Origin of the sequence: Nodosilinea sp. FACHB-131, from assembly GCF_014695395.1 — a bacterium.
In the GTDB taxonomy this organism is placed as follows: Bacteria; Cyanobacteriota; Cyanobacteriia; order Phormidesmidales; family Phormidesmidaceae; genus Nodosilinea.
Genome location: NZ_JACJOF010000025.1, coordinates 115,343 through 173,013 on the forward strand (window position 1 = coordinate 115,343; position 57,671 = coordinate 173,013).

Sequence of the window (57,671 nt, forward strand, 5' to 3'; positions counted from 1 at the left end):
GATAACTACTCCTTTGATACCAACCTGACCGGCACGGTGCAAACGGGCAGCATTTCCCATCGACTCTTGCTCGGCTTTGATGTCAACCGCGATATCTATGCGTCCAGTAGTCAAGAATTTAGCCTTGATCCCATTGACATCTTCAACCCAGTGTATGGAGTAGCTCAGCGGCAATTCATTGCTGACTATCCGAGAGAGCCCTTTATTACTAACTCGGTAGGAGTTTACGTTCAAGATCAAATCGACCTATTGCCTCAGCTAAAACTGTTGTTAGGTGGACGGTTTGACTTAGTGAGTCAGCAAACGCTCTTTGTCGATGGGTCAGAAGCTTTCCAGGACGATCAAGCGTTTAGCCCGCGTTTGGGGTTAGTCTATCAACCCAGTGATGAACATGCGCTTTATGCCAGCTATAGCCGCTCGTTCTTGCAGAGCGTGGGCACAGCCTTCGACAATACTCTCTTTGAGCCTGAGCGAGGCAACCAGTACGAAGTTGGAATTAAATCGGACTGGCTTGACAACCGGCTGTCGACCACTTTGGCACTCTATCAAATTACGCGGACTAACGTATTAACAGAAGACCCCATTAACCCCAACTTCTCGGTGCAGACAGGGGAGCAGAGAAGTCGCGGGGTTGAACTCATGGCGATGGGTGAAATTTTGCCGGGGTGGAACATTGCCGCTGGCTATGCCTATACCGATGCCCAAATTACGGCCGATAACACCTTAGCCGTGGGCAATCGCCTCAGCAATGTGCCAGAACATGCCGCTAGCCTTTGGACAACCTATGAGCTGCAATCGGGAGCACTTCAGGGGTTAGGCTTTGGCCTAGGGCTGTTTTATGTGGGCGATCGCCAGGGCGATTTAGACAACTCATTTCAAGTGCCAGGCTATACCCGCACCGATGCCTCTGTGTTCTATAGGCGAGATGATTTTCGGGTTGGGTTAAACATCGAGAACCTATTCGATATCACCTACTTTGAAGCCGCAGAAAGCCCGCTGCGCGTTTTTTACGGCGCGCCTTTTACCATTAGAGGCACGGTTTCCTGGTCATTTTGAGGATGTTGAATGAGCGGTTTGAGAACGTAAAGCTTATGACCTATAAATCTTGGTGGCGACGTATTCAACTATTCTGGGTCGGAGTCTTGATGGTAGCTCTAATCCAGAGTTGTACTGGTTCAGAAAACCAACCGCCTGCGAGTTCAGCGCCCGAGTCGTCAAACTGCCACATGGTTCGCCATGCTTTGGGAGAAACCTGTGTGCCAAATCAGCCGCAGCGGGTCATTACCCTGAGTGTGCCTAGTCTGGGAGATGCGATCGCCCTAGGGGTTAAACCAATCGCCACCATTGTCTATTTTGACGAGCCACCACCTTACCTAGCAGAACATCTAAACTCGATTCAAATATTGGGCCAAGAAGAACAACCCAATCTTGAAAAAATAGTGGCCTTAAAACCCGACCTCATTATTGGCATCAAATATTCTACCGAAGCCATTTATGATCAGCTAGCGCAAATTGCCCCTACAGTCGCCGATGACTGGGAAGGGTATCCCTCCTGGCGTCAGCACGTTGACTTTGTTGCTAACGTATTGGGAAAAACAGACTCAGCTCAGCAGGTTTGGAGTCAATACAACCAACGCATTGAGTCTTTGAAGGGTGCCCTAGAAAGTAGCCAGCAAAACCTAGAAGTCTCCTTTGTCCACACGTGCTGTGGCACGATTGACCTGGACTTAAAAAATTCTTTTAACGGCAGCATTCTGGCCGATGCAGAGTTGCGTCGACCACCGGCTCAAGCTGTACCAGTTGCTGGTGGCCTTGTGAAATTGTCTGAAGAACGACTGATGGATATTGATGGCGATGTTCTATTTGTTGCCACCGATGGCCCTGAAGCAGCTCAGACAGTCACTGAACTCAAACAAAATCCGCTATGGCAGCAGCTGAGGGCTGTTCAGAACGATCGAGTTTACTCAGTTAACTATCCAACCTGGAGAGGCGGCAATCCCCTGGCTGCGGATGCGGTAATAGACGATTTATTTAAGTATTTAGTGGAAGATAAGCAGCCAGCTTGATTGGCGTATTCCGTTAGAGTCGTCTATGTTTTAGCGGCTTAAATGCTTGTAAAAAAGCTTTTTCGCCCTGTAAATTTTTGCTCTTGGGCAGATGGGTTTGTGTTGGGTGCTAGCCCGTATACCATCACCTCCGAAAACACCTTTAACTAAAGTAGCCTCTGGACCAGTCATGTCAAAATCCACACTCTTTATTTGTCGCTCTTGTCATCACTCAGAGCAAAGGCCTCCAGAACAGCCTGCGGACGGCACAGTTTTGTGCGATCGCATCCAAGCCTTGCATCAAACCTGGCCGCGCCAGTCAGAGCTAGAGGTTCGTGGCGTAGATTGTCTGTGGACTTGCGATCATCCCTGCTCCATTGCGTTGGCGGCAGACAGCAAGTCAACCTACGCCCTGGCAAAAGTCTTAGTCAAAGACGGCAACCATAGCAAAATTGCTGAAGCAGTTCTGCAACTGAGTGAACGCTATCTCGATAGTAAGAGCGGCACCATTCCCTGGAAGCAATTCCCAGAGGTCTTAAAAACTGAGTTTATCGCTTGCGTTCCACCCACAACTTCTAGCGATTTAAACGAAGCATCCTAAGGCTATACATTAATTTTGTGCGTACTTTTACGATTATTTGGCTCGGTCAGCTCGTCTCGACTATTGGCAGCTACATGACCGAGTTTGCCCTCACTGTCTGGGCCTGGGAAGCTACCGGATCGGCCACTGCCCTAGCGTTGGTGGGGTTCTTTTCTCAGCTTCCTCGCATCCCCATCACCCTTTTCGCAGGGCTGATTGTCGATCGCTTCAACCGTAAGCACCTGATGATGCTGGGGGATGCTGTCGCTGCCCTCTCCACAGTTGGCATTGGCCTACTTTACTTAACAGGTGACCTACAAATTTGGCACTTGTATCTAGCTACCACGCTAAATGGTGGCTTTTGCCAAATTCAAAGTTTGGCCTATCAGACCTCAATTTCTAGCCTGGTGCAACCCTCTCAACTAACTCGGGCCAACAGCATGAACTCGGCAGTACATTACGGGGCGGCTATTTTTGGCCCGGCCTTAGCTGGGGTGCTCTATCCGCTAGTGGGCCTGCTGGGGATTGTAGGGATTGATATGGCGAGCTTCGGCGTGGCGATCGCCACGCTCCTCTTCCTCCAAGTTCCTCAGCCTTTGCCTCCAGCTACCGTTGAAATTGAAACGCTGTCGACTAAGCTGACCTTTGGCTTTCGTGAAGTTTGGCGACAGCCTAGGCTGCGGGCCTTGCTGCTGATCAGCACCCTGTTTTGGTTTTTCCACGATCTGGGTGGTGCCATCTATGAACCCATGATTTTGGCCCGGTCCAACGGCAGCGCTCAGGTGCTGGCCAGCACTGCAACGGCAGCCGGCGTTGGCGGTGTAGCTGGGGCAGTCATTCTCAGCGTTTGGGGTGGCCCAAAGCGAAAAGTGGGCGGCATGCTGGCCGGATTTATCGGGGCTGGGTTGAGTAAGACGGTATTTGGGCTGGGGCGATCGCCCCAAATCTGGGTGCCGGCTCAGTTTTGCTCGTCGCTCAACTTTCCTCTGCTGGGCAGCTCCGAAACAGCAATTTGGATGACCCAGATTGCCCCTGCACAGCAGGGCCGAGTCTTTGCCGCCAATGCCCTGGTGGTGCAGGTCGTGAGTGCCGGGGCAGCCGTGATCGCTGGCCCTCTAGCAGAGCACATCCTAGAGCCAGCCATAGCCCCTACGGGATATTTAGTCGGCATTCTTGGCGGCTTGGTGGGCACCGAGCCTGGTGCAGGAATGGCACTGCTTTTCGTGGTTTGTGCAATGGCTATGGTGGGAGTAGGGCTGGGCGGTTATTGGATACCAGCACTGAAGCGAATTGAAGCTTAGGAAAATTCCACCGAATCAGTTAACCCCAAGCAGGAGCAACATTAATTACAGGACTAAAACCAAGGTTCCAGCTAACACCAACGCCGTGCCCACAACAACCTGAATCGTTAACGGTTCACCCAAAAACCAAACAGACAGCAATAGTACCAAAATCAACCCAGACTTATCTACAGGCGCGACTAAAGAGGCATTGCCAAGCTGTAGGGCCCTAAAGTAGCAAAGCCATGACAGTCCGGTCGCTATTCCCGACAGTACCAAAAACACAAGCGTCCTAGGCGAGAGCGTCAACAGCCCCTGCAATTGCCCATCCGCCCAGACTATGCCCCATGCGAGCGCCAAAATGACCACTGTACGAATTGCCGTGGCCAAATTAGAGTTGATGTTTTCAACGCCAATTTTCGAAAAGATGGTGGTCAATGCGGCAAAAAAAGCAGAAAGCAGGGCAAAAATCCACCAAGCTTTTTCGTCGGCCATGCCGGTTAAACCTCAAGATTACGACTACGTTACAGACTCAATGCGTCCATTCTCTAAAAGCAGAATTTGATCAGCGCGCTTGAGTACCGCAGGGCGATGGGAGACGACGAGGCAGGTGGGTGGATGGGTGGATGGGTAGGCGGGTGGATGGGTAGGCGGGTTTTGGGTATCAGGTGTTGGGTACTGGGTATTGGGTTTTGCCTTATACCTTGTACCTTGCACCCTATACCGTTCACCCCCCGCCTCTTCTCTATTCTCAAATAACTGCTCCCAAAGACGTTGCTCGGTTTCGACATCGAGGGCGCTGGAGAGGTCGTCGAACACCATCAGGGCGGGCTGGCGCAGCAGCATGCGGGCGGCGGCGGTCCGTTGTTTTTGCCCCCCAGAAAGGCGAAAGCCGCGCGTGCCGATTAGGGTCTCTAGCCCCTCGGGCATTTGGGCGAGATCGCGATCGAAGACGGCGGTGGCGATCGCTCGCTCAAACTGTTCTGGGCCAACGGCATCCCCTAGCCCCAGCAGCAGATTCTCCCGCAGTGAGGCGCTGAAAAGTTGGGGAATCTGCGGCGTGTAGGCGGCTCGCGGCGGCACCAAAAAATTTGCTGGGTCGAGAATCGGCTGACTATTCCAATACAGCGCGCCAGATTGCTTGGGCAGCAGGCCCAACAGCACCCGCAACAGAGTGGTTTTGCCCGCACCCACCCGCCCGGTGATCACCGTCAAACTGCCCTGGGTGAGGGTAAAACTGATGTCGCTGATGCCACCACCGCCTGGATAGTGGTAGGTCAACCCTTCGACCCGTAGCTCGTTAAGGGGTTCGGATGCGATCGCCGTCGTCATCGATGGCAGCACAGGTTGTGAGCTCAGGAGGGGTTTGAGGTAGAGGGGGTGGGGGTGGGTAAGAGGGTGAGGGGTGGATAGGTGGATGAGTGGATGGGTAGGTGGGTTGGTGGGTTGGTGGGTTGGTGGGTTCGGTTCGGTTATTTCATGGGTGCTGGTCTCGCCTACGCTCCCACGCGCCCACCCACCTACGCTCCCACGCTCCCACGCGCCCACCAACTTCCCCATGCGCTCAAAAGAGACCTCACTCTGCTTAATGGTGGCGATAAAGCCGCCGAGGAAGGCGAGAAAGTAGGTGACAAACGATAAGTAATAGACAAACAGGGCAAAGTCGCCCACGGTGAGGTCGCCTTGGGCACCGAGGCTTTGGGAGGCGACCAGCAAGATTAGCCCGGTGCCGATGCTGACGATATTCTCAAAGCCGGAGTTGAGCACGGCGGTGAAGACCTGGTCGCGCACCATCAGATCGCGGCGGCGATCGCACCTTTTCCGCAATTCCTCCAGCATTTGGGCCTCGGCCCCGGCCACCTTCACCGCTTGCACGGCGGTAAACAATTCGCCAATCAGCCCAGTGACCTGCTGAGTAGCATGGCGGCTGGCGCGGCGGTAGCGTTTGAGGCGGTGCTCGGCCTGGTGGGCCAAGAGGGCGATCGCGCACAGCGGCAAAAATACCAGTAGCGTCATCGTCGGGTTGACGCTGATCAGCAGCGCCACGGAGCCCACGGCAAACACCCCAGCGCCAAAGATCTCGTTGGTGCCCACCACCACATCCTCAATCTGCGCTGCATCGTCACGAAAGTAGCTGAGAATTTCACCGGGGGAAGCATTTTGGCCGTCGGCCCCACCCGTCGCCAGCTCGGCCCCAGGACGCTTGAGCAGTTCGTGCAGCAGATTGTGTCGCACCAGGCCACTGATCAAAAATCGGTGCTGAGTCTTGGTAATGCGCCCGATAAAAATTGCCACCACCCGCGCCAGCCCCACCGCTAGCAGCAGCCCAATCCACACCCAGGGCGAACTGCTAAGGCGAGACTCCCTAGTGAGGGTGTCAAAAAATTCGCGAATGATCAGCCCTGGCACCGCTGGCAGGCCGAGAATGAACAGCCACAGCAGCGTATCGACCCAGTAGAGCCGCTGGGCGTAGCGGATGAGCTGCCAGAGGAGGTGGGTGATGGGGGGCATAGGGGTGTGGGGGTAGATGGGTGGATGGGTAGATGGGTGGACGGGAATTATTTGGAGGGAGACGGTTAGGGAAAGGGTGGGAGATGACTAGGGAATTGGTGAGGAGTTATCGGGATTTAGAGGTTTATCAGGTGGCTTTTGCCACAGCTATGGAAGTTTTTGAGGTGTCTAAACGGTTTCCAGTTGAGGAGAGATATTCCTTGACTGACCAAATTCGAAGGTCGTCTCGGTCAGTGTGTGCCAATTTGGGAGAAGCTTGGCGAAAACGGCGATATCAAGCTGCCTTTGTTGCAAAAATCAGTGACTGCCAGGCTGAAGCAACAGAAACTCAAATTTGGCTAGAGTTTGCAGTTAAATGCCAATATTTAGATGCCGAATCCGGTAGGAACCTCTATCGCAACTACGCCCAAGTCTTAGGACAACTCGTCAACATGATCAAAAACGCTTCCACCTGGACAATCCAATAACCCATCCACTCATCTACCCATCCACTCTCCCACTCCCCCTCTCCCCCCAGGGCTCCCCGCCGGATCTTTTTGGCTGCTCAGCGGAGTTTCTGTAGAGAGCGGTTCTTGGGGCTACACCGCTGGGTTAACTAGACGCGCCGCAGGCATTGGGTTCGAGATATTTAATAGCAAAAGTGCTAGATAATACGGAAAATATAGGGTCTTATCTGACAAATCTGATACTTAATACATAGTTGTGCTGCTGAGGTATGGGTTATGAAAAAGTCGAACTCTATCCTCTGGGCGATCGCAGGCGCAGCACTTCTATGGGGAAGCGTCGCACTCGTTAGCGCCAGTGATGGAGTGTCCATGTTGGATTACGTATTCTATTTCCTTGGCGGCCTCGCTTTTGGTGCAGTCACAGTCGCCACTGCTGTTGGCCTGATAGGAAGATGTCTGAGGAAACGCGAGCGGCTGATTAAAATACTCCCTTACCCCTTCGTAATCCAGTTAGTTTTTCTTGTCATTGTCTTTGCGGGCGTCAGTTTTGATCTCGCGTTTGCGGCTAGATTTGCTGCGAGTCGCTCTGCGCTTGAGAGGGCGGCAACAGACACGCGCTCAGGGACAGGGATAGGTGCACCGACGTGGATTGGCTTCTTTAAAGTTAGCGAGATAGACAAGGCTGGCAACGCGGTACGCTTCATTATTGGTGAGTGTGGTCTGGCGGATGACTGCGGCGTCGTCTATAGCCCGGACGGTACACCTCCAATTGTTGGAGAAGATTGGTACGTGCCGATAAAAGGCTCGTGGTGGCGCTGGAGGCGGAGCTGGTAGACCGGGGAAAAGATTGTATGGGTGCTGCAACCTAACATCGGCATGCAGCAGACGTGCACCGGCAGGCCTCTCTTCATCAAGGGCTATAGCGCGCCGCTGATGCCCGACATTAGCTTTTACTCTAGATGCGGAATTGCTTGATATCTATTGAATCTATTGGGTAAATAAGTAAAGGAGTCGCCGTTTTGAAAGAATGGAAACGATCTCTACGTATTAGCCTCAAGTACGCTAGGAGCCTGCTTCGTGGCTACCCTTTCTTTTATGCTCGGCAACAAACTCCTGATCAGTCACATCTTTTCCCTCATTTATGGTGTGATTCTGTCACAGCTATTCCTGACCGTGGCAGTCCAGAAATTCGGGAAAATCGTGTCTTAAATTTGCAACTGGCTGCGAGCAAAATTCACCAACTTCAACTTAACCCTGGGCAAATCTTCAGCTTCTGTAATTGCGTAGGCGATCCAAGCTTAAGCAATGGGTTTAAGACAGGACCCGTGTTTGTGCGCGGTCAAGTGCAGACGGGAGTTGGTGGCGGACTATGCTTAATTGCTACCAACCTGTTTCATACGTTTTTGGTTTCAGGCTGCCAGATTTTGGAGCGGCACTGCCATAGCATTGATGCTTATGGGGGCGATCGCTTTTACCAGCTTGGCCAAGATGCTTCGATCGCCTATGGCTACAAAGACTTGATCGTTCGGAATCACAGTGCTGTGGCACTACAGTTGCGCTTGCAAGTGCTGCCGGAGACGGGTCAGGTGGTCTCTAGTTTATGGGGGCAGTCTCCTTGCCCCTGGAAGGTTAAGGTTGACTCTGTGGTTTTGCAGGAGTTGTTGCCTTCTTCAACAACTGATATTTCTGGTTGGATTGTTGAAACTCGACGATCTGTGTGCGATCGGGCAGACGATTCAAGAGCAGGGACTAACTCGGAAACCATGACTGAAGAACTTTCATGGCAACTTGATTATCGCGCCATTAGTGTTTACAAACCCTGTGCTGACAGCAGTTTGGAGACTCCTGTTGAGGTCGATAAAATGGTATGAGCAATGACTGTGAAAGTGATGGCCATTGTTCATGAAAGCTGTTAGTGACAAAAACCAGCTTTTCTAAACAGCGACCTCAATAAGCTATACAGCTATGCCACTTCGCTATACAGCTGTGCCACTTTGCTATACATCGGCCTGTGCAAGCTAAACAGCTGTGCCACTTTGCTATACATCGGCCTGTGTAAGCTAAACAGCTGTGCCACTTCGCTATACATCGGCCTGTGTAAGCTAAACAGCTGTGCCACTTCGCTATACATTGGCCTGTGTAAGCTAAACAGCTGTGCCACTTCGCTATACATCGGCCTGTGTAAGCTAAACAGCTGTGCCACTTCGCTATACATTGGCCTGTGTAAGCTAAACAGTTGTGCCAGTTTGCTTTACGGCGGTCTTAGTTTGTGAAACGGGCTGCTCAGTAGGCCAAGTTGCGAGCGGTGGGCTTGATGTTGGTCGCCGCCCCCGACGAAAAAGGGTGCTGCCATCGGGGGCGGACAAAGTGCATTACTCAATCAGCACGGTTTTGGTGGCGATTCGCGAAGCGATCCGTCCCGGAATCGCCATCCAGACAGTTCCTGCTGAGGAGGTTGCGCCGCTGATATCGCTGGTAGGCGGCACGGGGATGGGGTCGCTCCAGTCGTTGGGGTCGGTGTAGCCGAGGGCGTGGAGGATTTTGATGGTGCGGTCTATGCCTGCGAGGCTGCCGTAGAGCATATGGCGCACCCGCTCGGGGCGAATTTGAGGAGTACTGTGTGAAGACGGCGGAAGATGAGATGCGCCGCTGGCATCGGGTTCGAGATATTCAAACATGGGTTCTGTCTCCAGTTGTTGTTTAGGAAGACAGAACGCGAAAACCCCAGCCACCCGCAGTTGAAGTGCAAACTGTGGGGGCTAGGGTACGATGAGCCTAGCTTCGCAATCTGCGCCGTAGATTTGCGGAGTTAGCTGTCGTTGGTGTTACCAGCATCTTCAGGCAGCGCTAAAGTTTTCGAGTTCTGCGTAAGCACCGCTCTGCTGAACGGCTTAATGTAAGAGAATAGTGGTACAAAAGCTCCCCATAACCGTAGGACAGCCTTGGTTAAGAAATCCAGCATCTATGAACAAAAAAGAATCTGAAGCCTGGAGATACTTCAGCGCTCGGGCGTTCATACAAAAAATATTTCTATATTAAGATCCTATGTTCTGCGTTTAGACCAGAATCTTTCCGCCTAAAATCCATATAAAGATATTTAAGCTGATAGACTTCCACCTAAGCTCCCACAGGAGAGTATTAGGCAGAATTTTTCCCTCTAATTATGAGTTAGATCACTTGAGTTGTCTGTGAGGACAGCCGCTTGAGAGCTATCTGTAGAATGATTTCAAGAACAGAATAGACAACATATAAGTACTTTCATCAGAATCATCTAACAGCAATGTTGGGGGAGTTGAAAATATTAATTTTGGATTAAGTTTATATTTTGTACTCCTTGTAAAAGCTTTTATAACTACGCACCAGTTCTCTAAATTCTAAAGAGGAAGTTTCAATGACACGATTACTAAGACAGCCAGGTTTCATTCGACGTGGATTACTCGTTGCTTTCGTAGTTACCTTACCTGCTTCTGGCTTCTTTATTTGGCTGAGTCTCGTCTTCTTCGCTGCTCCATCTCTGCTTAATTCAGATAGTATTATCCCAGCTTATGTTGGATTTCACATTAATTATCCATATCCAAGTCTTATGGGAGCCGTGCACAATCTCCGCTGCCGCACTAACGGAGTAGTTATTCCGGATGGCTTTTCCTACTCCTGCCGCTTTAGTATGAAACCATCGAATGTTGAGCAGTTTATTCAGTGGAGGGAACTAAGCTCTACCAAAAGTAACCACTGTATAGAACGGTTAGCTAAACCTGGACCAGAGTTAGCTAAAACGAGTTGGTTTCCTCCAGAGGATTGGTGGAAACCCTTAGAATTAGTCGAAGGACAATGCTACTCAAATCCCGATCGTCACTTCACACTGTTTTATTCCTCAACAAGCCAAATTGCTTATCTAAGTCATTCTGATTACTAAGTAGCTATTTGCAATTTATGCTTTTTAAGCAAGCGATCGCGGTTTAACAATGCTTGTGCACACCGGACACAAAGAAGTTATTTGTTGCAATAGCTTACGCAAATATAGCTGCAGTACTAGCTGACCAGCAGCGGTTCCAAGAAGCTGTGTAGTGAGACTCGTCGCAAGCATATCCCTAGCCTTATTGAGTAGTTGGATGCTGACGGTTGGTAACCTAGAGTGGCACCGGCTGTGTAACAAGTCGATTAAGCGGAAAAAGGAGAAATTTTGGTGATCTGAGATTATCTGCAACCGCTTATATTGGTCATCAGGCCGCTTGAGTTGCTTGCGGGAACAGCCGTTTGAAAGTTATCTATGGAATAATTGCAAGGACAGAATAGACAGCCGTGATTATTTCTTCGGACTTGCTTGATGTCAGCGTCTAGGGGGGTGATAATATCAACTTTAGATTAGTTTTGTATTCGATATTCTCCGCAAAATTTCTATAAATATATACCAGTTCTTTAAACTTTAAATAGGAAGTTTAAATGATACGATTATCAGGACAACCAGGTTTCATACGACCTCGATTACTCATTGCTTTTTTGATTGCCTTCCCTGCTTCTTTCTTATTTATTTGGATATGTCTCTACCTGTTCAGTGTTCCACATTTACTAAATTCAGGTCGTACTATTCCAACCTATGTTGGGTTTCACATTAATTATCCATATCCGTATTTTATTGGATCTATACATGACCTCCGCTGCCGCACCAATGGAGCAGTTGTTGGTCATTCCTTCTCCTGTCGCTTTAATGTGAAACCATCGAATGTTGAGCAGTTTGTTCAGCGGAGGGAGCTACACCCTATCGCAAGTAACCTCTGTATAGAACGGTTAGCTAAACCTGGACCAGAGTTAGCTAAAACGAGTTGGTTTCCTCCAAAGGATTGGTGGAAACCTTTAGACTTAGTCGAAGGACAATGCTACGCAAGAGATCACTTCCTACTGTTCTATTCTTCAATAAGTCAAGTTGCTTATATAAATGATTCTGATCATTAAGAGCGATCGCAGATCTCCTATAGGTTGGGTTGACGGTGGATGTTGGGTTTCGCTAGCTCAACCCAACCTACTAACTAGACTTTAAAGAGGAAGTTTCAATGACACGATTACTAAGACAGCCAGGTTTCATTCGATGTGGATTACTCATTGCTTCCCTGGTTACCTTACCTGCTTCTAGCTTTTTTATTTGGCTGTGTCTCGTCTACCTCGCTGTTCCATATCTGCTAAATTCAGGTCATATTATTTTAATTTATTTTGGGTTTCACATTCAATATCCATATCCGCATCTTATCGGAGCTGTACATAATCTCCGCTGCCGCACTAATGGAGTAGTTATTGCAGATGGCTTTTCCTACTCCTGCCGCTTTAATATAAAACCATCAAATGTTGAGCTGTTTGTTCAGCAGATGGAACTAGCCTCTACTACGAACGACCATTGTATCCAGCGATTAGCTGAACGAAGAAACCAGTTATCTGAACATAGTTGGTTTCCTCCAACGGATTGGTGGAAACCGTTAGACTTAGTTGAAGGAAAATGCTACGTAAAAGGTTCTAGTGACTACACCATATTGTTTTACTCTCCAACAAGTCGAATTGCTTATATAAATGATTCTGATTATTAAGAGCGATCGCAGATCTCTTATAGGCTGGTTGACAAAGCAAACCCAACAATCCCAGAAAGATTTCACTCTCGCCCACTGTGGTATTACATAGTGCTAAATCAACGTTGGGCGTTGGATTACTCTGCAAGAAGGTAAAGCCTACGCTAACTCAACTCAGCCTATTAACTGCTACGTGGGCGATCGCTCCGAAGACTAGCCAGCAGCCAAACATACTAGAGTACAGTTTCAGTGGGCAAAAAAATGGATTAGGCAGCGCCAATCCATTACGTAGCGTTTATCGCCATTAGTCTTAAAGACTACAACGAAATTATTCAGAGTCTTGGTCATCGACTTGCCCCATACCTGCGCCCTCTTCGTCGCGGCGATCGCCGAGCATTTGAGGGACAACAGCAGGATTTGAAAGGATTTCTTGGGGGTCTTTGTCGTAGCCACCCTTATTGACTAAGTCACGAGGATCAAAGGTTTCCGCATCAGTAGCTTCGGCGTTGTCGGGATTGTTATGTTGATTCTCAGTCATAAAACCACTTCTTTTACGTCGGCTCCTAAGAGCACTTGTTTGTTAGCGTAAGCAGCAACAGCGATCGCTTCATCCCTCATCCGCTATACATTGAGTGCGATCGCAAATCTCTTATAGGTTGGGTTGACAAAAGAAACCCAACAATTCCAGGTAGTACATAGTGCTAGATTAACGACGGGTGTTGGGTTACTCTGCGAGAAGGCAACACCTACGCTAGCTCAACCCAACCTACTGACTCCTTCTTACCGCCGACATGCGCATAGCAATCCTCACATTTCAGGGGTTCAACGAACTGGATTCTCTCGTTGCACTGGGCATACTCAACAGAATTAAGCAGCCAAACTGGCAAGTGACGCTGTGTTGCCCCGAGCCAACTGTCACGTCTATGAATGGAGTCACGATCCACGCTCAATCGAGCCTCGACGAAGTTGAGCCTGCCGATGCCGTCATCATTGGCAGCGGCATCAAAACCCGAGAGATAGTAGCTGACAAAGAACTTATGTCGCGGCTGCGCTTAAATCCCCAACGCCAATTGATCGGAGCACAATGCTCCGGAACGCTTATCTTGGCGAAGCTCGGCATGCTCGGTTCCGTACCCGCCTGCACAGACCTCACAACAAAACCCTGGGTTCAAGACGCCGGGGTCGAGGTTCTCAACCAGCCATTCTTCGCAACAGGTAACGTCGCCACAGCCGGCGGTTGCTTCGCCTCGCAATACTTGGCAGCCTGGATCATCGTCAAAAGCGAAGGCGAAGAAGCTGCAAAGGCAGCATTGCACTACGTCGCACCCGTGGGCGAAAAGGAAGAATACGTTTTGCGGACCATGAAAAACATTGCTCCGTACCTTGAGCGCTGACGCCTAACCCCTCACTCAACCGGACAAACAACTGCATGCGATCGCCTAGGCCACGCTTTACTGAGTACGATCGCAGATCTCCCGTAGGTTAGATTTTCTTCGTCAACCCAACCATTTCAAAAGGATTTTGTACCCAACCCACTGTGATACTGCATGAGATTTACCTATTGGGAATAGACCTAGGGTACGTAGAGGAGTGTTGAGGTAACGGTAGGTGTTGAGTTCAGCTAGCTCAACCCAACCTACTAACTAGGCGATAATAAGCACCATATGAGGTCATAATCGGGACAGGATTGAGCTTGGAGTAGAAGCCGTAATGGACTTTTCTGAAATAGCAAAAAGGTTGACTGGATACAAAGCCTGGGCAAATGAAATTACATTTTCAGCCATAAAATCCTTGCCAGAAGGTGAGGCAATCAAAGAACGTAAAACCCGTTTCAGAAACATGGTTCATACGCTCAATCATGCCTATGTCATCGATTGCATCTTTAAAGCTCATCTGGAAAAAGAAATTCACCCATATACTGCAAGAAATACTGAGACTCATCCACCATTAGAAGATCTGTGGCAAGCAGTCAAGACCGTTGACCAGTGGTATGTTGACTATGCTCATTCGATTTCTGAGCAGGAGTGGCTAGACATCGTAAACTTCCAATTCGTTGACGGCGGTGAAGGTGCGATGTCCCGTAGTGAAATCATTCTGCATGTAGTGAATCATGGCACTTATCATCGGGGCTTTGTCAGTGACATGATGTATCAGGTTCCGGCTGTACCCCCAGCGAATGATCTAACTGTTTATTTAAGAGACGTGATATACAGTTCGCAGTTGAACAATTCTGTTGCACACCGACCGAATAAAGCCAGTTAGTGAATTTGAGAGATTACTAGTGGCGGGTGAATAGGGTCGTTGGGTTGACTAAGGAAATCAAACAATCCAGCCTACTAACTGCCCGCCACTCTTAAGGTGCAGGCGGAATTCGCGCCATTCTGCGAGGTTGAAGCTCATCAGGCAACTTGAAGCAGGGCACCATGCCATCTTTGCTATCGAGATATAGCTCAGCCGCCGTGAGCAGATCGGCAGCGCAGGTGGCAGGGTCGAGGTCAGCGAAAAGATAGGTGGGTTTGCCGGTGCCCACGTAGGCGATCGCGCAGGCCTTTTCACAAATGCACAAACACCCCGTCGTCGCGATCGCCAACTCACCCTTGCGAGACCACTGCGAATGTAGCGCCTCCAGGTGCTTCAGCAGGTGCTCCCCGCCCGTTTCCCCATCGCGCTTCTCTTCATCTGCTGAAAAGCCGCAGCTTTTGCACACAATCAACTGGTCAGGCATGCCTACGCTGGCTCCACAAGATATTTAAACAGGTCATCCAAAATGGCATTGGCGGCGATCGGGCCGCTGCCAATCCAATAGCTGGGCACGGTGTAAACACGCCCCGCCTGCACCGCCTTGAGCTGTCGCCAAAGCGGGTCTTGTCGCAGCGCCTCTAGTTTTTGCTTAGCTGTTGCCGTCGCCTCGGGAGTGTTCTCACCCATCCAGAGAAAAATGACATCGCCATCGGCCTGCCCCAGCAGTTCTCGGCTAATGCTGGTTTGAATCGGGTTATCAAACAGGGCCGCTGCCTTATCGGCTCCAATATCTTGAGCGGTCGGTCGGGCCAACCCCGCATCTTGCAACACAGTGCCCGCAAACGAATCCCGCAGGTAGAGATTAATGGTGTCAGGATAAATTCGCACCACCGACACCCGCAGGTCGTTGAGGCGATCACCCATCTGAGCCTTAAAGTCTGCCGTTCTCGCGTCGTAATCGGCCATCGTCTGCTGCGCCGCATCCGCTTGCCCCAATGCCGCCGCCATCTGTTGAAACAGCGTTTTCCACTGACCGCTGTGCTCAAAGCTAAACATGAGCGTTGGCGCAATTTGAGCAGCTTGGGCATAGGCCGCCTGATTGTCGTTCAGCCCCACAATCAAATCGGGCTTGAGAGCCAGCACCTGCTCTAGATTGGGTTCTCCCGTCAGCCCGACGTTCTCGACCTGGGCCATTTGCTCGGCCATGTGATCCATCAAGCCGCCCATGGCCGTGGCAATGGGGGAGAGGCCAGATGCGATCGCATACTCAAACGTCACCCCATCCAGCGTCACCAATCGCTCATAGGTTTCCGGCACACAGGTCGTTCCAGCTGCATGTTCAACCTCAGTGCAATCCACCGCAGTCGATTGATCGACGGTTGATTCTCCCCCCTGACAAGCGACTACTAATCCCAAGGTCACCAGCGCCAGGACAAGTTTGATTGCCCACTGTTTTAGAACTCGTAAGTTCAAATGTCTAACCTCACTCACTTATCTTGCGATCGCTTATTCACTCAGGTCCGTCCCAATCTGTCGATCAACCCGCGGGAAGGAAGCTGTACCTAAATCCCTCTTCCTGAGGAAGAGGGACGTTGAAAATCCGGTTCCCCTTCTCCCCAAGGGAGAAGGGGTTAGGGGATGAGGGCCACAAACTTGCAGAAGCAGGATGCACCCTACTAACTTTCCTAAAACTCCACCCCCACCCTAGCTGAAACCGTCAGCGGGGCTCCGGGAGTTACTCCCAAAAACTGATCCGACGAGGTGAAATAACGGCTGTTGAATAGGTTTTCAACATTGAGCTGGGCTCGCCAGTTGTCGCGGCGATAAAACAGCGCTGCATCGGTGCGAAAATAGCTGGGCAGCGTAAAACTATTGTCAGAATTGCCCGCTCGCTGACTGACGTAATACAGTCCCAGACCAAAACCTAGACCCTCCAAACTTCCCTCTTGTAGTTCGTAGGTGCTCCACAGGCTGAACTGGTTGTCGGGCACATTGGCCAGACTGTTGCCCACCGGAATAGAGTTATCTTGGCTGACAAAAGCATCCAGCAGGGTGTAGTTGGCGGTGAGGTTCCACCCCGGCAAAATTTCGCCACCCAGACCTAGCTCAAAGCCTCGGCTGGCCACTTCTCCAGTTTGGATGGTAAACGCTGGGTCGTCGGGATCAGTGGTTTGCACATTTTGGCGGCGAATATCGAACAGGGCCGCTGTAAAGCTGAGGCTGTCGGTAATATCGCCCTTAACCCCCACCTCAAACTGTCGGCCCCGCTCGGGGGCGAAGGTGGAGTCGTCAGCGTTGCGGCTGGCCCCAAAGGAAGGCTGAAATGAAGTGGTGTAGGAGGCGTAGAGCGACACCGGCTCGATCGGCTGATAAACAATGCCGACCCGAGGCGAAAGAGCGCTGTCTGTCTGTCTAAATTCTTCGCGGGGCTGGCCGATGTCGCGGGTCGTGCGAAACTGATCGGCGGTGTCGTAGCGCACCCCAGCCAGCAGCTTGAGATTCGGCAAAATATCGATCTGATCTTGCAGATAAATGCCTACGGTTCTAATCGTGTCGTCCCTAAAGAATTCGGGTTCGATCGCGTAGGGAGTGCCCGTGTAAACCGGGTTAAAAATATTGATGGAGTTGTAGGAATTGCTGAACTGAAACTCGGGTTGCTCCAGCGTGTTGCGATATTCAACGCCAAACAATACCTGGTGAGGAATGGAGCCGGTGTTAAAACGCCCAACAGCTTCTGCATTAGTGTAAAAGCGCTGGTAGGTGCCACCCGCAAAGTAGGCCAAGCGCCCCAGCTCGCCGGTCGTTTCATCCAGCGAATCAAATAGGGGAGCGTAGCGGCGCGGCGCATATCGTTGGTACTGGAGGGTATGGCGCAGATCAAGATTCTCGTTAACCTCGTGGTTGAGACGATAACCAAGGTTGAACTGCTCTTGGGAAAATTCGCCAAAGTCTTCGCCCAAGAAGCGATCGCGCGGCAGATCGATAATGCCATTGGCACCCACCACCAACCCTTCATCGATAGTTTCGCGATCGCTCGTATACTGCCCATACACATCCAGCGAGGTGCTGGGGCTAATATCCCAGGTGATGATCGGCGAAATCAGCAGCCTTCGGCCATCCACCAGGTTGCGGAAGCTGTTGAGATTTTCGTAGGACACATTAAGTCGGTAGCGAAGAGTGCTGTCGTCTGTGATGGGTCCCGATAGGTCAACCGCTCCGTCGTAGCTGCCAAAGCTATCGACACCCGCAGAGATGTCATAAAACGGCTCACTCAGCGGGCGCTTGGGTACCAGGTTAATAATGCCACCCGGCTCACCCTGGCCAAACAGCACCGAGGCCGGCCCGCGCAGCACCTCGACCCGCTCGATGTCATTGGTGCTCAGCCCCCCCAGCGAAACCGCCTCGACCCCATCGCGAAAAACACCGCCTCGGTTCTCAAAGCCGCGAATCAAAAAGCCAGGGCCAAACACGCTCAGCCCCCGACCGCCATTGTCGGCCACCGAACCCGCTGTCTCTAGGGCATTGCCCAACTCCCGCGCATCGCGGTCTTCAATCACTGCCTGAGGAATCACCTGAATCGACTGGGGAATGTCGCGCAGGGGCGTGTCGGTGCGCGTGGCCGTGCTGGAGTCGCTAGGCGCATAGCCCTCATCGCCCTCACCCGTCACCCCGATGCGAATGACTTCCTCCTCCCCAGAGGCCAAGCTTTGCCCTGGTGTAACGCCCAGCACCAGCCCGGCCACCCCAGAGCTCACATTCACCGCTGGCGGTCCATCGCTGCCGGTAATCGACACTCGCACCCGGTTATCTTCCAAGCTAGTGACGCTCACCAGGGCAATGCCCTCAGCAGGCCCAAACTGCTCAAAACTCTCGCCCTCCGGCAAGGCCAGCACCGCATTGGGAATGTCGGTCACCAGCGCATTGCCGACTACCGAAGTGGTGGGTTCTGCCAGCGCTCCGTCGGCATCTAGCACCAGGCGAATTCCCTGACCGTCGGGTTCTACCCGCACGCCAGTAATTTGCGTTGCCCCCTGGGCCAGATTGAGATCTGCTGCCTGCCCGCTGGGTGCCGCCTCCAGTAACGGCAGCGCCGTTTCAGCCTGAGCCGCCATTGGCACTAGCGCCAGCCATCCCGCCAACAATACCAACCGCTGCAATCGAACTCCCATCACACCACCTGTAAATCGTTGAGGACAATGCCTTAGCTGCCTATAGCTTTGAGGCAATCAGGAATACTTCTCAACAAGATACAGGGCAGTGGCAGTCGCTAAAGCGAAAGATGATCCCTAGACGGAGTTTTTGCGATCAGATTTGGGAGTTTTTGGGAGCAAGTGGGGGAGTGGGCGGGTGGATGGGTGAGTGGGTAGGAGGGTAGGAGGGTTAGGCAAAGTGTGCGACGAATGAGGGGTAGAAAACCAATTTCCCTATCTTTATCATTTAGGTGTGCGGTGCAGAGCATGAAGCGGAACCATCCACCCATCCACCCTCCTACCCATCCACCCTCCTACCCACCCACCCCTCACGCCCTCCTCCCCCTCACATACACCCCCGGATTCACTCCATACTTGCGGCGAAAGGCGGCGGCGAAGTGGCCCCGGCTGGCAAAGCCCACGGCCTCGGCGGCGGCGGTGACGCTGAGGTCGCCCGATTCGAGTAGCTGGCGCGATCGCTCCATACGGTGCTCGTGCAGATAGCCAAACACCGTGGTGCCAAACACCTGACGAAAGCCCACCTTGAGCTTGTGGTCATTGATGCCCACCGCCCGCGCCAGCTCAATCAGCGTGGGGGGATGGGCAATCTGGCGGCACAGCAGCTTACTGGCGTAGTGGATGCGTTCTACATCGTCGGCTTTGAGGGCTGGTGGGCTGAAGCTATCAGACATTGTTTTCAAGTCTTCAATTAGCAGCGCCATCAGCTCCCACACTTTGCTTTCCAGGTAGAGCCGCTGGGTTAGCCCTTGAAATGGACAGTGCAAAATCGCCTGCACCGCCATTTGCATCGCCGCTGTGGGAGTGCCAGAGCGCTCCAGGTAGCGTTGATCCGCAGGGCGCAACAGGTCTAGAAGATCATCGCAGGCTTCCCCAATCCACTGGTGAAAGGCGTAAGGATCGATATGGACGTTGATCCCTACAATCCGTTGATTGCCGGGAACCCGCCAAGCCTCCGCCGGAGCTAGACCACTGCCAAAGAAGACGTAGCGCTGGCTGCTTTTGCCGCTGCTCTGAACTTGCTCAAAGATAAACTCCAGCGGATGTTCGCGATCGCAGTGTCTAATCTCCAAATCATCGTGCAGACAGAACTCTTCCATACAAAGTTCGACGCCCTCGCGCAGAGCCACATAGCGCTGTTGCCCCTGACCGAGAGCAGCAGGATAAGCCGTTACTTCGCTGTCTGTTGCGGTAGCCTCGTCGAGCCAGTTCGCGTAGTCAGCTTGGGAAAGGGTAATGGTCATAGCGATGGGCGCAGCAGCGCTATAGGAATAAACAGGAGCGATAAAACGGGGTTGCCCCAACGCCAGCCGACAACTCCTCGTAGACAGGCTTTTGGAGCAACCCCTAGCAATCTACATCCAAAGCATCAGATGCCAGAGAGGATGGAAAAATTTTATCCTAATTGGCACCGATTCTCAATAGTTTAGATTTTAGGTTTTGTCTTGAGCCTCTCTTGGGTAGAGTGGGTCAGTAGCGATCGCCGTCGTCAAGGGCTTTGCCGAGCGATCGCAGGTTCCCACGAATGCTTTTGGAGTCAATGCTGTGGCGATCGCTAATCTAAATTTCCATGTGCCCAGAGTGCAGCTTGAGTGCGATCGCTCAAATCTAGCTCGCTCAGAACCCGGCTGATGTAGTTTCTGACGGTTCCTTCGGTAATATGCAGGGTTTTGGCAATTTCACGGTTTGTCTTTCCCTGTCCTAGTAGCTTGAGAACCTCTAGCTCCCGTTCACTTAAGGCTAAATTAGCTGGGGTAGCACTAACAGGTTGTTGAAGCTGGGCAAAGACTTTAGGTGCGATCGTTGGCCCGAGCTGACTGTGTCCTTTATGAATTGTGCGGATAGCATCAGCCACCTGTCCAGAGGGAGTGTTTTTGAGTAGGTATCCAGTTGCTCCTGCCTTCAGCGACTCCCACACATAGTCATCCTCGTCGAACGTTGTCAGCACCAAGATACGAATCCACGGATAGCTGCGGAGAATTTCACGAGTAGCTGTAACGCCATCACATTTGGGCATGCGAATGTCCATGAGAATGACATCGGGCTGAAGCGTCCCGGTCAGGTCGATCGCCGCTCTTCCATCCGCTGCCTGTCCTACCACTTCGATGTCTGTCTCTAGGGACAACAAAGAGGCTAACCCTTCTCGAAAGAAGGATTGGTCATCAACGACGAGCACTCGAATCATAAGGCATCACAATTTTGATTTGCGTTCCCTGATCGGAACCCGTACTAATTTTAAGGGTTCCACCCAAGAGTTCTACCCGTTCCTGCATTCCTGGCAAACCGCATCCAGTCAATGGCTGCTTCAGATCAAACCCTTGACCATCATCTTGCAGCGTCACCACGATCGCGTCTGATTCAACCAGTCCCCGCAGCGTCACCTGAGCTGCTTTGGCGTGCTTTTGAATGTTAATTAAGCCTTCCTTCAAAATGCAGTAAAGCTGATAACTCGATTGCAGGGAGAGGGCAGGCAAACTTAAATTTACTTGAGTGGCAATTCCCTGCTGGCGCATCTGCTCAAGTCGTTCGTGTAGCGCTTCATTAAGATTGAAACTGGACCGATGGCGCATGGTTTGAACCAGTTGCCGCACATCTTGTAGGCACTGACTCACCAATAGAGCGGCATTGTCTACCGAATCGAAGGATTTCGCTAAATCGCGATCGCGCAATTTCTGAGCAACTTCCAGCTGTACTCCCAATGAAGTGAGGGTGTGCCCTAGAGAATCATGAATCTCTCTCGCAATCCGCAGACGTTCTAGTTTGGCGCTCAAAACTTCTACTTCTTGCGACAATGCTTCTGCCTGCTGGCGGCTTTCGCGTTCTGCCACAATGACAAAGCCAAGCAAAACGACAAAAACACCGGCGCTGACATAATACAGTAATGCATGCAGCAGCGTCGTGTACAAATTAGACTGCAAAGTGACACTATCAAACTCTAGGAGTTTTCGTTGAATCAGTGATGGATACAGCCAGGCAAAACTAGCCAACCAGACCACTCCACCCATAACGTTAGTCAAAATGACTTCGTGGCGACTCAATAGGAAACACGCCTTGATTAGTAGCAAATAAAGTACATAACTAGTTTCGATCCCAGACGCGATCGCAACGCCCGCCAATCCCATCTCCAGCACAACGTAAGCGCGGCGCTGCCAAAGTGGACGATCGAGCGGCAAGATAAAGCTGAAACAGAAAAAGAGCGTGCTAAACACAACACATTTGACGATTAGCTTAGGCGTGGAGGCTTCGTCAAACACATAAATCAAGATTGTCATGAATAGCAGGAGCCACTCACCAAGGCGCAGTGTACGGCGAAGTGATGGAGAAGAGCCAGTATCTAGATTCATTGAATAGACTAACCGTCCTGTTCTCTCTAATTTGCGCGACCGCCTGCCAATCCAGATATGACACCTATCAAGTTTAGACATGACAAGTGTCATCCGTTTCCATGATAGCTGTAGGTATCAGAAACGCTGTGGATGGTTTTAGATGATTTGTAGATGAGCCGTTGAACCACGTATGCAGCCAGACTACTCAAGCTCTCAAACTACCATTCACCACTTAGCAAGGCTGAGCAATTGTATTTTTGCCCTAGAAATAGCAATCACCCTTATGAGCTTTGAGCTGCTAGAAATCGTTCAATTGCTGTCAAACTTGGAAATTAATCAATTTTTAATTTGACAACTTAAGTCCCTTAGCATCTATATCATCACCTTCATTCTGGCTGCCTTTTATTGGATCAACCACGCTCAACAGTTTAGTTACTTTGGAAAGACTAATAAAGCTCATTTGTTTATAACTTGTACTTAATGAGTTTATTAGTGATTCCGTTCTCGAATGTTAATGACAAAGATTTAAATTGTCAAATCATTCGATTGAGGCAAGTAAAAGCACCAGTTGAATCTATTTGTACCTTAATGTCAATTCCAGTCGCACTAGTTAATCCGAATTTATTAGATATGGTCTGGTTGTTAATCCTGGTTATCTCTTTAATGACGAATAAGACTCCCAAACAGACGCCTGGATCCGATGTAATACCAATTTCAACTTAAGTAGTTATTTCAATCTTATTGCTTAATTTGTCGTTTCAAATTTCATCGTCTCTGCTAGCCGCTAATGCTGACCATTATGAATTTGCAGTTGCTGTCAAAACCATCTAATCGTTGGATGCTTGCCTTGGTCGTTGTTGCATCTACCATTACAGCAGGAATTGCTTACTACGGCATTTCGCAATTTTCTGTAGAGAAACCAGCAGAGAACACTCAGATTACCCCGATTATTCAGTCTATTGTGGCGCTGGGTCGGTTAGAACCTGAAACTGAGGTGACAAAAGTGTCAGTTCCAGCCACGCTCAGTAACGATCGCGTTGCCCAGCTCCTCGTCAAACGGGGCGAGCGAGTCGAAGCCAACCAATTAATTGCGATTCTAGACAGCCACGATCGGTTACAAGGCGCTCTCCTAGAAGCCGAACAACAAGTCGTCGTTGCCCAAGCAGAGCTTGCCCAGGTTAAAGCCGGAGCAAAATCGGGCGAAATTGAGGCACAACAAGCAGAAATTGAGCGTTTGCAGGCAGAGCTAGCAGGTGAAACTCGGCGACAGCAAGCAACCTTAACGAGTTTAGAAGCCGGGGTTAATAACGCCCGCGCTGAATACAGCCGTTATCAATCGCTTTATCAGGTAGGAGCAATCTCTGCATCTGAGTTTGACCAGAAGCGACTAGCTTTCGAGAACGCACAGGCACAATTTAATGAGGGAAAAGCGAATCAAGGCCGGACGGCTGATACATTGCAGGCACAAATTGAGTCAGCTAGAGCTAACTTAAACAGCATTGCGGAAGTGCGCCCAACGGATGTGCAAACTGCACAGGCAAAAGTTGATCAAGCGATCGCTGCTGCTAAGCGAGCCGCAGCAGATTTGAGACAAGCAGTCGTGCGATCGCCCCAAGCAGGACAAATTCTTGAAATCTATGCCAAGGCAGGAGAAGTGGTGAATGAAAAAGGTATTGCGGATCTGGGGCAAACTCGCCAGATGCACGTAGTTGCCGAAGTTTATCAAAGTGACATCGAAAAAATTCGCATTGGGCAACAGGCAGTGATTACAGGTGAACCTTTTTCTGGAGAACTGCGCGGCACAGTGGAGGAAATGGGGCTGCAAGTGAGCCAGCAGGAGATCTTCAATAGTCAGCCAGGCGAGAACCTAGATCAGCGGGTGGTGAAAGTCAGAATTCGGCTCAATGCATCGGACAGCGACCGTGTTTCAGGGTTGACGAATTTGCAAGTGCAGGTTGCCATTCAACCCTAAAGCGTTTGTATCCTCACCGATAACCAATCAGTTGATTCTTATCTTAATTGAAAAAAACATGCGCAGTTATTGTATACGGCGCAACTAAAGGACCTTTCAAGCCGTGAAATAGAAGTTCTTAAATGATGGTTGAAGGACAAGGTAACACCAAAATGCTGGGCGTTACATCTCAGTTCAAATACTGTCAAAACGCATTTCAAAAGTACTTTAAGCAGTTTTTGAGCTGATAATTGCGTTCAAGCGGTTGTTTTTGCTCTTCGTCATGGTTTGGCCTAAAGCGTGGAAAAGAGTTACCTATGTTTCGCAAAATATTTCGTAAAACACCTTTAGCATGGTTTCAGCTCAAACGGGAAAAAACCCGCCTTGCGGTGGCTTTGGCGGGAATTGCCTTTGCCGATATTCTGATGTTTTTTCAACTGGGATTGCTCGATGCCCTGTTTGAGTCTGCCGTAAAACCCTATGCCTCTCTGCAAGGGGATCTGTTTCTAGTTAACCCATTATTTGAGAGCCTAGGTGGGGTGAGAAGCTTTCCTAGGCAGCAACTATATCAGGCAGCAGGCACTAAAGAAGTTGAATCGATCAACTATCTCTACATTGGCCAGGGCGAGTGGCGCAATGCTCAAACTCTAGCAGATCAGTCCACAATGGTATTTGCCATTGATCCTAATAATTCAGCAATCACGCTGTCAGATGTACAAGCACACCAGAGTGAGCTTAAGCTGCTGAATCGAATGCTCTACGATCGCGCTGGTGCGAAACACTTTTTTGGCAATGTAGTTGAAGAACTTCAGCAGTTTGGCTCGGTACCAATTCAGTTTAATAACTTTCAAGTCAAGGTAGTTGGAACATTTTTCATGGGAGCATCATTCTCAGCTAATGGGAATGTCATTACGAGTCACTCAACTTTCCTTCGGCTTTTTCCAGATCGCCAGCCCGATGAAATTGATATTGGAGTCATCCAGTTGAAACCGGGTACTGATATTAAGCAGTCTAAGGCTGCGATGCAATCGGAGCTTAAAAACGTTCTGATCCTGACGCATGAAGAGTTTGTCGAACGTGAAAAAAAATACTGGCAGACCACTAGTCCGATTGGGATTTTGTTTGGATTTGGCGCTGTCATTGGTTTTGTCGTTGGCACCATTATTGTCTATCAAATCCTCTATTCAGACGTATCAGACCATTTGCCGGAATATGCCACGCTGAAAGCAATGGGCTACAGCGACAGTTATTTAATTGGCGTACTCATCCAGGAAGCGCTGATTATGGCAGTTCTAGGGTTCATTCCAGGATTTATCATTTCGATTGGACTGTATTCGGTTGCTGCCGCTGCAACTTTTCTACCAATTGGTATGACAACCAGCCGCACGATCCTTGTGTTGACGCTGACGATTGTAATGTGTGCGGCATCAGGAGGAATTGCAATGCGCAAACTGCAATCTGCTGATCCGGCCGATATTTTTTAGTTCTTACCCAATGTAGTCAGATGCCATCCTTACTTGCCTATCTTGTTGCGATCGCGGCACTAGACAGCCTCAACCCCACTACTACAGCAGTCCAAATGTATCTGCTCAGTACACCCAAGCCAGTTCCTCGCTCAGTTTCGTTTATTACAGGAGTATTCATTACTTATTGGACAGCTGGATTGGTAGTAGCATTTGGAGCAAGTCGGTTGACTATCAATTTACCAAATCTGCCACCTTTACTGATATACACGTTGCAACTGGTCATTGGCGTCGTTTTATTAATAGTGGGTTGGAATCTTAATCGGTTTTCGGCCGATCCCCAAGAAGCTAAACGCCCTGCTCAATTAACAATCGCCCAAACCTTCCTATTTGGTAGCGCTGCAACGCTTTGGGATTTTCCAACTGCACTGCCTTATTTAGCAGCGATCGAGCGAATTGTGCGATCGCAGGTTGATCTCTTCACCACAATAAGTATTCTAGCAATCTATAACGCGATCTTTGTCTTTCCACTAATTGCTCTATTAGGGCTCTATATCTGCCTAGGTGACCATAGTGCTAACTTAATCCAAGCAACTAATCGCTCAGTGCAAAAATGGGGACACAAAATATTGCGAGTCCTATTAATTGGACTAGGTATTCTCCTAATTGCAGACTGCATTGCTTTTTCCCTAGGCCATCCAATTTTCTGATCGCTTATACCAATGTAATTCGGGCTTACAAATAATACTTTCTTGCCCTGCAAAGCTTTCAGACTCCTACTGGATGCAGCTTCACAAAAAATTAATATTACCCATACACAAGAACAAATGCAATGATTCAATCTTGGCAGTCAGGTCAATCTCACTTAACAGCAGCAGAACCAGTTATTTCTGCTCGGCAGCTTAATCACTACTTTGGCAGCGGCGAACTCCGCAAACAAGCCTTGTTTGACATCAATTTAGATATTTATGCAGGCGAAATCATTATCATGACTGGTCCCTCTGGCTCTGGTAAAACTACCCTGCTAACGCTGATGGGCGGATTACGATCGGCGCAAGAAGGCAGTCTCAAGATTCTCGGTCAAGAATTGTATGATGCCAACAAACAACAATTGACTCAACTTCGCCGCAACATTGGCTATATTTTTCAGGCACATAATCTATTGACATTTCTGACTGCCAAACAAAATGTGCGAATGTCTCTAGAACTGCATGACGAAATGTTCGATCGCGACATCGATGAAATGAGCGTTGCCATGCTAAACGCAGTAGGGCTGCAACAGCGGGTAGACTATTATGCTGATAGCTTATCGGGTGGACAAAAACAGCGAGTTGCGATCGCCCGTGCGTTAGCAAGTCAACCCAAAATTGTATTAGCTGATGAACCCACAGCCGCTCTAGACAAGAAATCTGGGCGTGATGCTGTAGAGATTATGCAAAAACTTGCTAAAGAGCAGGGCTGCACCATCTTATTAGTCACCCACGACAACCGCATTTTAGACATCGCCGATCGCATCGTTTATATGGAAGATGGCCGCTTGGCGGATAACCCGGAGACTGCGATCACGAATTAGATATCTACCTTACCTAGATGGTTTGCGGTGGATTGTCACAAATCAGTTCAGGCGTTTGAATTTACCAAACCAGCTGGAGTTTTATGATGTCCTGGCATCAATGGCGTAAATTTTGGTTGGGTTCTGGTGTCACGCGCTTCAAAAAACGCTCTGGACCGTGGACCTCATTGATCAGTAGGTGCGGACAGTTATTTGGAATTGGCTGCCTTTCTACTCTGCTGTACCCTGCTACAACCGTTGCGGCAGAGCAAGTTTCTTTGTTTTATGGCCCGTTTGAGTTTTCCATCTCCGTGTCATCCCTAGAGAGATTTGCACGAGAAGGCACCGTTGATAGCGAACTAGCAGCATACGCCAAACATGCCAAACCCGAAGAAATAGCAGAGTTTCGGCAAATCCTCAGCTATCGCCTTAATTTAGGTGTAGTACCCGTCTCTCAATTTCTCTATTCCTCGTTTGGAGAAATCTCCTTAAGATTTTTAGGCAACTTGATTCAAACGGAGGCACATCAAAATGGCTTCTATGCGCTCCGAGCTTCGCTGATTCTAGCAGCAGCAGATCCAGAGGGACTTACACTGCTCAATGTTCTAAAGAAGTTTCCCACGCGAACCATGCGAATCAATTCAGAATTTGCCCTTGAGATGGTTCGCGGCTTTACAGACTTATATCACCAGACGCAGCAAGCTACCACACTGATAGAGCGCCAGTTTGATGCCGAAGCAAAAACTGAGCCTGCAATCAATCCCGATCTAGCTCCTAAGTTGGATCAGCCAGGTGAGTGGAAATGGACACAAGAAACTCTGACCCTTGACGATCGTCGCCGTCAACGCCGATTCGTTGTTGATCTCTATCGCCCTCAGCGTCCAGATTCAGTTTCAACCCTCATTATCTCTCCTGGACTGTGGGCAAGTCGATCAAACTTTGCTGAATTGGCTCAACATCTCGCGTCCCATGGTTTTGCGGTTGTTGTGATGGATCATCCCGGTAGTAATCGGCAACAATTGGAAGCCTTACTGGCAGGTAGAGCCAGGGAGGTGGTCAGAACCTCTGAATTCATTGATCGCCCTCTAGATGTGAGCTACTTGCTAGATGAGCTACAGCGTCGCACTCAAACGCCAGTCTCAGGGCAGGGAACGCTGAACTTACAAAGCGTAGGAATAATTGGACACTCATTTGGAGGATACACTGCGCTGGCGCTGGCAGGCGCAACGTTCGATTTAGCATCTCTGCGGCAGGAGTGCGAGTCGAGTCAAATCAATCTCAACGTTGGCAACATCTCACTGCTACTCCAGTGTTCAGCCATTGGTCTATCTCCTCAAGCCGTAAACCGTTTACGCGATCCACGGGTCCAGGCAGTTGTTGCACTGAATCCGATCGGTAGCCAGATTTTTGGGCCGCAAGGAATAGGCCAACTTCAGGTGCCAGTTATGCTGGTTAGCGGCAGTGAAGATGCGATCGCTCCTGCACTATTAGAACAGATTTGCCCCTTCACCTGGCTAACCACCCCTAATCAGTATTTAGTTCTGATTCAGAAGGGATCTCACACCTATGCCAGTGCGAACACTAATCAAAATGATCCATTCAACGCACCTGAGTTAGCAGGCCCCGATCCAGCTCTGGCCTATCGCTATCTCAACACAATGACCCTTGCCTTTGCAAAAAATCATCTGGCGGCTGCGCCTGTCTCTGCTTCCTTTTTACAAGCATCCTACGTCCGCTCGATTAGTCAGCCTCCGCTTCCTCTCAAACTAGTGCGCTCGCTCGACGAACCTGAGGTTGCTCAGGCGATGACTCAACTATGTCCACGTCCAACCGTTGCTCAAAATCCCTAGCCTCTAGTGGCAATGTATACCTTGACGACCATTACTCCCACAGCGAAGGTGCATGCGAATCACAATGTAGGCATTAGAATCTTCCGAAATTGTTCCATGCTAATTAAGAGGGGTCAAAAAACTTAGATAGCTCTCCAAAATAGCCGCCGCCGCCACAGGGCCTCGAATAGTAGATAAACGCGCATCTAAAAAAAAGACTCGCTCGGCCTGAGAAGCTGGCATTTGACTTAGTATAGGAACGCTATTCCACTCCTGCTGTATTTTTTCCCATCCCTGAGCATCGCTTTTTTCGGCATCATTCCAAGCAACGACAATAGTGATATCAGATTCTAGCTGCGGTAAGATTTCAAGCGAGATTGTAGGGTTGTTAGAAAGAACTGATTTTGTGTCTACAAGCTGAAAGGTGAGTTGCTCAAGCAGTCTTGAAAACACGGTATCGTTGTAAGGATAAATCGCTTGAGATAAGCTTCCAGAACTGATCAGCAATACCCGAGGATATTTGCTTGCAGCTGAGGCCAACTGAGCCCGGGCAGCCGAGACTTTGGCTTCATAGTCAGCCTTGATCTGCTGTAACTGCTTTGGTTTATCTAAGGTTTTGCTGACAATTTCAACACTGTGCTGCCAACCGTCCTTGCTATCGTCGACCAATACCGTTGGCGCAATTTTAGATAATAAACCATACTTGCCCTGGGTGCCCTGCCAGCCCTCACCTAAAATCAAGTCTGGCTGCAATTGAGCGATCGCCTCTAGAGAAGGGCTGTGGCGATCGCCCAAATTAACCGGCTGGCCGGTTAATCGATTTCCCAGATAAGGAATCTGTTGCTTGGGGTTGTCAAATTTAGGCCGTTGCAACATATCTTTGGTCACATCGGCAGCAGCATATCCCGCTGGCTCTACGCCTAGGGCCAGCATCATATCTAGAATGTAGGGGCTGAGGGCAACGATGGTAAAAGGCTGTCCGCAAATCTCTGTCTGCCCAGCATCATGGGCAATCATTCGACAATCTGGAGAAACGCTCGCAGAACTTTGAGATGGGTTGTTTGATGGTAGACGATAGCTACAGCCCCAACTCAATAGTAGAGCTAGACAAAATAGCAAAAAAGGCTTAAAAATTCGACAACTAGCAATCATTAATTTAGTTAATTTACCAGGTGAATCTAGAGAAAAAGCTTAGGGATATCCCAGGTTTGTGGCCCTCTCCCTAAATCCCTCTCCCTGGGGGAGAGGGACTTTGAAGTTTGGCTTCCCTTCTCCCTAAGAGAGAAGGGGTTGGGGGATGAGAGAGGTTGGCAAAAGTGGTATGCACTCAGGACATTTCCCCAGGGTTTACAGACATCCCTGCTCAGCACTATTACTCCCTAAAACGTTGTCCGGTAGCTGAGACTCATCGTTCGGCCCTGGCCCGCTCGATTGTCGCTGCTAGAGAAGGGGGCGAAGTACTGAGAATACACCGGGTAATACTGGGTATTCAGTAGATTTTGAATGCCCAGCGTTAGCTCTCCATTCCCAAGGCGAACGCCACTCAAGAGGTCAAGGGTGATGTAGCTATTAATAGGGGCATCATCGGCACCGGCATTAAAGCCGCGATCGCGGTTACCAGAAAACAGCAGCTGCAACCGATTCCGCCAGCCCGGCAGGGTTTCGTTCTCCACGTAAGCAGTCAGCTTAAACGGCGGCACGATCAGGCTATTAAGCGCCGTAAAATCCCCATCTTCGTCAGCATCATCTTCACCCTCTAGCCAGGCGGCAGTGCCTCCTAGGCTCCAGCGATCGCTGGGTTGCCAGTCAAGGGCACCTTCTATCCCATAGACCCGTTGGGGCGATCGCACGGTTTGCAGGGGGCCATCATCCACTACGGCAAATCTTGTGCCCAAACTGGAGTAGTTATAAAATGCGGCTAAAGACGCCTGCACGGTGTTCCAGTTGCCCCGCAGGCCGATTTCGTAGTTATCGACCTTTTGGGGCTGGGTCAAATCAATGCCGCTTTCAACGGCAAAGCCAGCAGGGGCAAAGCGCAGCACCCGGCCAATATCGGGTAGTGAAAAGCCCTGGGAAAAGCTGGCAAATGCCGTCAAGTTATCCACAACTTCGTAGGCTAAGCCCAGATTGAAGACCACATCGTCCGCAGTCAGCGTGCCGCCTTCAATGCTGTTGCCGTCATAGGTGGTGTAGTCGTCGGTATCAATATTGAGGTTGACATACCGTGCCCCGCCGCTGAGGGTGAGGCGATCGACAACATCCCACTGCAACTGAGCAAAAATGCCCAGGTCGTTTAAGCGGTAGGGAGGGACAAAATCGACCTCACCAATTTTGCGAAAAACCAGTCCGCCGCTGGCGTCAAACTCATCGGGGGCAAATAGGTTAAACCGCTGAGAACTGTCCTCTCGCACATAGTCGACTCCCCAGAGCAAGCTCAGGGTATCTTCAGGATTAAACGACGTATTGACCTGAAGTCGGCCCCCCCACTGCTGAGTACTCCCAGGGGATTGGGAGATAATGCCAAAAAACTCCCGGAGATCGGTGGGTAGGCCGCCCACAAACTCATAGTTGCGGAAAAACACCTGCCCCGAAACCTCACTGTTGAGCAAGTCATCATGGAAGTACTGGAGGGTGAGGTTCGTGGTTTCTAGAGAGGCCTCATTGGGGGCATCAATAATTTGAGTGCCTGCCGGTAGTTCAATAGCTCGGGCTTTCTGCACCCCCGCAATATTGTCCACCTCAGGGTCACTGATATAGGAGACGTTCTGAATTTGGCTGAAGTGGTTAAAGGTGAAATTCAACCGCTGCGTTGGGCTAAGCTCTCCCCCTAGCCGAATCAACAGGTTCACCTCGTCTGTCTCGGCGTTGGTTAAGTCGCTGGGGATGCGATCGCCCTCCGCGTCGTAATACACCCCGCGCGAGGTGTAAGACAGACTGCCCAAGATGCTGGCTGTCTCTGTCGCCGCTGAGACTGAGTAAAGTGCGTTATAGCCAAACCCATCCCCAGTCAGAAAGGCCTCGTTGAAGGCGGCACTGCCACCGATGTCGATCGTCTGGCTCACGGGACTCGCATCCGGTTGCCGCGTGATGATGTTGATTGAACCGCCTGTGGCCTGCCCACCATAGATCGCGTTGGGACCACGGACCACTTCAATCCGTTCAACCGAGCGCGGATCAATCGTGGTCAGCGCGGCGGGGACAGAGCCCAAGTTGCTGTTTTGGGGAATGCCGTCAATCAACACCGAAATTTCGCGTCCCCGTAGGGTTTGCCCAAAGGTGTTGGTGCGTCCGGTGGGGGCACTAAAGCCAGGGACGAGCTGAGACAAAATATCCCCCAGGTCCTCGCTGAACCGGGTTTGTTGCTCAATGTCTTCCTGGGTAATCACGGTGACAGAGCGAGGAATGTTCTGTAACTCTTCTTCAGTTCGAGTCGCAGTTACCACCAGCTGAATAGCCTCCTCGGTCGCTTCGGTCTCAGTCACCAACCCAGGGGTGATGGCCAAAACTAGGCCCTGGGCAGCCGGGCTGACTGCCACACTGGGCGGGGCACTGTCGCCGGTAATAGAAACTCGCACTTGATTATCTGGCAGCCCCGTAACGCTGACAAAGGCAATGCCCGCCGTTGAGCTGGCCTGCTGAAACTCGCCCCCGTCGGGCAGGGTCAGCACCGCATTGGGGATATCGATAATTAGGGCGTTGCCGAGCGATCGCGTGGTGGGTGCCGACAGCTCACCCGCCGCCGTCTCCAGCACCACCTGCAACCCCGCCTCGGTCGACTCTACCCGCACCCCAGTAATTTGCACCGTGGCCTGGGCGATTTGGGTTATCCATTCGTCTACGGTAGCGGCGGGGTGGCGGGTGGATGGGTGGATGGGTAAGGGGGTGGATGGGTAGGTGAGTTGTGCGGACTCATCCACTCGCCCACCCACCCACTCATCCACATTCTCATCGTTCGCTTGGGCCGCCAGCGGTTGAGCCAGGGCTGCGATCGCCCCTACCATGCCAACCCATATGCTCCATCCGCTCCGCTGCTGAGTCATATCCTTCACACCACCGTTCAAGTATTCAATAGGCTAGATGAGAATAGCTTTCATCTAGGTATAGGAACTTTAGGGCGAAAGGGGCGATCGCGTCTGCCTGGGCACGGAACAATTCAGTCACAGCACGGAATTTTTGAAAGCTTTGGGGCTGACGCCAAACTCGCGCTTGAAGGCGGCGGCAAAGTGCCCCGCATGGCTGTAGCCCACTTGATAGGTGACCTCGGCCACGCTCATCTCAGTGTCTTGCAATAGCTGCCGTGCTTTGATCAGGCGCTGCTGTCGCAGATAGCCAAATACCGTCGTACCCAACACTTGGCGAAAGCCGCGCTTCAAGGTGCAGTCGTTGAGACCCACAGCCCGGGCCAGCTCCAGCAGTGACAGGGGATCGTCCAGGCGTTGGGCAACGAGATCTCTGGCCTGGTAGATGCGGTCAACATCTGAGGGCTTCAGCCGCTGAGCCAGCCGAGAGGGGCCAGCCTCTAGCCACTGAGCCGTTTGCAGGGCAATCAGCTCCAACGCTTTTCCTTCTAGGTAAACCTGTTGAATGGAGCCGGTGTAGGGGCAGTTGAGAATTTGCTGAAGCACGAACTGGATATTCGGCGCGATCGCCCCTAGAGACTGGTGCCACAAATCTGGCTTTTGGTTAACTACCCCTTGCAGTTCAGTTGGAATCAGCGCCAGTTGCTCGGAATTAAAGTCTGCCATAGCCGCAGGTGCGCGCAGGTGCAGGTCAATTTTTAGCAGTCGGCCCCGGTGGGGCCATTCTGTGGTGTCAGCATAGGTACGATTCGGTGCTACTTGAACAAAACTCGCCTGGGCTAGGGCCGAGCCAGACAAATCTTCCGCTGCAGCCGTTGCGATATTAAAGCCAAACTCTAGGGTCAGGCCTTCGGGTTCGGGGAGCAGCTCTTCGATCAACGTATCTTGCAGCCAGTAGTCGCGAATCAACAAATTAAGACCGTGGTTGAAGTTAAGCGATCGCTTATAGCCCCGGCTTCCCGCTTGGGACGATGGAATTACCAGCTCGTAGTTGCTGAGCGCTGACGGGTAAGCCTTGGCAGATAACGATACCGGGTGGTCTTTTTCTGAAAGCAAGATAGCCATAGGGATGAAAGCGGCGCGCCCACAGGAGTTCAGGAACTGTAATCAGCAAATAAGACTTATTCTCATTTATTGATTTGATTCTGGCAAGCGGCTCAACCACCTCAATTAGGGCAATTCAAACCAGTCCGCTATCCTGGCTGAACTGGGGATGCAGCCTTGGCGTAGTTTCAGAATTAATCGGGCATCGCTCCGACCTTAAGCAAGCGTGAAAACTGTGAATTGGGGTTGGTTAAGAGGGCGGCGCGATCGCCGTACTCCACTGCCTGCCCCTGCTCCAAGATCAAGATCTGGTCAGCCCGCTCCACGGTCTTGAGCCGATGGGCGATGATAACTCCTGTGCGGTTCACCAACAGCCGATCCACCGCCCGCTCGATTAACTGCTCTGTCAGCGGGTCGAGCCGCGACGAGGCTTCATCTAGCACCACCAGCCCCGGATCTTTGAGAAACACCCGCGCAAAGGCCAGCAGCTGTGCCTGCCCCGCCGACAGCCCACCGCTGTCGGCCCCCAGTTCTGTATCCAGCCCTTGCGGTAGCGCTTCCAGCCAGGGCATTAGGCCCAGGTCATCCAGGGTTTGCAGAATGGCGCGATCGTCGATGTGCCCATTAAAAAACGTCAGATTATTGCGCACTGAAGTCTGAAACAACTGCACATCTTGAGTCACAAACCCCACGTGGTGCGGTAACTCCCGCAGCGGCACCTGAGCAATATCCACCCCCCCCAGGCAGATCTGCCCCCGCTGAATGTCGTACAGCCGCAGCAGCAGTCGCGCCAGGGTGCTCTTGCCGCTGCCCGTGCGACCCAGCAGGCCGAGGGTTTGACCGGCGGGGAGGTGGAGGGTGAGGGATTGGAGGGTGGGTGGGTGGATGGGTGGGCGGGTGGATGGGTGGGCGGGTGGTTGAGTAGGCGGGTGGATGGGTGGTTGAGATTTGTTTGTCTCGTCAGTACTCGTTTTGTCTACGCTCCCACTCGCCCACTCGCCTACGTCTTCGTAACCAAACCACACCTCCTCAAGCTCCACCGATAGCGCACCCCTGGGTAAAACTCCTTGACCACCGGGGCTTACCTGAGCCTGGTGCCCCAATAGATTCTGGATGCGCTGGATGCTGGCCTGGGCCTGCTGGAGTTGCTCTAGCTCTTCGCGGATGCGCTCAATGGGGTCTTGCAGCAGGGTGGCGTAGTAGAACAGCAGGTAGACGGTGCCGATGGTGATGGCGGATTGGCTCCAGAGGTAGGCACCAATGGCCAGGGCGATCGCATTCCCTATCGTAAACAGCCCCACGGTGCTGCCCCACAGCAGCGTGCTAGTGAAGCGAGCCCGGTGAAATGCCGCCAGCCACTGTCGCAGAATTTTGTAAAACCGATCCATCACGTAGCCGACAGCCCCGTTAGCGCGGATATCTTCCAGGCCACTGAGGTGCTCGGCCACAAAGCCGTAAAATTCGGCGCTGATCTGGCGGTAGGTGCCCCAGGGGCCAACGGCCAGGTTTTGCAGGCTACCCAAAACGCCAAAGGCCAACAGGGCAAACAGGCTCAGGCTCACCCCGGCGCGCCAGTCTTCGCGCCACACCATCAGTAAGACACCGACCACCAGCAGGCCATTGCCCACCACCTGCAACATAAACTGCGAGAAAAACCGGGAGAGAGCATCCACATCGCCATCGACCCGCTCTACCAGTTCGCCGGGGGTGTGGGCTTTGTGAAAGGCCAGGTCAAGGCCCAGGGCGTGGCGGGCCAGGTCAAGACGCAGGGTATTTGTAGCGCGCCAGGCAATAGTCTCGCTGAAGTAGGTGGTGGCGATCGCTAGCCCCTGCTGCAAAATTGCGATCGCCATAAACATCGCCGCTGCCAACACCAGCGATCGCTGTTGCCCACCCGCGATCGCCGTATCGATGAAGTAGCGCAAAATCTGAGGGTTCAGCAGCTGTAAGCCAATCCCCCCCAGCAGGGCGATCGCCAACCCCCAAAACCGCTTTCGCTGCGGTTTCAGATAAGTCGCCAAAATCGCTTGATACCCCTGTGCTGCTGCCCCCATAGCGAGCCTACCCCGCAAGAACCCAGCCCACAGCTTACCGACTCACCCGCCCTAAAATGATTCCTAAACGGAGTATCTTGACTCCCAACGGGAATCGTTTAGCCCTCCAAGAACAGGGGTAGGATCTCTCCATACCAGCAAAAAACTCCAGCAGTGCCTAAGCCAACTGCTCTGGAGCATCCTGCTGTATCCGTGACAAGCTCTTGCAGTCGCCTGAGACAAATGTTTTGGGGTGTTCCTCTTCTCTTACTGTGGGCCATTCCAGCGGGACTATGGGCTGCTGCAGCTGGATGGATTACAGAACTAAAGAGTGGGACTCGGTTATTGCAGTCCCACTAGAAATATTGCAGTCTCATTTTCTGAAAGGTGTGCCAGGAGGCGGGCTTGAACCACCGACACGAGGATTGTCAGTTCTCAACAGATGCTTGCTAGTCAGGTGTTTCAAGCCCCTGGTGATGCCTTGCCCCCAACTTTTGAAAATATGGGTTGTTTCAGCTGTAGATAGACAAGTTTAGGTGTGGCCTACATTTGGCAAACAAAAATCCGCTTCTAAAACTGCCTTGAGCTGCCCATCTCCAGAACTAGCAAAAGGCTTTGGGGTTCAGTCAATAGATGGACCACTTAGAAAAGCAAAACCGCCAAGAAAAACCATGTCTCTCAATCCCATGCTAAATCCGCTCTTCTCATTTCGTTTTTGTCCTTGTAGAAGAGCAACCACTCCCTTGGCCAGAGATGCAGACGCATTTCTCCGGCCAAGGGTAATTGCTGATAGCGCCATCAGTGGGTGGTGAGCCTAGGCAGCTTCACAACGCCCCGGCGCAGAGCTACAACTGTGCCCCCCGACAACAGCAGTAGGGCAACTCCACCAATGCCTAGGGTGCTAAGCGATGCCCCCGATGAATCATTGTTGAGGGCCGCCTGGGATTTGCTTAGGTAGTCCTGCACGTAGGGGTAGCTGGGGTTGAGCTCGCTGACCTGGCGAAAGCTGGCCAGGGCGCGCTTAAACTGACCCCGCTCAAACTGGGTCACTGCCGTTTGGTAGAGCTGAGAAACGCCGCTGGGGGCAGGCTCGACGTTGGCCTGGGCCAAAAACTCGTTGACGACGCCCATGGGAATGACGAAGTTTGCCCCCTGCACCTGACTGCCCGTGGTAGGGTCAACTTTAGCAAAGGTGGCAATGCCGATCGCCTCACCCGCCTCGTTGAACACTGGCCCACCACTGTTGCCGCTGCTCATGGCGGCATCGGTTTGCAAAATATCCCAGCCGTCAGCCATGGTTTTGCGGGCGCTGACCAGCCCAGCGGTGAGGGAGGCCTCGACCGCTTCTTGCTCGTCGATTACACCTGCGCCGGGGTAGCCAAGAATGAACATGCGATCGCCTGCCGCCAGCGCTTTATCGTCTCCCAAGGCCACAGTGGGCATGTGGGTGGCCTCAATTTTGAGAATCGCCACGTCTTTACCGGGGGCAGGTTCGCCAATGGCTTTGACGGTGGCTTTTTGGCCCTGCTCAACGATTTGGTCGCGGGCGGTAGCCCCCATCGCCGCATAGATTTTGGTATCTATAGCATCAAGCGACATGTGGTGGGCGAAGTATTTGGCGTGGGCTTGCAGGCAAAGCTGCACAAACTCCTGGGTGCCCATCAGCGCCCCAATCGCCTCCTTGTAATAGCCGTCGCCCAGTTCATTCCACAGCGATTTGCAGCTAGAGACAGCGACTTCCTCCAGGGCGCTGTCGGCCAGCATTCCCTTAATGTCGTCTTGCTCTGAGGAGACCACGTGGGCATTGGTGACCAGGTAGCCATCTTCGGTGACCGCCAGGGCCGAGCCGGTGGTGCTGACTTCGGCCTGCTCTTGCACCCGCGTTGAGATCGGGGTGAAATAGGCCAGGGGGTCAGCTAACACCGTTTGAATGATGGCGACAAACACCTGCTGCTCAGAGGTATATTCGCCGCTGGCCGCTTTTTTGCCCAAAGCCTGAGCGAGCTGGGCCATTTTGTCATCGTTGAGGTCGTAGTCGGGTACCGAAAATTCGGCATTGTGAACAGTTTGAATGATCAGGGTGCCGGGCTTGTTTTGCTCGGCCAGCTGGCTGGGACTGAGGGCGGTGGTTTTGCCGCAGCCGGTGAGGGCAACGGTGAGCAGGCTAGCGGCGATCGCCACGGACTTGAAGAAGCGTGTCATGGGAGTATTCCTTTTAGGGTTAAAAGACTGGGGGCAGAGATGCCGAAGGCGGTAGCGTTCACAAGAATGTATGTCTGGGCGGGGCAAGGTTATGCAAACTGTGGGGAGCGGGCTTGGGGCTACAGCCCATTGCCGATGAGAATGAACGGTGCCCAATAGTAAGGATGGCTGAGGTTATCGCTGACGGCCCTGGGTAGGCCGCTCTGGGCGGTAACGAGGGTGATATCAGCGCGATCGCCCGCCCCAGCAATCGTAAAATCGCCGTCGATCAGCGCCTGCTGGGCAAGCTGTAGGGCTTCGGCTTTGGTGTAGCCCGCCTGCAACCCGGCGTAGAAGGCATTCATCAACACCTGGGTGCCACCATCGCTGACCTGCCAGAGGGAGGCGATCGCCGCCTTGGCTCCGGCAGTCTGCATCTGGTAGCCAAAGCCCAAAATCTCGACTCCGCTACCCAACTGGGCTTCCCCGACAGCGGTTTCGCAGGCGCTCAGCACCACCAGATCGGCATCCAAATTCCAGGCCTGCATGTCGCGTAGAGAAACCGAGCCGCCGTCGCCCGTAACAATAAACGACTCGCTGCCCTGACCCTGCAAAAACTTGGCGTGGGTAGCCAAATGCACAATGGGAAACCGACCCATGAGAGAACGCAGATCCCCAGCGCTAAAGGCCTCGTTCAGCCGCAGCTCGGTATTAGGAATTTGCGCCGCCAGGGTTTCGACTTCGACCCCGGCATTGGGTAGGTCAGCAAAGCGGTAGCCGTTAATATTCTCAAAGCTGCACTGCACGCAGGCAGCGGCGAGCAGCTCCAGGTTGTCGGGTTGGTAGGTGGGTCGAGCCGTAAAATCGATCAGCGAAGCGGCGGTGATGTGGCTAACGGCAAAGCGCTCGGCCAACCACTGGTCGCCATCGTGCAGCGCCGCCAGCGGAATGTAGCGCAGCGCGCCATCGGGGGCGTAGATAATGGTTTCGGCATTGACCGCCGCCAGGTCGTCTTCAATATCAGCGATCAGCCATCGATAGAGCTGCTGGGCAGCGGGTTGGGCATCAAGACTCGGATCTTTGAGCGCCTGTCCCAGCTCGATAATGGCGCGGTTTAGCTCGGCAGATTCAACGGGCACAGGCCGCCGGATAGGAGCACCGTAGGGGGTAATTAGCACCAGCTCCAGGCGATCGGGCAAGATCAGCGGATAGAGCAGCACGGCGTTGGTATCGAGACTATCCAAGCTGTTTTGTAGCTGGTTAAAGTGGCTCAGCTCAATGTTTTGGCCATCGGTGCTGGTGCGGAGCTGGGCGATCGCCGCTCGTACATCGTCGCGATCGCGAAAGTCTTGAAAGACGCTGCGCAGCTCATCCTGACGGGCCAGCAGCTCGTCGCGCCGCTGGGTTTCTGCCGCCGTCAGGGAGTCTTTTGCCTCCAGCGTGGCCAGCTCTGCCCCTTCGGCAATGGTTTGGTTGTAGAGGTCGAGAATGCGCTGCTCGGGTTCCCACAGGTCTACTCCGGTGGCGGTTTGCTCGGTGCTGCGCACGTTGTGCAGGTAGTCGTCTAGCTCTTGCACCCGCAGCAGGTCGAGCACTCGCTGGGCCTCTAGCACGCGGTTTCGCAGCAGCAGCAGGTCGGCCAGGGTGCGGTAGGTGTCGGCCACGCTGTCGGTGTACGACTGTTGCAGGTCGGCGGGCAGAGTGCCCAGGTTGGCGCGAATGCCCTCGGTAATGTTGACCGACTGTTTGTAGAAGGCGATCGCCATCTCGGGCTGGTTCTGGGCGGCCAAAAGCTCACCCAAACTAGCCAATGTCTGTGCCTCGATCGCCGGTTCATTGATCTGTCGCTGAATGGTAAGCGCTTGCTGAAAAGCCGCTAACGCCTCATCCTGTTGCCCCTGCTTGCCGTAGACAACGCCTAGCCCACGCAGAATGCTAGATTCGGCCAGCCGAAAGCCAGTCTGACGGGCCAGCACTAAGGCTTGCTGATAGGTGTCGATCGCGCGATCGGGCTGTCCCTGGCGATCGTAGGTACGGCCCAGGGCATCTAAAAAAGCCGCTTCGGTGTTGACTTCGCCAACTTCACGGGCTATGGCTAGACCCTGCTCGTAGAGTGACTGAGCCTGGGAAAGCTGGCCTTGATTGAGGTGAGTTCTAGCCAGGTTGCCCAGAGCCAAAGCTTCGTTTGAGCGCTGACCCACCGCGCGGCTGAGATCTAGCGCCTGCTGATGAAACTCGCGAGCTTTGTCGTACTGACCCAGGGAATGATACACGCGCCCTAGTCCAATTAGGCCGCTGATTTCGCTCGATCGCGCCCCTATTTCTCGATAGATAGCGAGTGACTGCTGCTTTAGCTCAAGCGAGCGGGTGTAGTTGCCTTGGCCCGAGTAGATGTCGGCCATGTTGCCCAGCACGGTGGCTTCGGATAGGCGATCGCCTGATGATTGAGCGATCGCTAGAGCCTGCTCCAGTTTTTCTAACCCTTCCGCACTGAGCCCTTGATCAGAATCCAAGACAGCAAGATTGTTGAGGCTAGTCGTCAGGTCTAGTCCTAACTTTTGGTTAATAGCTAAGGCTTGCTCATAGACATCACGAGCTTCGTCTACTCTGCCTTGGGCACTGTAAACCACGCCAAGGTTGCCCAACACCGTTGATACCGAATACGGACTATCGATTGCTTGAGCTAATTGCAGGCTGCGCTGATACACCTCTAGAGCTTGAGGATATTGCCCCTGCTCGCTGTAGGCGTGTCCCAAATTATTCAGGGCAGCAACTTGATTAGGGCGGGTATCGGTAGCCAAACCAATCTCTAAAGCCCTCTCATAGGCAGCGATGGCTTCAGCATGTTGGCCCATTTCCTGATAGACGCCGCCGATGTTAAGCCGTAGCGAAGTTTCTAACTCAAGTTCTTTGTACTCTTGGGCAAAAGCCAATCCCTGATTGTATGCAGCGATGGCCTCTGGATAGCGCCCCAAAGTTCGATAATGAGATACCTGGTTGCCTAGGCCCACCGCCATGCCATAGCGGTAGGTGCTTAGGCACTGCTGCCGAATAACGGTACCTACGCTAGTTGGATATTCACTACAGAACTGTGCGAAGCTCTCGACACTGTTGCTTTGCAGGGCATCAATTGCCTCTTTCTGCCGGTCGATCGCCTGCTGCTGGGTCTCTAACGCCTGCCGATAGTTGCCCTGATCTGAATAGACGGTGGCAATGTTATTGAGCAGAGAAATTTCGGTATCAACGTCGCCGAGAGATTGCGCGATCGGCAATGCCTGGTGATAATTGTCTAGCACCGCCGGGTACTGGCTCAGATTATGGTAAGCCTGCCCCAGCTTAGTAAGAGCATTCAGGTTGGCGGCGGCATCGTCAGGCAGCTTTTCGGTAGCGATCGCCATAATGCGCTGGGCCACAGCTAGCGCCTGATCATAATCGCCCAAGTATGCGTGGTTACTCGACTCCAGGCTCAACGCCGACATTTGCCGAACGGGGTCATTGAGCTGTTCTGCAAGTTGCCCGGCCCCTTGAAAGGCCGTAATCGCCTCGGCATACTGACCATTGTTGTAATGAGCCAGCCCAAGCTGCATGAGTGCGCCCTGGTGCTGGGCAAGATATTCAGCTTCGGGCATGCGATCGCGGTAAGTGTCCAAAATTTCAAGTGATTGCCGATGGGCTGTGATCGCCTCAGAAAACTGGCGCAGCTGGTCAAAGGCAAGGCCTTGGGTGGAATAAACAACGTGGGCAGAGGTGACCAAGGAGCCAGTGAGGTCTAGGTTAAACTCTGCGACCTTTGCCAGGTTAAGAGCCTGCTGGTAGGGTGCGATCGCCTGCTGGGCAGTAGCCACCGACGCTGAGTAAGCTTCCTCGGCGTAGAGGCGCTGAGCTTGGCCGAGATAAGCGGAACCCACACCCCAAAAACCAAAGGCTTCCTGGGTGACGTTGTTGACCTGCTGAGCGCGATCAATCTGCCGCTGAAAGTATGACCTAGCCTGTTCGTAGTCCCGCAGAGTTTCGTAGGTGTAGCCAATTGTGTTCAGCAGGCTAAGCTCACCGACAGCATTTCCCTCAGTCTGAAACAGGGCCAGCGCCTGCTGATGGGCCTCTAGGGCCTGGGGATACTGCTGCTGCCGTTTGTAAGTATTACCAATGTCAGACAATCTCCAGGCTTGGGCCTCGCGGTTGTCCAGGCTGGTGTAGAGATCGAGGGCCTGCTGATAGGCCACTCGCGCCTCGTCGTAATTTTCTTGGGCGTAGTGCAGATGGCCGATGCGGGTGTAGCCGTCAGCCACCGCCGCAGAAATGTCGAGGGCCTGTACGGCGGCCAGGGCGGATTCGTAGTTGGCGATCGCCTCGGTAAAGTCGCCCCGCTCTTTTTGCAGATCGCCCAAAAACTTCAGCGCTAGGCTCTCGAGTGAGCGATTGCCCAGAATGCGGGCCAGATCCAGGGCCTGCTGTAGCGAGACCACCGCTGTTTCATAGTCACCCTGCTGCCCCTGGGCATATCCCAGCCAGGCCAAAATTACGCTGCGTCGATACTGTTGGCGCTGCTCTAGGGCGGGTTCAACCGGGGCGCTGAGAATGGCGATCGCCTGCTGTATCGTGGCCAAACCCTGGGCCGCATCGCCCTGCTTGGTTTGACCAATGCCGATCAGGCCCAGCGTCCAGCCTTCTCCCGACTGGTCTTGCACCGCCTGGCGCAGCGTCAGCGCCTGTTGCAGGTTGGCAATGCCCTCGTCGTACTGACCCAGATTGAGCTGGGCATCTCCAATAGCGTGGAGGGCGGCGGCTTCACCAGCGCGATCGGCCAGAGCTTGGTAAATTTCTAGAGCTTGTTGAGCGGCCTCTAGCTGGTCTTCAAACTGCCACGACCAGAGGTACGATTCTGACAACCCCAAGAGAGCGGCGGCGGCACCCGAGCGGTTGCTGGTCTGCTGACACTGCACTAGGGTGAGCTGAAATGATGCGATCGCGCCTTGAAGCTGACTGCTATAGAGCTGCTGATAGCCCTCAGCCATCAGCTGGTCGACCATGGCGATCGACTCCACCGAGGCGGGCTGTTCTGCCAGTGAAATGGGGGGTTGGGCTGCTGCGGGTAGGGTGGGCGCGATCGTAGCTAGCAGCCAGGAAGAAGCCAATAGACCAAACAAATATGTACGGTGCATGGGTTAAATCCTGAAAGTAGCTAGAGCATATAGGTCTGGCCAAAGTGAACTTATTCACTTTTGTGCCACGCTGCTTGCACAGCCCTGCAGAGTAAGCGGGCAGACGAATGAACAAGTTGTCTAGATAGTGGTAGGTGTTGCTTTGGCCAACGCGATCGCCAGCAGTTTGATCGTCGTTGAGAGCAGCTACAAAGCTTTGTTGATCGGCTTCCCAAGAACTGGCTCCCTAGTTCGCACCAACAGCAAGAGCCGTTAGGATTGAGCTATCGCTTTGTGTTCAGAGGATGGCTATGGTTGCTGCTTCAGCCTTCAGCTATATCTCCCTAGAAGAGTACTTGGCGGCAGAAGCCACCAGCCCCATCAAGCACGAGTACCGCGATGGCGAGGTCTATGCCATGGCAGGGAGCACCGATGCCCATGTCACCATCGCACTCAATCTCTGGGCGCTGCTGCGGGCGCACTTACGAAACCAGGGCTGTCGGGCTTATGCTCTGGATATGAAAGCCCGTATCGAAGTACTTAATTGCTACTACTATCCAGACGTAATGGTCACCTACGACGATCGCGATCTTTCTTCTAGTGTCGTTAAGCGCTATCCCTACCTCATTGTTGAAGTGCTCTCCAACAGCACCGAAGCCTTTGACCGGGGCGACAAATTCATTGACTACCGCCACCTGGAGAGCCTGCAAGAGTACGTGCTAATTTCTCAAACCCGGCAACAGGTGGAGGTGTTTCGCCGCAATGCCGAGGGGCTGTGGGTGCTGCATCCCTACGGAGCGGGCGAACAGGTTTCGCTGGCTAGCGTGGGCTGGGAGGGAGTAATTGCTGACCTCTACGAAGACGTTACCTTTAGTGAACCTGACACGACACAGCCAGTGACAATCTAAAATTCGATGCTGAAGCTCGCTAAAAGAAGCTCGGTTGGGCTAGGTGGTGGACGGATGCTCTGAAGATCCCTTCCCTAAACCTGCTGTCGCTTAATGAGTTGGCTAAAGAGCCCTTCATCGGCGGCGAGTTGATCAAAGCTGCCCTGCTGAATCAGGCGGCCTTTTTCGAGCACATAGATGCGATCGGCATTGCGAATGGTGCTGAGTCGGTGGGCCACCACAATGCGCGTCACCCGCAGCCGCTCCAGACTTTCGCTGACGATCGCCTGGGTGCGGTTATCCAATGCGCTAGTCGCTTCGTCAAACAGCAGAATGCGGGGGCGCAGAGCCAGGGCTCGGGCGATCAGCAGACGCTGCCGCTGCCCGCCCGAGAGATTCGTGCCTCCCTCGCTCACCACCGTGTGCATGCCCATCGGCATCGAGAGAATGTCGTCGGCTAGCCCCGCCATCGAAGCCGCATCCCAGGCTTCTTCCATGGTGATGCGGGCGCTGCTGGCGATGTTTTCAAAAATCGAGGCCGACATCAGGCGGCTAGTTTGCAACACCACGCCAAACTGTCGTCGCAGGGCGTTGAGGTCGAGGCCCGCCATGTCTTGCCCGTCGAAGTAAACTGTGCCCACCTCCGGCGCATCGAACCCCAGCAGCAGGCGAAACAGCGTCGACTTGCCGCTACCCGAAGGGCCAACCAGGGCGACAAATTCCCCTGGCTCAATGGCGAGGGTCACGCCATCTAAAATCAAATCCCCGTCGGAGCGGTAGCGAAAGCCCACGTTGCTCACCGTCACCTGGCCCGAGATTCGCCCAGGGTCGACTTTGTGGGGGTCAACCTCAGGTTGGGCGGCGAGAATAGGTTCGGCCCGCTGCCAGATGGGCAGCACGTCGAGCACGTCGATGACGGTGCTGCTGAGGCTGGTGGCTCCGCCAATAAAGGTACCAAAGGCTGCGTTAAAAGCCAGAAACGTGCCGGTCGAGAAGCCCCCATCCCCAGCCTGGGATTGCTGAATCATGCCGGTGGCGAAGGCGAACAGCACCGCCGGGGTGAGGGCCGCCAGCAGGTTGTTGATCACGGTCAAGTTGTCTTCGATGCCCTCTGAAGCCAGGGTCAGCCGTAGCTCTTGACCGTACTGGCGGCCCCAGTAGGCAAAGGCGCGGGTTTCGGCCCCGGCCACCCGAAACTTGGCCACACCGTTAATCATCTGCACCATCATGCCGAAGAGCTTGCCCTGCTGGTCGTGGAGGGGGCGAATCTTTTTCAGGGTCAGCATCCCAGAGACCACGGTGACAGCCATATTGAGCAGGGCCACCCCGGTGGCAATCAGCGCTAGGGGCACGCTGTAGTAAAACAGCAACCCCAAATTCAGCAGCGAGAACAGGCTTGAAAACAGGCTCTTGAGCAGGGTATTGCCCAACCGCTGGCGAATCTGGCTAATCGACGACACTCGAGCGCTCAGATCGCCAATGGAGTAGCCGCGAAAGAAGGAGGTTTTCAACTTCAGCAGCCGATCCCACACGGCGGCCTGGGTGCTGCTGTCGGCAAAAGATTCGATTCGCATCAGGGCAATGCCCTGGGTGAGCTGAAACAGGGTGGCCCCAAAGGTGGTGGCCAGCAGCGCAAAGGCAATTTGCAGCAGCAGGGTTTGATCGGCATTGGGAATGGCCTGATCGATGAGAATGCCCGTAGCTTGGGGAGTGACCATGCCCAGCAGCGTGGCGGCAATGCTGGCGATCGCCACTACTACCAGTTCCTGACGGTGCCCCTGTAGCGCGAACTGAAGCAGCTGCACAGGCTTGAGCTGGTAAGGCAGCGGGCGATAGAAAGTGTGTGCCGTGGGCAAAATTCCCTCGGCAACAGCTCGACTGCACGGCACCCGAGTACCCCGCTGTGGATCAATCACCTCGTAGCGGGTCGCCCCAACCGGCAGCAGCGCCAGCGGGCGACCATCCTCGCGAGCGTAGGCTAGCAATGGGCCACCATCACGCCGCCACCAATCGTCGCGCAGGGTCACCTGGCGAGTGCGAATTTGGGAGGAGCGGGCGATCGCCTCCAGTGGATCTCTCACCCGCCGCAAATCCTCAGACTGAGCCGGGGGCTGAATCGCAATGCCCAGGGCACGTCCCACCGCTCCAGCAGCAACCAACAGCTCGTCTTCACTGCTGGGCTGCTGTCCCTGAGCTTCCTGGGATAGGTTGGACGCTGGCTCAAACACCCCTGCCAGCTGCGTCAGCGTCTGGCTCACAGCCTGGGTATTCAGCCGCTCGCGGGCCTCAAAGCGCTGATATTCTTGCACTTGTTGTTGTGCTTCGAAGTGCTGAATGCCCCTAAGCACCAGAATTTGCAGATGGCCCAAGCCCGATAGAATTGCCTCCGTCCCCCGTAACCCTTGGGGCTGCCAGATCTCCAGCTCGGCCATCGCCGTTGCCTGTAGCCACAGGTGGCTGCTCAGGGGAATCGGCCCACTGGCCGCAGTCAGCGTCAGATGCTCCAACCCCAGCAGTTGCCCTTCTCCAGCTAGCAGTCGCAGCCAGGTAATCCGCCCCTGGAGAGGCTGATACACTTCTCCAGGAGCCAGCAGCCCGCTGGTCTCAATTGGCGTTGCCAACCGCGCCGATACAGTGTCTGACAGCGCCGCCCCCAGCCGATGCACCCAGTTTTCCAATGCCGTCAGGGTGATTGCAGCAGTCCGGCTATCCGTCAACTCGTCTGCTAACGCAGCTAAAGAAATCGGCCTCAAATTCACCGACTCCAGCGGCATCGCCATGAGCTGGCAGGGGGTCTCTTGCCCCAGCAGCGCTGCCGGAAATAGCATTGCCCCTGGCTTAATGCTAAACAGATAGCGCCGCCGACTGGTTAACGCCGTTGACTGCACACTGACCGCAAACAGCGCCAGCGTACCCGCTTCAACCCGCCAGCAGGTCTGGGGATCGTCGAGGAAGAGGGGTTCATTGCTGCGGAGGGAGTGGAGGGGGGAGGTGATGGGTGGGTGGGTGGTGAGCATGGGTTTGGGGAGATGGGTGGATGAGGGGAGGAGGGGATGAGGGGTGAGAGATGGGTGGGTGAGTAGGCAGGGAGCAGATGAAGATTTTTCAGAAGAAGAAATGAAACTTCCTCTAAACCCATCACCCTCCTACCCATCTACCCATCCACCCCCCTACCCTTCTTCACTGCGAATCAGCTGCAAATACGGCCCTTCCTGGTCGCGTAGGGCGTCGTGGCTGCCGCGCTGGACGACTTTGCCGTGGTGCATGACGATGATTTCGTCGCAGTCGCGGATGGTGCTGAGGCGGTGGGCAACGATCAGGCAGGTGCAGCCGCGCAGGCGCAAGTTGTAGTCGATGGTGCGTTCGGTTTCGGTGTCGAGGGCGCTGGTGGCTTCGTCCATGACCAAAATGGCGGGGTTGTTGACCAGGGCGCGGGCGATTTCGAGGCGCTGGCGTTGGCCACCGCTGAGGTTGGCGGCTCCTTCGAGTAGCTCGGCGCTGTAGCCGCCAGGCATCGAGAGAATAGTGTCGTGAATGGCGGCATCGCGGCAGGCCTGGATCAAGTTGGCGTCGGGGATGGTGGTATCCCACAGGGTGAGGTTGTCGCGCACGGTGCCCGCAAACAGCAGAATGTCTTGCTCAACCATGGCCAGGGAATTCGTCAGCACCGGGCGCGGAATTTGGTGGCGGGGCTGGCCGTCGAAGCAGATGTCGCCCGACCAGGGCTGGTAGAGGCCACACACCAGCTTGGCCACGGTTGACTTGCCGCTGCCGCTGCCGCCGACCAGGGCCACCCGCTGCCCCGGCTTGAGGGAGAGGCTGAGGTTGTCGATCAGCGGCGGCGCGGTGCGGTTGTAGCCAAAGGTGAGGCGGTGGAGGTCGAGGAATCCGTGGAGTTTGGGGGAGATGGGAGAGAGTGGATGGGTGGATGGGTGGATGGGTAGGCGGGTGGATGAGTGAGATGGGTAAGCGGTGGCAGTCGTTAGAGTAGAAGGATCGGGTTCTCGATCAACAGTTTCCTGCGGCTCTGTGTTTCGCCCACTCGCCCACTCGCCCACTCGCCCACTCCCCACCTCCCCACCTGGCAGCAGCGGATCGACGGGGTTTTGAAGTACGTCGTCAAGGCGATCGAGAGTGCCGCCGAGTTCTTGGAAGTCACCTGCGAGCTTGAGCAGCTGGTTGACGGGCTGCATAAATTGCTGAATGAGTGACTGGAAGGCGACGAGCATGCCGATGCTGAGAGCACCGTCGATGACGCGGAAGCCGCCAATGGTGAGGAGCAGCATGGCGCTAAGGCCGGAGAGAAAGGCGGGGAGCATACCCAGGCGCTGGTTAATGCGATCCATCTCTTGGCGGGCATTGAGGGATTTGGCGTAGTACCCGGCCCAGCGGTTGAAGAAGTCGGATTCTAGACCTGAGGCTTTGAGGGTTTCGATGCTTTGCAGACCGGCGATCGCAACGCCGCTCACCTTACCCTGCTCCTGCATCAGGCGCATATTCGTGTCCGATCGCTGGCGGGCCACCCAGCGTAGAGCGATCAAATTTACCGCTACCGAGCCAATGCCGATTAGCGTCAGCACCCAGTCGTACTGCCACATCACCAGACCATAGAAAACCACCATGACGCAGGAAATCGCGGTGGTGGCCAGTTCGCCGGAGAGCAGGCTAGCGAGGCGATCGTTGAGCTTGATGCGGTTGCTGATTTCGCCTGCAAACCGCTGGTCATAGAAGCTCACCGGCAGGTGCAAAATGTGCCACAAAAAGCCGCTCGACATACCCATGGCCAACTTAATTCGTAGCCGCCGCAAGATTTGCAGCTGCAACCGGGTCAGCAGCCCGGTGAGGACAGAAGTAATCAACATCCCCAGCAGTAAAGGTCGCAACCAGCTACTGCGGCCCTGGATCAAGATCTGATCCACAAATACTTGAGAAAAGGCGGGCATAGCCAATCCCGGCAGCACCAGCAGCAGCCCCGCCAGCAGGCAAAAGGCCAGGGCACGGAAGGAACTACGCAAGCGCAGGCGGAGCGATCGCACCAAATCCCGCCTTTGCCCACCTGTTTGAAACTCGGCATCCGGGGCAAAGGTCAGCACCACCCCCGTAAACCCCTCGCTAAATTCGTCGAGGGAAACCGTGCGCGGACCAGTGGCCGGGTCATTCAGGTACACCTTCTGCCGATGAAACCCTTCTACTACTAAGAAGTGGTTGAAATTCCAAAACACAATATAGGGCCGCTCTAGCTGCTGCACAGCTTCCAAAGAAACCTTAAAGCCTTTGCCCTTGAGGTCGTACAGTTGTGCTGCATTCAGTACATTCGATGCTTTGCTGCCATCGCGCGAAACGCCGCAGGCCTGCCGCAGGTCAGCTAGGGAAACAATCCGCCCGTGGTAGCCGAGGATCATTCCTAGGGAGGCAGCCCCACATTCCACCGCTTCCATTTGCAGCAGGGTCGGCGTGCGGCGTAGATCGGGACGGCGGAGGCGGTCTTTGAGTTTGGCGAGTAGGGGGTGCATGGGAGTGGAGGGTAGGAGGGTGGGCGAGTGGATGGGTGGATGCGTGGATGCGTGGGAGTAGAGAGTGGGCAGTGAGGGTAGGGGATGAGTGGAGAATTGAACGAGGGAACGATGGCACAGCATTCAAAACCAATACCCGCCTACTCACCTGCCCACCTACCCGCCTACCCATCCACCCCCTACCCATCAACCCCCTTCACCGCCTCATCCCCAAACCCGGCCCACTGCTTGAGAATCGGCAGCACGTAGGAGATCGGGCGGCGCTTTTCGACGGTGATGCGGACGGTGGTGGTCATGCCGGAAGTCATGGGCTGGTTGGGGCCTTGGGGGGAGGCTGACCAGCGCAATTGGCTGGGATTGTTGGGGCTGTAGTCGGTTTGCAGGGTGGCGAAGACAGCGATATGCGGCCCCTCGCCCATGATGCCGGGCAGAATGTCAGGGTGGCCGACCAGTCGGGCGGCCCCAGCCTGGGTGACGGGAAAGCTCGACACCTCGTCAACCGTGCCGAGAATGCCGCCGTACTCTTCGCGCTTGACGGTGGTGGGGGTGGCCTGGAGCGTCATACCGACGCTGATTTTTTTGCCGTCGCTGACAGGCAGAAAGGCGACGCTGGTGAGGGGGGTGTTGCTGTCCTGGGCTGCGAGCATCGCTACAGGCATGCCTGGGTCAAGGCGCTGGCCGGGCTGGGCCATCACCTCGATCACCTGACCGTCGTGGTTGCTGGTGATCGTCCGATTGCGGGTGAGCTGCTCGGTGAGCTGGGCGATCATGGCTTCGGTGTCTTTGATTTCTTTTTGGCGCTGGGCCAGGGTAGTGCTGTCTTGCTCGCGCTGGGTGGCGGCGCGGGCGTCGAGATCTTGAAGTTGGGCTTGAAGGTCGGCGATCCGGTTGAGGTTGTCGAGGTAGTCGCGCTGGGCTTCGGTGTCGCGCAGATCTAGGGATTCAAGCTGAGTTTCGACATCGTTGACTTCGTTTTGTAGCTCCTGGTATTCCAGCTGTACGCTCAGCACCTCTTCTTGGGACATGGCTCCCTCGTCAGCCAAACGCTGCCAGTTCTCCCAGCGGGTTTGATAGATGGGCAGCCGCGCTTGCAGAGTGGTAAGCCGCTGCTGAAGGGTTCGGCGCTCCTGGCGCAGCGATTCTTCGGCGCGGGACTGCAGGGTGGGGGTGAGGGCTTGCTGCGATCGCAAATTCTGCTCCAGTGCTCGCCGCTGCTGGGCGATCGCCCCCTGATCTAGCCCACTGCGCTCGCTGTTTAACCGCTGGGCAGTCTGGTCTTGGATTTGCAGCTGAGTCAATTTCTCCTGGGCCAGCCGCAGCTGGGTCTCTAGCTCAGACTGATCGAGCACCGCTAGAATGTCGCCTACCTTCACCCAGTCCCCTGGCTTCACCTCGATTGAGCGCAGGGGGCCAGCACCGGGCGACTGCGCCGTCACCACATCGCTGGGATAAACCAGCACCCCCTGCCCAGTGACAGTTAAAGGAATCTGACCCAGCACGCTCCAGGCCGCCCCGGCACTGACCAACAGGCCCAGAGCCGTCAGCGCCAGCCAGCGCTTGGGGCTGACCACCTGCACCAATTGATCGAGCTGTTCGGGAGAGGCGCTGCGCTCTAGCGCCTGGGGGCGAAATAGGTTGCTATGCTTTGCCGGTACCATGGTCAAACTCCGGGAGAAAGGCAGAAGAACGAAGAACGAAAAAAGAAGAATCCGTAGGGTGGGTTAGGCGATTGTTCTCCTATGCCACCAACCGTTAACCTGGCGCTCCGCCGTAACCCACCCCCGCCCATGACTAGAGGCTTGATTTGAGTGAGCGGTGGGTCAGGCGGTTGGACTACGGTGCAGAGCCAGGGCCAATCGCGATGACCCACCCTACTTCTGGAGCGAGATACTTCATCAGAGGCGCAAATCCAAAGTGCAAATCTAAAATTGAGCCTGGGTTTGCAGCCGCTGCACCAGCCACTCAAACCGGGCCTCAGCCAGGGCCACCCGCTCCAACAGCTGGCTGTCGAGATCGGTATTAGGAGCCAAAACGCCCAGTTTTTCCAGCATGAGCTGCTGTTTGTTGGCCAGCAGCAGCGCCAGCAGCCGGTAGAGTCGGGCGGCAAAGGGGCGATCGTAGAGCAGTTTGGCCAGCAGCCGCCAGCGGGGAATCGTCAGCAGGGTAGACTCACGCAGGGCGATCGCCCCCACCGCCGCCGGGACCGAATCCAATAGCAGGGTTTCACCCACTAAATCGCCCCGCGACAGCCGGGCAAATTCGGTCTCTGCTCTATCTGGATCTGGCATGAGAGCGGTCACTACTAGGTTAGGCGGCTGCTCAGCAGCGCTTAGGCCCACCGCCCCTTCTAGCAACAAATGCAGGGCATCAACTGGATAGCCGCAGCGCAATAGAGGCGTACCGGGTTTTACAGATTCGACTTGCCCCACCGCCATCATCCAGTCCAGATCGCTGTCGGCCAGTTCGGCAAACACTGTCGCCGCTTCTTTAAGCTGAAGCTGGCCGAGCAGGGCCACGCTGTAGCCCATCTGCGCCGCCCACTGATTGAGCTGGTGCCGCAGGGTCAGAGCTACTACCCGGTAGAACGGGGCGGCGAAGTCGACATCGTCGGCCAGCTTTTGAGTGAGAGCGGCCAGGGGAAGTGCCAGGACAGTGGCATCGGTGAGGGCAAACAGGGTGGATTGTGAGAGATAGGTGGTTATAGCGGGCAGTGCGCCAATCAGCTCCCCACCGGATAATCGCAGGATTTCTTTGGGGGTAGCTTTGCCACTTTCATCAGCTAGTGAGGTCTCTAATATCATTGACAGCTGACCACTGACCACAATCCACAGGTGGTTGAGAGGCTGGTGGGAGGTGTGGAGGCGATCGCCTGCCTGAAGCGATCGCAGTGTGCCGGTCTGCACCAGCCAATCCACATGTTGCTGGTTAAATTCTCGAAGTAGGGGCGTTGTCATAGCGAAATCCTTTATTTGCTCACACTCAAAACGGCTAACGCCCAAACAGCCGAGATAGCCCGGCAAACACAGCAAAAATTTGGTCTACCGACTCAAAGCCCAGCCCAGCGAATTGAAAGGTCCCTGAGGATGTATTGGATGTTTTAGCTGGCATAGATCCTGGACAACCACAGCCGCCCGATTGAGTCAAAAGGCCTTCGCTTTGATCGAATATGGAACCCGAAATAAAAATATCTAGCCCGCCAGAAACTTCGTCTAACTCTGTTAGTGATAGCTCAACGGTGGCGAGATCTAAATCATGCTCTTCCATGGCTTACAAAATCCTGTCTCTAGATCAATAACTAGGTCAGTTTTGGCTTATTCAAACTTAGGAAACATGCAGAGACATGGTGGAGCCATATCTCTGCATGAAAGCCCTGTAGACTAGTACGCCGAGTGGTTAGAGGGTTAATGTCTAAGGGGCACTCGTCGTTTGGACAGGGGCTTTTTTACAGCCCGAAGCCAATCACATCGGAGTTGCCAGAGGCGGTATCAAAGCCAGTGAGAGAGCTAATGCTGCCAGCACCGTTAGGGCCAGCAAAGCTCACCTGATCCATCTTGATACCCGACTGCTCGAAGAAGCTGCTCGCCCCTTTGAACAGGCTGCTGATATCGCCTAATCCGCTGACGCCCCCACTGCAATCGGCGAGTTCGCCTGCGGAAAGCTCGGTGATGGCCAGATTAGCGGCCTCTTCAGCTTCGGCAATGATGTCGTTGGGCTTGATCATGTCAGACATGGAAGTTTCTCCTTTCGAGAAGTTGTTTTTCCGAGTTAGGAAGGTAGGTTTATTTGCCTTCCTGTTCTTACCTATGTCTGACGAGGATGAGCTTATTCACGATGTGAGCGAAGATTTTGGGTATAATCTCTAAGTCTGATTGACTGCTCTCGATTTACGCAATAATAGAAGTAATTCATTCATAAAATTGTAGGGACATAGCATGCTATGTCCCTACGGGGATACAGATAAGAATTGGGGCTAAGCCAACAGAATTTAGAGCGATAGTGGCAGTGCCCAGTCTACGGAGTATTTGACTTAGTAATAGCCTTCTTCTGTGGGCTGTAAAGATGTTAGAGTAGGGGTATCATTTTCACTGACTTTGGGCTTTGCAGACTGCTGCAACTGTCGCGCCTGCTGGTGATAGCGCAGGGCAATTTCATTTTGCCGTAAATCCTCGTGCAGGCTGGCGAGATCGGTTAAGATTTCGGCGGCCAATGCGCGATCGCACTTCTGACAAAGCATCAGGGCAGCTTCAAAATGGGCGATCGCCAAATCAGTGTGACCTACACTTTTGGCCAACTGGGCAATGCGCCTGCGAATCATGATTTCGTAGCTGTTGCCTTCTAGCTGGTGCTTGTGCTGGCGATAGCCATCGAGGGCCGCTTCATAGCAGGAAAGAGCGCACCAGTGCTCGCCTCGTACGGCATAGACTCGCCCCATGCAGCCCAGGGTAATGGCTTCACCCAGTTCGTCGCCCAGTTCGTGGCGCAGGGCGAGGGCTTTCTCTAGGGTTCTAAGCGCCAAGCGATAGCGGCGACGATAGTAGTGGCCCATGCCCAGGGTGTGAAGAGCAGCAGCATAGCCTGCATCGTCTGCTGTATTGTGCAGATGCTGCACGGCCTGAGCGGCGTAGTCGTAGGCCCAGCGGTACTGCTGACGTTGGGCAAACACCACGCTGAGATGGGTGAGGGTGTGGCCCAGGCCAACGACATCTTCAGCGTGGCTGAAGGCATTGAGCGATCGCAGATAAGCCCCAGCGGCACGATCCCATTCGCTCAGTTGACAGTAGAGATGGCCTAAGGCACTCTGGGTTTTGCCGGTTTCGAGTAGGGCGGGCACAGACCGCAGCCAGGAGAGGTGATAGCGCTGTTCGATAGTCTGTACCACCGGAAAAGTCTGCATCAAAATTACCGGGCGGCTCTGGGTCAGGTAAGCGATCGCAAAGCGGGGACTAGGCATAGGAATAGGGTTGAACTCGTCTACCTTCTCTTATGTCTGGAGCAGCCAAACCTATGCAGTGGCGGCTAGTTGGCGATTCCGGTACGGATCGCTACGCGAATCACCCCGCCGAGCGCTCATTCTTCTACTACCTGAATCAGGGTGGACAGGGCGGCGAGCTGGGTGGTGTCTACCCCGCGTACATCGTCGCGCAGGCTGTTCGAGCTTCGGGTGCTGCGATCGATGTCGCCTAGCAGGGTATCTACCACATTGATAGGGTCATCGTTTTGCAAGCCAATGGGGTCGCCGCTACGAGTGTTGTTGGCGACGGCAATTTGCTGAAGACTGCGCAGGGCATCACGCAGGGGGCTGGTGCTCACCAGAGTTAGAATTTCAGCATAGCCAGAGCTGCTCAAACACAGGTGAAAGGCTTCGCTGGGGTTGCTACAGTAGCTGCGGTTCGGGTCGCGCCCTGCCTCCTGACGGGGAATATCTAGCTGCTGACCCGGTTCTAAGAGCGATTCACTTTCAGGAGCATCCCAATCGGTAGGGTGCAGCACTGACATACTCCCCGAGCTGCCGATGGCTAGCACGGCTATGTAGAGGCTGCGAAATTCACCATTGGTCACCGTGACCACAATTTCACTGCCCGATCGCAGCGTTTGACTAAAGCCATCTAGCCGTTGGGTTACCTCGTTGTCTTCGCTACCTCGACGGCTGGCGCTGCGACTGATGGCAACAGAACTATTCACCGGCTGTACAGCTACATCGACATTGAGGTTAGAGGTGTCGCTGTTGAGCAGCGATCGCAGCACCTGCCCAGCCAGCAGCAGCTTGAGCGTGGGGTTGAGCCGCTGAATGGCAGCAGCCATGGGCTCATTAGGTTCACCAAAGCTAGCGCGAATGGCCACCAGCCCTGGAGTGAACAGGCCAATGCTGCCTAGCTGGCCTATATTCTGTACGGCTTCGGTGGCGGCGATCGCAAGCCCCTGCTCAGTCATACGCCCCAGCAAGTAGTGGGGGCTTTGGCTGCCATCCACCGCGACGGGCTGAATGCGGTTGAAAGCTAGCAGTTGCGATCGCGCCGTCTCCCGCTCTGCCCCCAAAGAGTCGTCCAGACCCACGCGCAGGGTCAAGTCGGTCGGCACTCCCCGCACCCGCTCCCGCAGCAGCTGCCCCGCTGCGATCTGACCGCGAGCGCTGCCCGTTAGGTTGCCGTAGCCCTCTAGTCCTACCCGCCGGGTTTGCTCAACTTGGCCAATCTCATTGCCATTGTCATCCACGACCGAGAAAATAGCTCCGCGCTCAAAAGCGTTCAAACTTTGGGACGACACGCCTCCGAGCCAGAACTTAATTTCGCCACTGGCCTCAGTACCCACCACGACGGCCTCTGCTGCCGGACTCTGGGGAGGGCTGAAAAAGAGCGGTTCTTGACCAAAGTTGCGCCCTGGCTCCACCTCGTAGATGGGCGACTGCACAATGCGATCGCTGTTAGCCACATCCCGCGTACTGCGGGCTAGGTCAACAAACACGCGATCGAGCGGCGGGCTACCGGGCTGTTGCCACAGGTACCGGGTCAGCGCATAGGTGAACGCCCCGGCGTGAAACTGCCCCTCGCCCTCGCCAAAGGAGGCGTCTGCCGCCAGTTGGTTAGTCTGAGCCGACCCTAGCGCCACCCCTTTGGCAATGCCTCGGCTGCGCTGAGTTTTCAGCTCCGCAGGCGACCAGCCCAGCCGCGCTAGCCAGCGCTCCTGTTCGGCCAGTTCTAGAGCACTAGGTTCTGCATCGCCCAGAGCGACCCGTGGCTCGACGGCCCGTAGAATTAAGTCGCCCCGAGTACCACCGCCCGAGTGGCAGCTGTCGAGCACGACCGTCACCTGGTCAGTTTTGAGGTTGGCCGTCAGCAAAAACAGGGTTTTGCCCATGATGTCGTTGACCTGGTTGCTGGTTAGATTCAGCCGGGCGTCGTAGGGCAACAGGCTGCCGTTATAGCCTGCCGGTGCGGTGGAAATTGGGTCAGGGTCGCGCACCAGCGAACCATGTCCCGAAAAGTGAGACACCACTACATCCCCCGGCTGGGCCTGGTCGATTAGGTGCGACTCAAAGGCATCTAGCAGATTCTGGCGAGTAGCGGCCTGGTTTTCTAGGGTGAGAATATTGGCGGGATCAAAGCCAAATCGGTGTATCAACAGCTCTTTTTGCATGCGTACGTCGGTGAGGCAGCCGCGCAGAGGGGTGACCCCGGCAGGATACTCGTTGACACCCACCAGCAGAGCCAGTTTGCGGTTGGTGGGTTGGGCTAGGGCGTGGGCGTAGCGATCGCCCTGCCGCCGCACATCCATTTGGCTAAGGCCCACAGCGGCCAGGGTTGACCCAGCAACCTGCAAAAACTGACGACGCTTAAGGCTAGGCATGGTGACATCTCCTAAAGGTCTAGGAGTCCTCTGCGGTAAAGGGAAAGAGGTCCTGGAGTCTCTCTGCAAGGTTCTATGGCTGAGACTTGGGAACTTATTCGGTGATGCAAAAAGTTAGCGCAACCAAGTTATGCAATTGATCACCGTCGCGGCCATGGCCCCAGGTTTTGAGTTCATGGACTCTAGAACTGTAGATTTACTGCCGCGTCAAACGGGTACGCAAAGCTGACGTTGTCTTTGCAGAAAACTGAATAAGTTCACTCCACCCAGCCCTATAGGCTGATGTCGTCCCCGGTAGAGGGTTACTCATGCGTCATTCTGCATCGGGTTTTGGTCAATGCTGCTGCACTAGGCCGTTGCCGAGTGCAAGGGCCAGGTTTATCGGCAGAGTCGCAGCATCCACAACCGATTGAGGCAGAAGTTACTGTCGCTGAGCACCATCGCCAAGTAGTCGCTCCTAGTCAC

Annotated in this window: 41 protein-coding genes (1 of these 41 cut by a window edge); 17 read left to right on the top strand and 24 right to left on the bottom strand. The window is 53.7% G+C overall.

The features are described 5' to 3' along the window. From H6F75_RS15710 to H6F75_RS15725, 4 genes are all read left to right on the top strand, one after another. Window positions 1–1,056, top strand: partial view of a TonB-dependent siderophore receptor gene (locus tag H6F75_RS15710; RefSeq protein ID WP_199303963.1) — the 3' portion only. It extends 1,476 nt beyond the left edge of the window; 1,056 of the gene's 2,532 nt are visible here — the last part of the coding sequence; its start codon lies off the left edge, out of view; its stop codon occupies window positions 1,054–1,056. 35 nt (window positions 1,057–1,091) lie between these two features. Further along, complete coding sequence (locus H6F75_RS15715) at window positions 1,092–2,066, top strand: iron-siderophore ABC transporter substrate-binding protein (protein ID WP_206754684.1); 975 nt, start codon at window positions 1,092–1,094, stop codon at window positions 2,064–2,066. 169 nt (window positions 2,067–2,235) lie between these two features. Beyond that, window positions 2,236–2,646, top strand: a complete 411-nt coding sequence (locus tag H6F75_RS15720; RefSeq protein ID WP_190753408.1) for a DUF1636 domain-containing protein — start codon at window positions 2,236–2,238, stop codon at window positions 2,644–2,646. A gap of 17 nt (window positions 2,647–2,663) precedes the next feature. Beyond that, window positions 2,664–3,926 carry an MFS transporter gene (locus H6F75_RS15725; protein WP_190753409.1) on the top strand — a complete coding sequence of 421 codons (1,263 nt, stop codon included), beginning with the start codon at window positions 2,664–2,666 and terminating at the stop codon, window positions 3,924–3,926. 45 nt (window positions 3,927–3,971) lie between these two features. Here H6F75_RS15725 and H6F75_RS15730 read toward each other — a convergent pair whose 3' ends face one another. Both H6F75_RS15730 and H6F75_RS15735 read right to left on the bottom strand, forming a co-directional pair. Then, window positions 3,972–4,400 (bottom strand): EamA family transporter, encoded by a 429-nt coding sequence (locus H6F75_RS15730; RefSeq protein WP_190753410.1) that lies wholly within the window; start codon window positions 4,398–4,400, stop codon window positions 3,972–3,974. A gap of 24 nt (window positions 4,401–4,424) precedes the next feature. After that, window positions 4,425–6,416: an ABC transporter ATP-binding protein gene (locus H6F75_RS15735; protein WP_190753411.1), complete on the bottom strand. Its 1,992-nt coding sequence runs from the start codon at window positions 6,414–6,416 to the stop codon at window positions 4,425–4,427. Window positions 6,417–6,499: 83 nt separating this feature from the next. On the opposite strand from H6F75_RS15735, the gene H6F75_RS15740 reads away from it, so the two are divergent. From H6F75_RS15740 to H6F75_RS15750, 3 genes are all read left to right on the top strand, one after another. Then, a complete protein-coding gene (locus H6F75_RS15740; RefSeq protein WP_190753412.1) occupies window positions 6,500–6,883 on the top strand; it encodes a four helix bundle protein in 384 nt (127 codons plus the stop codon). 255 nt (window positions 6,884–7,138) lie between these two features. Beyond that, window positions 7,139–7,696, top strand: a complete 558-nt coding sequence (locus H6F75_RS15745; protein ID WP_190753413.1) for a hypothetical protein — start codon at window positions 7,139–7,141, stop codon at window positions 7,694–7,696. 185 nt (window positions 7,697–7,881) lie between these two features. After that, window positions 7,882–8,733 (top strand): VanW family protein, encoded by an 852-nt coding sequence (locus H6F75_RS15750; protein WP_199303965.1) that lies wholly within the window; start codon window positions 7,882–7,884, stop codon window positions 8,731–8,733. A gap of 501 nt (window positions 8,734–9,234) precedes the next feature. On the opposite strand, the gene H6F75_RS15755 is transcribed toward H6F75_RS15750, so the two are convergent. Further along, entirely contained in the window at window positions 9,235–9,540 is a 306-nt protein-coding gene (locus H6F75_RS15755) for a hypothetical protein (RefSeq protein WP_242020041.1), read from the bottom strand. A gap of 713 nt (window positions 9,541–10,253) precedes the next feature. Between H6F75_RS15755 and H6F75_RS15760 the strand changes: the two genes are divergently transcribed. Both H6F75_RS15760 and H6F75_RS15765 read left to right on the top strand, forming a co-directional pair. Next, window positions 10,254–10,775, top strand: a complete 522-nt coding sequence (locus H6F75_RS15760; RefSeq protein ID WP_190753414.1) for a hypothetical protein — start codon at window positions 10,254–10,256, stop codon at window positions 10,773–10,775. 1,135 nt (window positions 10,776–11,910) lie between these two features. Continuing rightward, complete coding sequence (locus H6F75_RS15765) at window positions 11,911–12,435, top strand: hypothetical protein (protein WP_190753415.1); 525 nt, start codon at window positions 11,911–11,913, stop codon at window positions 12,433–12,435. 307 nt (window positions 12,436–12,742) lie between these two features. Here H6F75_RS15765 and H6F75_RS15770 read toward each other — a convergent pair whose 3' ends face one another. Further along, the gene (locus H6F75_RS15770) at window positions 12,743–12,952 is read right to left on the bottom strand and encodes a hypothetical protein (RefSeq protein WP_190753416.1); all 210 of its coding nucleotides are present in this window, start codon (window positions 12,950–12,952) and stop codon (window positions 12,743–12,745) included. Between the two features lie 253 nt (window positions 12,953–13,205). On the opposite strand from H6F75_RS15770, the gene H6F75_RS15775 reads away from it, so the two are divergent. Both H6F75_RS15775 and H6F75_RS15780 read left to right on the top strand, forming a co-directional pair. Beyond that, entirely contained in the window at window positions 13,206–13,808 is a 603-nt protein-coding gene (locus tag H6F75_RS15775) for a DJ-1/PfpI family protein (RefSeq protein WP_190753417.1), read from the top strand. Window positions 13,809–14,124: 316 nt separating this feature from the next. Beyond that, a complete protein-coding gene (locus H6F75_RS15780) occupies window positions 14,125–14,676 on the top strand; it encodes a DinB family protein (RefSeq protein ID WP_190753418.1) in 552 nt (183 codons plus the stop codon). 91 nt (window positions 14,677–14,767) lie between these two features. Here H6F75_RS15780 and H6F75_RS15785 read toward each other — a convergent pair whose 3' ends face one another. From H6F75_RS15785 to H6F75_RS15810, 6 genes are all read right to left on the bottom strand, one after another. Beyond that, window positions 14,768–15,139, bottom strand: a complete 372-nt coding sequence (locus tag H6F75_RS15785; RefSeq protein WP_190753419.1) for a DUF1636 family protein — start codon at window positions 15,137–15,139, stop codon at window positions 14,768–14,770. A gap of 2 nt (window positions 15,140–15,141) precedes the next feature. Then, the gene (locus H6F75_RS15790) at window positions 15,142–15,972 is read right to left on the bottom strand and encodes an iron-siderophore ABC transporter substrate-binding protein (protein ID WP_347710660.1); all 831 of its coding nucleotides are present in this window, start codon (window positions 15,970–15,972) and stop codon (window positions 15,142–15,144) included. A 368-nt stretch (window positions 15,973–16,340) separates the two neighbouring features. After that, window positions 16,341–18,824: a TonB-dependent siderophore receptor gene (locus H6F75_RS15795; protein WP_190753421.1), complete on the bottom strand. Its 2,484-nt coding sequence runs from the start codon at window positions 18,822–18,824 to the stop codon at window positions 16,341–16,343. Window positions 18,825–19,174: 350 nt separating this feature from the next. Beyond that, on the bottom strand, window positions 19,175–20,107 hold the full coding sequence (locus H6F75_RS15800; RefSeq protein WP_190753422.1) for an AraC family transcriptional regulator: 933 nt from the start codon (window positions 20,105–20,107) through the stop codon (window positions 19,175–19,177). A 311-nt stretch (window positions 20,108–20,418) separates the two neighbouring features. After that, the gene (locus tag H6F75_RS15805) at window positions 20,419–21,048 is read right to left on the bottom strand and encodes a response regulator transcription factor (RefSeq protein ID WP_190753423.1); all 630 of its coding nucleotides are present in this window, start codon (window positions 21,046–21,048) and stop codon (window positions 20,419–20,421) included. Continuing rightward, on the bottom strand, window positions 21,026–22,135 hold the full coding sequence (locus H6F75_RS15810; RefSeq protein WP_206754685.1) for a sensor histidine kinase: 1,110 nt from the start codon (window positions 22,133–22,135) through the stop codon (window positions 21,026–21,028). The genes H6F75_RS15805 and H6F75_RS15810 overlap by 23 nt, the downstream gene beginning before the upstream one ends. An 841-nt stretch (window positions 22,136–22,976) precedes the next feature. Between H6F75_RS15810 and H6F75_RS15820 the strand changes: the two genes are divergently transcribed. From H6F75_RS15820 to H6F75_RS15840, 5 genes are all read left to right on the top strand, one after another. Then, window positions 22,977–24,161 (top strand): ABC exporter membrane fusion protein, encoded by a 1,185-nt coding sequence (locus H6F75_RS15820; RefSeq protein ID WP_242020042.1) that lies wholly within the window; start codon window positions 22,977–22,979, stop codon window positions 24,159–24,161. A gap of 296 nt (window positions 24,162–24,457) precedes the next feature. Next, window positions 24,458–25,624 carry an ABC transporter permease DevC gene (gene devC, locus H6F75_RS15825; RefSeq protein ID WP_190753425.1) on the top strand — a complete coding sequence of 389 codons (1,167 nt, stop codon included), beginning with the start codon at window positions 24,458–24,460 and terminating at the stop codon, window positions 25,622–25,624. Between the two features lie 20 nt (window positions 25,625–25,644). Further along, entirely contained in the window at window positions 25,645–26,313 is a 669-nt protein-coding gene (locus H6F75_RS15830) for a GAP family protein (RefSeq protein WP_190753426.1), read from the top strand. Between the two features lie 122 nt (window positions 26,314–26,435). Then, window positions 26,436–27,176: a DevA family ABC transporter ATP-binding protein gene (locus H6F75_RS15835; RefSeq protein ID WP_190753427.1), complete on the top strand. Its 741-nt coding sequence runs from the start codon at window positions 26,436–26,438 to the stop codon at window positions 27,174–27,176. An 83-nt stretch (window positions 27,177–27,259) separates the two neighbouring features. Continuing rightward, window positions 27,260–29,005, top strand: coding sequence for an alpha/beta hydrolase (locus tag H6F75_RS15840; protein ID WP_190753428.1), 1,746 nt, complete (start codon window positions 27,260–27,262; stop codon window positions 29,003–29,005). Between the two features lie 99 nt (window positions 29,006–29,104). Here the strand turns inward: H6F75_RS15840 and H6F75_RS15845 are convergent, their stop codons facing one another. The 6 genes from H6F75_RS15845 to H6F75_RS15870 all read right to left on the bottom strand — a co-directional run bounded on the left by H6F75_RS15845 (window position 29,105) and on the right by H6F75_RS15870 (window position 43,483). Then, window positions 29,105–30,001: an ABC transporter substrate-binding protein gene (locus tag H6F75_RS15845; RefSeq protein ID WP_190753429.1), complete on the bottom strand. Its 897-nt coding sequence runs from the start codon at window positions 29,999–30,001 to the stop codon at window positions 29,105–29,107. Between the two features lie 362 nt (window positions 30,002–30,363). After that, window positions 30,364–33,024 carry a TonB-dependent receptor gene (locus H6F75_RS15850; RefSeq protein ID WP_190753430.1) on the bottom strand — a complete coding sequence of 887 codons (2,661 nt, stop codon included), beginning with the start codon at window positions 33,022–33,024 and terminating at the stop codon, window positions 30,364–30,366. 117 nt (window positions 33,025–33,141) lie between these two features. Then, a complete protein-coding gene (locus H6F75_RS15855) occupies window positions 33,142–34,128 on the bottom strand; it encodes an AraC family transcriptional regulator (RefSeq protein ID WP_190753431.1) in 987 nt (328 codons plus the stop codon). A gap of 173 nt (window positions 34,129–34,301) precedes the next feature. After that, window positions 34,302–36,161, bottom strand: a complete 1,860-nt coding sequence (locus H6F75_RS15860; protein WP_190753432.1) for an ABC transporter ATP-binding protein — start codon at window positions 36,159–36,161, stop codon at window positions 34,302–34,304. Window positions 36,162–36,938: 777 nt separating this feature from the next. Beyond that, on the bottom strand, window positions 36,939–38,342 hold the full coding sequence (locus H6F75_RS15865) for a trypsin-like peptidase domain-containing protein (protein ID WP_190753433.1): 1,404 nt from the start codon (window positions 38,340–38,342) through the stop codon (window positions 36,939–36,941). A 119-nt stretch (window positions 38,343–38,461) separates the two neighbouring features. Further along, window positions 38,462–43,483 (bottom strand): tetratricopeptide repeat protein, encoded by a 5,022-nt coding sequence (locus H6F75_RS15870; protein WP_190753434.1) that lies wholly within the window; start codon window positions 43,481–43,483, stop codon window positions 38,462–38,464. A 290-nt stretch (window positions 43,484–43,773) separates the two neighbouring features. Between H6F75_RS15870 and H6F75_RS15875 the strand changes: the two genes are divergently transcribed. Continuing rightward, entirely contained in the window at window positions 43,774–44,370 is a 597-nt protein-coding gene (locus H6F75_RS15875) for a Uma2 family endonuclease (RefSeq protein ID WP_190753435.1), read from the top strand. Between the two features lie 74 nt (window positions 44,371–44,444). Here the strand turns inward: H6F75_RS15875 and H6F75_RS15880 are convergent, their stop codons facing one another. From H6F75_RS15880 to H6F75_RS15915, 8 genes are all read right to left on the bottom strand, one after another. Continuing rightward, window positions 44,445–47,366 (bottom strand): NHLP bacteriocin export ABC transporter permease/ATPase subunit, encoded by a 2,922-nt coding sequence (locus H6F75_RS15880; protein ID WP_190753436.1) that lies wholly within the window; start codon window positions 47,364–47,366, stop codon window positions 44,445–44,447. 153 nt (window positions 47,367–47,519) lie between these two features. Further along, a complete protein-coding gene (locus H6F75_RS15885) occupies window positions 47,520–49,862 on the bottom strand; it encodes an NHLP family bacteriocin export ABC transporter peptidase/permease/ATPase subunit (RefSeq protein WP_190753437.1) in 2,343 nt (780 codons plus the stop codon). Between the two features lie 179 nt (window positions 49,863–50,041). Continuing rightward, on the bottom strand, window positions 50,042–51,520 hold the full coding sequence (locus H6F75_RS15890; protein WP_190753438.1) for an NHLP bacteriocin system secretion protein: 1,479 nt from the start codon (window positions 51,518–51,520) through the stop codon (window positions 50,042–50,044). Window positions 51,521–51,784: 264 nt separating this feature from the next. Next, window positions 51,785–52,816, bottom strand: a complete 1,032-nt coding sequence (locus H6F75_RS15895) for a cyclic nucleotide-binding domain-containing protein (protein ID WP_190753439.1) — start codon at window positions 52,814–52,816, stop codon at window positions 51,785–51,787. 34 nt (window positions 52,817–52,850) lie between these two features. Continuing rightward, complete coding sequence (locus tag H6F75_RS15900; protein ID WP_190753440.1) at window positions 52,851–53,126, bottom strand: hypothetical protein; 276 nt, start codon at window positions 53,124–53,126, stop codon at window positions 52,851–52,853. A 178-nt stretch (window positions 53,127–53,304) separates the two neighbouring features. Beyond that, window positions 53,305–53,592, bottom strand: coding sequence for a hypothetical protein (locus tag H6F75_RS15905; RefSeq protein ID WP_190753441.1), 288 nt, complete (start codon window positions 53,590–53,592; stop codon window positions 53,305–53,307). A 297-nt stretch (window positions 53,593–53,889) separates the two neighbouring features. After that, window positions 53,890–54,813: a tetratricopeptide repeat protein gene (locus tag H6F75_RS15910; RefSeq protein WP_190753442.1), complete on the bottom strand. Its 924-nt coding sequence runs from the start codon at window positions 54,811–54,813 to the stop codon at window positions 53,890–53,892. A gap of 116 nt (window positions 54,814–54,929) precedes the next feature. After that, window positions 54,930–57,206, bottom strand: a complete 2,277-nt coding sequence (locus H6F75_RS15915; protein ID WP_190753443.1) for a caspase family protein — start codon at window positions 57,204–57,206, stop codon at window positions 54,930–54,932. Between the last annotated feature and the right edge of the window lie 465 nt (window positions 57,207–57,671).

What these genes read in the sequence shown, in the direction of transcription:
- H6F75_RS15715 (WP_206754684.1), top strand. Translation starts at nt 1,092, where the DNA reads ATGACCTATAAATCTTGGTGGCGACGTATTCAACTATTCTGGGTCGGA.
- H6F75_RS15720 (WP_190753408.1), top strand. Translation starts at nt 2,236, where the DNA reads ATGTCAAAATCCACACTCTTTATTTGTCGCTCTTGTCATCACTCAGAG.
- H6F75_RS15730 (WP_190753410.1), bottom strand. Translation starts at nt 4,400, where the DNA reads ATGGCCGACGAAAAAGCTTGGTGGATTTTTGCCCTGCTTTCTGCTTTT.
- H6F75_RS15735 (WP_190753411.1), bottom strand. Translation starts at nt 6,416, where the DNA reads ATGCCCCCCATCACCCACCTCCTCTGGCAGCTCATCCGCTACGCCCAG.
- H6F75_RS15740 (WP_190753412.1), top strand. Translation starts at nt 6,500, where the DNA reads ATGACTAGGGAATTGGTGAGGAGTTATCGGGATTTAGAGGTTTATCAG.
- H6F75_RS15745 (WP_190753413.1), top strand. Translation starts at nt 7,139, where the DNA reads ATGAAAAAGTCGAACTCTATCCTCTGGGCGATCGCAGGCGCAGCACTT.
- H6F75_RS15755 (WP_242020041.1), bottom strand. Translation starts at nt 9,540, where the DNA reads ATGTTTGAATATCTCGAACCCGATGCCAGCGGCGCATCTCATCTTCCG.
- H6F75_RS15760 (WP_190753414.1), top strand. Translation starts at nt 10,254, where the DNA reads ATGACACGATTACTAAGACAGCCAGGTTTCATTCGACGTGGATTACTC.
- H6F75_RS15765 (WP_190753415.1), top strand. Translation starts at nt 11,911, where the DNA reads ATGACACGATTACTAAGACAGCCAGGTTTCATTCGATGTGGATTACTC.
- H6F75_RS15770 (WP_190753416.1), bottom strand. Translation starts at nt 12,952, where the DNA reads ATGACTGAGAATCAACATAACAATCCCGACAACGCCGAAGCTACTGAT.
- H6F75_RS15775 (WP_190753417.1), top strand. Translation starts at nt 13,206, where the DNA reads ATGCGCATAGCAATCCTCACATTTCAGGGGTTCAACGAACTGGATTCT.
- H6F75_RS15780 (WP_190753418.1), top strand. Translation starts at nt 14,125, where the DNA reads ATGGACTTTTCTGAAATAGCAAAAAGGTTGACTGGATACAAAGCCTGG.
- H6F75_RS15785 (WP_190753419.1), bottom strand. Translation starts at nt 15,139, where the DNA reads ATGCCTGACCAGTTGATTGTGTGCAAAAGCTGCGGCTTTTCAGCAGAT.
- H6F75_RS15795 (WP_190753421.1), bottom strand. Translation starts at nt 18,824, where the DNA reads ATGGGAGTTCGATTGCAGCGGTTGGTATTGTTGGCGGGATGGCTGGCG.
- H6F75_RS15800 (WP_190753422.1), bottom strand. Translation starts at nt 20,107, where the DNA reads ATGACCATTACCCTTTCCCAAGCTGACTACGCGAACTGGCTCGACGAG.
- H6F75_RS15805 (WP_190753423.1), bottom strand. Translation starts at nt 21,048, where the DNA reads ATGATTCGAGTGCTCGTCGTTGATGACCAATCCTTCTTTCGAGAAGGG.
- H6F75_RS15810 (WP_206754685.1), bottom strand. Translation starts at nt 22,135, where the DNA reads ATGACAATCTTGATTTATGTGTTTGACGAAGCCTCCACGCCTAAGCTA.
- H6F75_RS15820 (WP_242020042.1), top strand. Translation starts at nt 22,977, where the DNA reads ATGCTGACCATTATGAATTTGCAGTTGCTGTCAAAACCATCTAATCGT.
- devC (WP_190753425.1), top strand. Translation starts at nt 24,458, where the DNA reads ATGTTTCGCAAAATATTTCGTAAAACACCTTTAGCATGGTTTCAGCTC.
- H6F75_RS15830 (WP_190753426.1), top strand. Translation starts at nt 25,645, where the DNA reads ATGCCATCCTTACTTGCCTATCTTGTTGCGATCGCGGCACTAGACAGC.
- H6F75_RS15835 (WP_190753427.1), top strand. Translation starts at nt 26,436, where the DNA reads ATGATTCAATCTTGGCAGTCAGGTCAATCTCACTTAACAGCAGCAGAA.
- H6F75_RS15840 (WP_190753428.1), top strand. Translation starts at nt 27,260, where the DNA reads ATGATGTCCTGGCATCAATGGCGTAAATTTTGGTTGGGTTCTGGTGTC.
- H6F75_RS15845 (WP_190753429.1), bottom strand. Translation starts at nt 30,001, where the DNA reads ATGATTGCCCATGATGCTGGGCAGACAGAGATTTGCGGACAGCCTTTT.
- H6F75_RS15850 (WP_190753430.1), bottom strand. Translation starts at nt 33,024, where the DNA reads ATGACTCAGCAGCGGAGCGGATGGAGCATATGGGTTGGCATGGTAGGG.
- H6F75_RS15855 (WP_190753431.1), bottom strand. Translation starts at nt 34,128, where the DNA reads ATGGCTATCTTGCTTTCAGAAAAAGACCACCCGGTATCGTTATCTGCC.
- H6F75_RS15860 (WP_190753432.1), bottom strand. Translation starts at nt 36,161, where the DNA reads ATGGGGGCAGCAGCACAGGGGTATCAAGCGATTTTGGCGACTTATCTG.
- H6F75_RS15865 (WP_190753433.1), bottom strand. Translation starts at nt 38,342, where the DNA reads ATGACACGCTTCTTCAAGTCCGTGGCGATCGCCGCTAGCCTGCTCACC.
- H6F75_RS15870 (WP_190753434.1), bottom strand. Translation starts at nt 43,483, where the DNA reads ATGCACCGTACATATTTGTTTGGTCTATTGGCTTCTTCCTGGCTGCTA.
- H6F75_RS15875 (WP_190753435.1), top strand. Translation starts at nt 43,774, where the DNA reads ATGGTTGCTGCTTCAGCCTTCAGCTATATCTCCCTAGAAGAGTACTTG.
- H6F75_RS15880 (WP_190753436.1), bottom strand. Translation starts at nt 47,366, where the DNA reads ATGCTCACCACCCACCCACCCATCACCTCCCCCCTCCACTCCCTCCGC.
- H6F75_RS15885 (WP_190753437.1), bottom strand. Translation starts at nt 49,862, where the DNA reads ATGCACCCCCTACTCGCCAAACTCAAAGACCGCCTCCGCCGTCCCGAT.
- H6F75_RS15890 (WP_190753438.1), bottom strand. Translation starts at nt 51,520, where the DNA reads ATGGTACCGGCAAAGCATAGCAACCTATTTCGCCCCCAGGCGCTAGAG.
- H6F75_RS15895 (WP_190753439.1), bottom strand. Translation starts at nt 52,816, where the DNA reads ATGACAACGCCCCTACTTCGAGAATTTAACCAGCAACATGTGGATTGG.
- H6F75_RS15900 (WP_190753440.1), bottom strand. Translation starts at nt 53,126, where the DNA reads ATGGAAGAGCATGATTTAGATCTCGCCACCGTTGAGCTATCACTAACA.
- H6F75_RS15905 (WP_190753441.1), bottom strand. Translation starts at nt 53,592, where the DNA reads ATGTCTGACATGATCAAGCCCAACGACATCATTGCCGAAGCTGAAGAG.
- H6F75_RS15910 (WP_190753442.1), bottom strand. Translation starts at nt 54,813, where the DNA reads ATGCCTAGTCCCCGCTTTGCGATCGCTTACCTGACCCAGAGCCGCCCG.
- H6F75_RS15915 (WP_190753443.1), bottom strand. Translation starts at nt 57,206, where the DNA reads ATGCCTAGCCTTAAGCGTCGTCAGTTTTTGCAGGTTGCTGGGTCAACC.